Origin of the sequence: Phenylobacterium sp. (genome assembly GCF_046290725.1) — a bacterium.
Taxonomy (GTDB): Bacteria; Pseudomonadota; Alphaproteobacteria; order Caulobacterales; family Caulobacteraceae; genus Phenylobacterium.
Window position 1 is genome coordinate 1 of sequence record NZ_JBKBUH010000005.1, and the last position, 53,866, is coordinate 53,866.

Here is a 53,866-nt window from a genome sequence, read left to right on the forward strand (position 1 = left end):
GAAGCGGCGGCTCGCCCGAGCCGCCGCGCTGCGCCTATCCCGCTCGGCGTCCGCTGATCGCCACATGGCGCACGCCGAGCTCCACGGCTTTCTGTCCGAGGTTGAGCGCCGGGCCGAAGGGCTTGAGCTCGCCGGCCCGGCCCGCATCCAGGCTGTTGGCCAGGGTCAGCACCACGACCGGCTCCAGGGCGAGCATGTCGTCGTTGGCCCGGAACGGCGCGGCGGTGCGGAACTGGTCGAAGTCCGGCTTGGCGGCGATGTGGTCGACGCCCTTCTGCCGGGCCCATTGCATGGCCAGCCGTTCGGCCCCGTTCAGGCTCGTGGTGGCGAGCTTCATCTGCGGCCATTTGCCAAGCGCCCAATTGAGGGCGTCGAAGATGCGGCCGGCGTCGACCTGGGTGTCGGCCTTGGGCGAGCCGCGGAACGCCACCACCTGGGCGCCCGGCTCGACGGCGGCCTGGGCGCGGGCGCGCTTGGCCCGCAGCGCCTCGCGCGCGTCGATCTGGGCTGCGGTCGAAGCGGTCCGGCGCACGCTGCCGCGCCAGGGGGACCAGATCTCGCCCGTGACCAGGGTGTAGGTGTCGCTCGCCCGGTCGCGGATCAGCTCCACGGCCTGGACGGCGGCTTCGGCTGCATGGGCTTTGCGCGTGGCGTCCTGCAGTTCGACGTCGGCGATCTCCGAGCCGTCGAAATCGCGGGTGAGCCGCTTCACCTCGTCGGCCGCGCGGTCGCACTCGCGCTGGAGCCGCAGCGCGATCGACTGGAAGGCCCCGATGAGGCCTTCGGCGATGGTCGTCTGAAAATCTTCCAGGGCGGTGTCGACGATCACGTCGAGGGTTTCGGTCATCAGCGCCTCGCCGAGCTGCTCCAGGGCTTCGCGCTCGGGATGGTCGCGGCCGTCGTGGGCCGCCGCGCAGACGCCGTCGAAGGTGGTGAGGTCGGGGGTGAGGAGAAGGGACATGATCGGGCCTTTCGGGACGCCGGAGAAGCTCCGGGAGGCCGGCTTCCTGGCCGCGCCTCTGGACCGCCCGGGCCCCGGGGCTGGCGGGCCTCAAGGGGCCGCGCCAGCGGATCGCCGGCGACGGCCCGAAGGGCCGCCCTTGAAGCCCGCCGGCCTTGGGGCAAGGTCCAGTCTCGACCGGCGCGGCGACCCGGCCTCACCGATGATCCCGGCCGACGGCCCGCTTCAGGGCGCCGCCTTTCCTCGGCCGGCCTCCGCCCGAAGCCTCCGCCGGACCACGTGGCGCCGGGACCCGGCCCGGCCCACCGCCTCGAAGCCGTGGGTCGCGTAGAGCGCCCGAAAGCCCATGAATCGATAGCTGGGAGACTCCGGATCGACCGGATAGGCCTCGAGGATGCGCCCGCCGTGCGCGCGGGCATAGTCGGCCGCCGCCTCGAGCAGCCGGCCGGTGAGGCCGCGGCCGCGATGATCGCGCCGGATGAAGAAGCAGGTCACCGACCAGACGCCAGGCTCGGCGCCGTCCTGATCGGGCCGCAATCGGGTGAAGCTCTCCCGTGGCCCGACCGAGCACCAGGCGACGGGCTCACCGGCGAGATAGCCGATGAGGCCGATCGGCGTTCCGGCCGCGACCCGCGCGCGCAGCGCCGACTTGCGCGCCTCGGGGCGGGCCGAGGCGCGGTTCTCCATGGGCCGCCAGGCCATGCACCAGCAGTACTTGGGCCCACCGCGGCCTTCGAAAAGCCGCTCGAGGTCGGCCCAGGTCGCCTCCGTCACCGGCCGCACCTGGAGGTCTGCGTCGTCCATGCGCGCTAGCTAGGTCGCAAGCGGCCGCCGCGCCACCGAAGCTCAAGCTCCTTGCAGGCGTGCCGCTGCAACCCGGCTTGCCCGCGGTAGGTTGAATGTGGATTATAGTGCTCGAGGCCACCCGGAGCAGCCGCATGGCGAAGGTCCGCTACTTCCTCGTTCCCCGGGAGCGTCACTGGACGCTTCGCTGCGCAAGGCGCCGCATCGGGGCCTTCGCCGACCGGTCCCAGGCCGTCGGCGCGGCGATCGCCGTGGTCTCCGTGGCGCAGGTGCGGGGCCGGCCCATCGAGGTGCTCGAACAGGATCCCGACGGGCGCTGGCGCGAGGTCACGCCCGCAAGGCATCGGCTCGCCGCCCTCGAGCCGATCGTCATCGGCTGAACGGCGCCGCCGTCTCGGCTACATCAGCCCTTGGGCGCGGAAGCTGACGACCACGTCGCCCGCCACCAGGAAGTGGTCGTGGACCGCGATGTTCAGGGCCCGCGCCGCCTCGACCACTTGGCGCGTGACGGCGATGTCGGCCTGCGACGGCGATGGGTTCCCGGTCGGATGATTATGGGCGAGGCAGCAGGCGCTGGCGTTCAGCTCCAGGGCGCGGCGGACGACCTCCCGAGGATAGACGGGCGCATGATCGACCGTCCCCTCTCCCATCAGCTCGTCGGCGATCAGCTGGTTGGCCCGATCGAGGAACAGCACCCGGAACTCCTCCCGCGCGAGCCCCGCCATTCGGTGCCGGAGGTAGGTCTCCACCGCCGAGAAACACGCCAGCAGAGGGCGGCGCAGGATTGGAAATTCCAGGACGCGCCGGGTCGCTTCCTGCAGCAGTTGGAGATCGAGGGCCACGTCGGCCGGCACGACCTGCAGGAGCTCAGGCAGCGTGGCGCCCAGCACGCGGGCGATGCAGCCGAATCGCGCGAGCAGCGCTTCGCTCAGCACCTCCGGATGGGCGGCCCCCGAACGACGCAGGAGGAGCGTCAGGGTCTCGCCCTCAGGCAGGCTGTCCAGCCTTGGGGCGCGCGCGAAGGGCAGCGCCGCCGGCCCTGCGCCGGCGAAGCGCGCCTGGGCCTCGGCCAGCGCCGAGGGTTCGGGCGCCGTCATGAACGGCTCCCTTGGACAGCGAAGGTTGAAGGCGCTGAACCCTCTGGAGGAGGCGCCTCGCCGACGGACGCGATCAGTGTCTGGTAGCCGCGCAGGCGGTAGAGCCGACCGTCCGTGCCGGCGCGAAATCGCCAGGACCGGCCGGCCCGCACGGCCGTGAAGCGATCGCAGTCGCCGCTCGGGAGCGCGTACGGCGCGCGCGTGCGCACAAGCGCGCCGTCGTAGAGGCGAAGCGACCGCCGGGCGTTGATGGACGCCCAGCACCGCTCGCGCCAGGCGCGGGCCCAACCTTGCGGGTCCTCCGCATCGCTGAGCGGGGTGAGGCGGCGCAGGATGCGCTCGGGGCAGTCGCTCTCCACGGGCCCCATGTGCTCGGTCATGTCCTTGTAGCCGAACGCCAGACCGTCCGCCCTGCGGCGGAAATCCACGAGGAAGACGGCGGCCCAGACCTGCCGGTCCCCGTCCGGGGCGATATGCTCGACCGCTGCGTAGTAGACCCGTAGTCGAACGATGGCCGAGTCCAGCACTCGCCGGGCGCCACGCCCATCCGACCAGGTCAGGCGTGCGTCGAGGTGAGCCTTGGGGTCGGCGGGGCGCTGAAAGGCATAGGTCCATCCCATCGCCGCCTCCTCAGACCCGTTCGCCGGCCAGAGCCCGGCGGACCAGGGGATCCGCCGAGATCGGCGGCGCCTTGCGCGGCGGGTGCGCCGCCTGATGGTGGCCGGCGCAGTAGGGCCGGCCGTCCGTGGGTCGACCGCAAAAGCTGAAGTCGCCCTCGAGCGGATCCCCGATCGGCCACTTGCAGCACCGCGGCTTGAGCTCCGCGAAGGAGCGGAAGAGGCCAGGTCCTTCCGGCGCCGCCACCACGATCGGCGCCGGCGCGCAAGCTGGGCGAGCCCGCATGCGCCGCCCTGTCGGGCGCGCCGGCCGGATCGCGGCCGTCCGCCGCGGCCGTGTCGTCGCGGGCCTGGACCCGGTAAGTTTCAGGCGATGGAGCTTGCCGATCACGGCGTTGCGCGTGACGCCGCCGAGCGCCCGGGCCACCTGTGAGGCGCTGAGCCCGTCCTTCCAGAGGGACTTCAGCCGATCGACGCGTTCGTCGGTCCAATGCTCGAACATGGGGAGAGGCCTTCTTCGTGTCCGCGCCCCGAAGTGAGCGCGCCTCTCCCCTCCCTTCCTTTCCCCTCCTCAGGCCGCCGCCTGGACCGCCTCGGGCGTGCTGAACGCGAGCAGGTAGTCCACAGCCTTCTGGGCGTGGCCCGAGGCCTCCAGCAGCGCGCCAGGGCGCTCGCGAAGCAGGCCAGCCCAATGCGCCAGATAGGCCGCATGGCTGTCGAGAAGCTGCGGCCGCAGCCCGATCCGCAGGCCGAGCGCGGCGGCGCCGATCTCGGCCACGAGCTCCTCGAAAGCATAGGCCGCGTCGCCGAACCGTTGGCCGAAGGCGCGGTTCAGGCGATGGGCCGCGCCGGACCAGTGCAGCTGCTCGTGAGCCTTGGTCGACAGGAAGTCGTCGACGCTGTCGAAGGCTTCTGGGGCGGGCAGTCGGATGACGTCGCGGTCGCGGAGATAGGCGGCCATGCCGCCGCCGAGCTCGACCGTCGCCGGGACGGCGTCGAGCACGCGGTTCATCGTCGCGCTTCGGATTGCCGGGTCCACGGCCGGAGCGGCCAGATAGCGGCTCGGGCAGTCGCAGAGCTGCTCGGCGTTGAAGACGGTGTAGCCGCGAAGGTAGCGAAGAACGCGCGCCGCATCCTCGCCGCTCGACTCGACCGGGCCGCCCTCTGGCTCCACCACACGGGTCTTATAGAGCACCGCCGGCGTTCCTCGCTCGCCCTTACGCACCGGCGCTTCGAGGCTCAGGGCCTGGCGGAAGGTGAACCAATAGGGCGAGGCGTAGCCGCGCTCAGCGCCGACGAAGGCCAGGAGCCAGGCGTTGCTGCCGCTGAAGGGCTCGCCGTCCGCACGCCGCGGCAGGCTGGGCTCGCCGCCGCTGGCCCACGGCTGACGCCACGGGGGCACGCCGCGTTCGATGCGCCCGATGATGTCGGCCATCAGGGGTTCGAGGGGATTGGTCATGGGAGAGCTCCTGCAGGTCCGCGCGGGACCGCCCGCGCTCGCCCACCCGGGCCCTCCCCTTCCCTTTCGCGCTCCACCCACGAAAAACCCCCGGCGGGTCAGACCGGGGGCGGGTCGTTGGCGGCGCCGGCCGCAAGTGAAGGCGCCGCCGCACCGATGAACCGCGAGCGCGGGATCTGGTTCCCGCGCCGTCCCGGCGTGACGTCCCACGGGATGTTTGTTTGACCAAACTCGGCGCGGCCCGATCAGGCGGCGGCGCTGAGCAGGGTCTGCGGCGGCCACTTGCCGAGCACCGCCGTCAGCACCTCCGGCTTGTCGACCGGGACAAAGACCCTGGGGGTGTAGGCGATGATCTCCACGAAGCAGCCGAGGGCCTGGAAGGCGGAGCGCTGCGGGGCGGCGCCTACGACCTCCAGCCGAAACCGGTCCATCACCTTCGCCCGGCGCAGCCAGAACCCGCCCGCCAAGGCGATCGAGGTGTTCTCGCGCAAGACCAAGTGCGCCGCGCTGGCGCCATCGCCCACGGCCGTCGCCACGTCGCTGAGCCCAAGCGCCACTTTCAACTTGGCCGCGTCGCTTGGCTCGAGGACGCGTCCGAGCCAGCGGCGGCCGTCCGGCGCCTTGAGGCGGCGGACATAGGTGCGCTGGTCGGGAAGGCTGCTCCACACCGGCAACAGCAGGCCGGTGGCGAGGATCAGCTCCCGCGTGCGCCAGGGATCGGCCTCGGCCAGCTCAGCCTCCCACGCCTCGCGCCAGCGGCTTTCATCCGTGTCCTCCCAGGCGGACTCCTCAAATGTTTTCCGCGTGAGCAGCGACCGCTTCTCTGGCCGGATGAGCCGCACCGCGGGCACCAGGCGATCTTGATCGTCGGTCGTCGTCAGGCCTTGCACGACGAGGGCGGCGCGGCCGGACTTGGCGTTGACGGCGTAACGAAGCGCCGCTTCGTCCTGGCCGCGCCGGGCGTCGTCCGCGCTGGCCAACTCCCGCCGCGTGCGGATCGCGAAGGTCACGAGCTTGGTCTCCGCGCCGGTTGTGGCGTCGGTGCGGACGACCTCCTCGGCCAGGAGGCTGACGTCGTCGGCGTCGATGTCCTCCAGGCCCCGGTCAAGGGCGCCCGCCGCCGCAGCCCGCTCGAGAATGCCGGCGAGCAGCGACTCGAAGGCTTCGAACAGGGCGTTCTGATCCTCGATTCTGAGCGCCAGCATGCGGTTCAGGAAGGTGTTCATCGGCGGAAGGTCCTCAGGCGCCTTCAACCCGCCCTCGGCGTCCAGCAGGTGCAGGCCGGTCTTGGCCTCGAACGTCTCCCGGTCCATGGCCGCCACGTCGCCCCAATGCAGCGCCACATAGAAGGCCTGCAGCGCGCGCCGGGCCCACGGGCTTTCCAGGTTGTCCTCGGCGCGGAAGAGCCCCTGTCCGGCCGTGCGCCGCTCGCCCTTGGTCAGGGCGCCCAGGCTGTCCAGCCGTCGCGAGATGGTCGAGGTGAAGCGCTTCTCGCCGTGGATGTCCGTGGTCACCGGACAGAAGAGCGGGGCGCTCGCCTGGTTGGTGCGGTGCGAGCGGCCGAGTCCCTGGATGGCCACGTCGGCTCGCCAGCCCGGCTCGACCAGATAGTGGCGGCGACGCTCCGTGTTCCCGCAGTTCAGGTCCGCGTGGTAGCTCCGACCCGTACCGCCGGCGTCGGAGAACACCAGGATGCGCTTGCGGCCGGTCATGAAGGCGTCCGTCTCGGCGCGGGCGGCCGAGGCGCTGCGGCGCTCGACCACGCGACGGCCGTCACGGGCGACGACCCGCCGGGACCGTCCGGTGATTTCCGCGACCTGGTCGGGTCCGAAGGCGTCGAGCAAAGCGTCCAGCACGCCAGGGACCGCCGGCAGGCAGGCAAGTTCGGTGATCAGGGCTTCGCGCAGGCGCAGCGCCTCCTGGCTGAGCACCGGCCGGCCGTCGACGATCAGCGGCCGCAGCGTGACGGCGCCGTCCTCGTCCTCGATGCTTTCCATGGCGGTCACCGGGAAGGCCCCCTTGAGGTAGTCCAGCGCCTGATCCTTCGGCGTCAGGTCCACGGCGAGGTTGTTCCACTCCTCCGGCGGGATCTCGGCCAGCCGCCGTTCCATCACCGCCTCATGGGTGGACACGATCTGCACCACGGCCGAGCGCCCGTGGGCGAGGTCGTCGCGGATCGAGGCGATCAGGGTTGGCGCCTTCAGACCGGACAACAGCGCGCCGAAGAAACGCAGCTTCGCGCCCTCGAAAGCGGACATCACCGCCGAGGCGGCCTGGCCGCTCTTCGGCTTGCCATCCTCGGTGACGCCGACCGCCTCGAGCGCCGCACGCAGGTTCTGATGGATCACCTGGTAGGCTTCGGCCCACGCGTTCCAGATCTCGATGTCCTGCGGGGTGAGCGCATGGCGCACCGCCTCGTACTCCACGCCTTCGAACGACAGGGAGCGGGCGATGTAGAGGCCAAGCGCCTTCAGCTCGCGCGCGATCAGCTCCATGACGGCCACGCCGCCCTTCTCCACCGCGTCCATGAAGGCGTCCCGGGTGGGGAACGGCGCGGCCGCGCCGCCCCACAGGCCGAGCCGCGCGGCGTAGGCGAGGTTCTCCGGCGTCGTGGCGCCGGTGGCGCTGACATACATCACGCGCGCCAGCGGCAGGCGGTTCTGCAGCGCCAGACCGGCCATGCCCTGGAGCGAGGCCTTCTTCGGGCCCCGCGCCCCCTTGCCGCCGCCGGCGGCGTTGGCCATGGCGTGCCCCTCGTCGAACACGATGACGCCGTCGAAGTCCTCGCCGAGCCACGCGATGATCTGCTCGAGGCGCGAGGGCTTGTCGCCGCGGCCGGGCTGGCGGAGCGTGGCGTAGGTCGTGAAGAGCACGCCGCGGTCGAGGCGAATGGCGTCGCCCTGTTTCCACGCGCTCTGCGGAACGATCTCGCGCGCTGCGCCGCCGATCGCCGACCAGTCGCGGCGCGCGTCCTCCAGCAAGTGGTCGTTCTTGGAGATCCACAGCGCACGAAGCCGTCCCTGCGCCATGTTGTCGGCGATGACCGCGGCGGCCTGCCGCCCCTTGCCGCAGCCGGTGCCGTCGCCGAGCATGAAGCCGCAGCGCAGTTGGAAGGCGCCGGGAACGTCTTCCCGCGCCAGCGCCAACTGATGGGGCGCCTCGGTCAAGGTCCACCAGCCGGGCAGGAGACGCGCGTGCGCCTCCCCGGCGTAGATGACGGTTTCCAGCTGGGCGTCGGAGATCAAGCCCTCCGTGACGACCGGCGGGGGCAGGACGGGCCGGTAGCTCGGCGCCGGCGGGGCGACCGAAGCCATGGCCGCCGATTCCACCAGGGGCGACGGGTGCGGCTGGGCGCCGGCCGCTTCGAGCCGGCTCACCTGGTAGGCCTGATAGAGGCCGACATCGCGTCCGGGGCCACGCCACGGGATCGTGGCGTAAGCCACCGGGGCGCTGCCGCTGAGGAAACTGAGCCGGTTCGCGGCACCGGCCATCGCTCGGGCCCGGGGCGCCAGGAAGGCCGGGGCGGCGGCGGCGCGGAAGGTCCTGGGCTTGGCGGTCAGCCGTGGGGCGAGCGCCGTCACGACCTCGGCCGCCTCCGCCAAGGTGTCGACGGACCGCACCTCGACTCTTTGTGCGCCGGCCGCGTCGGCCCGGTCGAGCACCAGCAGGCCCACCTCGACCGACGTGCCATGCTTGGCGAAGGCCAGCGGAGGAAAGGCGACGGCCGCCACGAGGTCGCCGCGGCCCTGCAGCGCCTGCAAGGCGGCCCGGTCCTCGAACAGGCGCGCTGGCACGATGGCGGCGAGCCGGCCGCCGGTCGCCAGGCAATCGAGGGCGGCGTGCAGATGCCGCTCCAGGTGCTGGAACGGCGGATTGACGAGGGCGGCGTCGAAGCTGCCGGCGAGCGGCAGGAGGTCCTTCAAATGCACCGCGTCGTGCCGCGTCGGCGCGGCGTCCGGGAACAGCCCTTCGAGCAGGGCCGCGCGATGCGGCGCGAGCTCGTTGAGCGTCAGGTGCGCGCCGCAGGCTTCTGCGATGACCGCCATCAGTCCGGTGCCCGCCGAGGGCTCGAGCACGCGGTCGCCCGGCCGCACCTGGGCGGCGGCCACGGCCATCGCCGCGAGCGCCGGCGGCGATGAGAACTGGTCGAGCGCCACCTGCTCTTCGCTGCGCCGCGAATGGGTCAGGGTGAGCGCGCTGAGATCGCTGAGCAGGGCGATGATCTCGGCTGGCGCGTCCTCCAGCCGGGCGAGCTGCGGGGCCAGCCGGCGAAGCTGCAGGACCAGCGCGGCTTCCACCGCGTCATAGGCGTCGCGCCAGAGCCAGGCGCCGTCGGTGTCGGAGCCGCCGAACGACGTGGTCAGGGTCGCGGCGAGCAGTCGGCGGTCCAGGGCTCGGGACCGGTTGAGCTGAGGAGCCAGCGCGCGCGCCGCGGCCAGGGTGTTGGCGGCCTTGTCGCCGGCGGGAGCGGCGCCGAAGAGCGGAAGGGGGGCGTTCATTTGGGAGGTCCTGATCGCCCGCGGCGGAGGGCGCCTCCCTCCTCTCCCGCGGGCTCGCCGGCCGCCTTCCCTCCCCTTCCCCTTTCCGTCAGATCGGCGAGCGCCAAAGCAAGACGCCCCACCGGCGGGGCCGGTGGGGCGCTCAGGGGCGCTCAGCGCATCAGGCCGCCGCCTGCTCCGGCAGCCCGTCCCCAGGCCGATCCTCGGGCGCGTCGGAATCACTCGCCGCTTCCGCGTCCGGGACGTCGTCGCTCGGCGGCGCGGCGTTCCAGGAGAGCACCGAGGGGGCCCACTGCCGCTCGGCGGCGGCCTCGGCCACGAAGGCGACCAGCTCCTCCTTCTTCAGCGTCTTCACCCGCGGGTCGTCGACGCCCATGTCGTCCAGAAGCGAGAGCAGCTGCTTCTTGGGGTGGACGGAGAGGTAGTCGTTGTCCGGCGTCCAGTGCGCCGCGATGTCCGCCCCGCAGAGCTCGGCGATCTCGGCCGCCTCGGCCCGCGCGGACCGGCGCAGGCTGGTCGTCCGCTCCTCCCGAACATTGAGGCTGATGGCCACCAGCTCCGCCAGGAGGGCCATGCGCTCGCCGTGCGGCAGGCTCTCCACCCAGGCGATCGGGCGAAGGTTGGACGCCAGATAGGCGGCGCGGCGCTGGTCGAGCCGGCTCCGCACCTCGCCGTCGAGGGCGGGGATCGCAGGCGTCTGCCCCCGCCGATAGCCGGTGGCGGAAATCACCAGCGCCGACTCGCCCTGATAGACCGGGCCATGAAGCGCAAGGTGCTTGAAGAGCTGCGCGATCAGGGCGACGAGGGCGGCGCCCGGGTTGTCGGCGAGGTCCCGGATCAAGCCCCGGGTGGCCACGTCGGTCCGGGTCTCATGCAGCGCGTGGCTTGCGCCGTCCACCTCAACCTCGATCACCGGCACCTCGATGTCCGGCTCGTAGGGGGCGCCGGCCTCCGCCTGGTCCTCGGCCTCCTGCGCCTCGTCCTCTTGCGCCTCGTCGATCGCCGCCGGCGCGCCGAAGAACTCGGCCTTGACCCCGACGGCGCGGTCCGGCGCCAGCAAGACCGCACCGAGCGTCAGGCGCTTCAGCGGCGCGGCGGCCACCTCCATCTTCGCCATCAGGGCCGGCAGGATCTTCGCGGGCGCCTCATCGCCGGCCAGGTCCTCTTCGTCGAGCGCGGCGAGGGTCTCGGCGGCCGCCCGGCGCGCCGCGGCGAGCCGCGCCTTGGTCGCCTCGTCCAAGTCGCCCGGGTAGACATAGGGCAGCGTCTCGAAGCCCTCCGGCGCACGGTAGCCGGTGTCGCGGCCGATGTAGACCGCCAGCCCAGCGGCCTTGAAGGCGTCCACGAGCGGCTGCGCCCGCCCGCGCCAAAGGTCCTGCAGCGTCTCCGGATCGAGCAGCCGTTCGGGCATCTCGCCGAAGAGGTCGGTCTCGACCCGCCCCCCCGCGGCCGTATACCGGTCGAGCCCCACCAAGGCGAACCGCTCGTCCTCGCTCGTGACCCGATCGGCGGCCAGCGCCTGATGCAGCTGGTATTCGTGGAAGTAGCCCTGCAGGGCCGTGGCGGCGAGCTCGCCCTGGGCCTTGCGGTCGGGCAGGCGGGCGAACAGGCGAACCTGCTTCAACGTCAAAGCGCCCCTTCGGTACGCCTTCAGAACATCGCCGTGAACATGGGCGAGCGCCTCAAGCCGCTTGATCTCCAGCTCGTCGTAGCCGAGCGCGCCGGCGATCGCGGCGGTGTCCATCTTCTTGCGACGCATCTTGCCGATGGCTTCGATGACGTCGGCCATGTGGACGGGCGCCCGCTCGACATTGGTGAGCATGGCCGCAGCCGCCTGGCTCTCCCGCGTCTCGAAGAGCTCGCACTTCACGGGGAACGATCCGTCGACCCGGCCGGTCTCCAGCAGGAGCTGCAGCGCGAAGAGGCGGCGGCGGCCGTCCAGCACCATGAAGGGCTTCTCGCCCTTGCGGCCGGGGCGGACCGCCAGCGGAATGACGACGTTGGCCGCGGCGATGGTGTCGGCCAGTTGCGGGACGCCTTCGTCGGCGGGCGTCTTGAAGCGGATGTTCTCCGGCGCGAGCGCCAGGTCCTGGAGCGGCACGTGAACCTGGCTGGCGGCGGGCGTGGGGGTGACGACGTCGGTCATGGGTCGGGTATCCAGCGCCGTGGGCGAGGGCCATCCTGCCCTTGGGCGCACCCTCCCCTGCCCTACCCTTCTGCTTTGTGGCGCCGGGCCCGCCCGTTCGCCGCGGCCTGGGCGAGGTCGTTCCAGTCCCCGTGGGGTCGGGGCGGCAGCAGGATGCGAGCCTCGATCGTCGAGCTCCGGAGCGCTTCGGCGAGCTCCCGCGCCGAGCGCTCGCCATCCTTGCCGCGATCGGCGGCGATCCAGACGCTGCGCACGCCCTGCGGGGCGCGCCAGGAGCGCAGGTTGCGCGTCGACATCAGAGCCCAGCCGGGCCGGCCGAAGCGTTCGGTGGCCGACAGGACGGTGAAGACGCCTTCGCCAACGAGCAGGTCGCTCGCTACGGCGTCCAGCCGAACGGCCGAGCTCGGTTGGATCACCCCGATCGTCTTGCGCGGCAGGCGCAGCCGGCGCGTCCGCTGTCCATCGGCGTCTAGGTAGGTGATCTCGACGGCCGTCAGCTCGCCATTGGGGTTTCGGATCCCCGCGAGCAGCGCGGGCCGGGTCGGCGAGCGGCGACGGTACGCCGAGATCGGCGCGGCGGGATGATGCCGCAGCGCCTCCGGCCCCGGGGGGTCGCGTTTGACCTGACGGAGCTGGAGGTGCCGGGCGGAGAGCGTGCCATCGATCGGGCGCGCCTCCTCCCAGAGGCGCTGGGCGGCCTCGATCCGGTCGCGGTCCGATGGCTCTGGGCGGCCTGGGCGCACCGCCCCCGAGGCCCCGCCCGCGGTCGGCCGATTCAGGTCGTCGATGAGGTTGCGCGCCCTCAAGTCGTCGAGGATCTCGCGCCAGTCGGCCCCATTGAAGGCGTGGACGAGCACCCGCCCATCCACCAGACGCAACGAGACAGACCGGTCATGGGCGCTATGCCCGGGCGCGGGGATGTTGGCCCGCAGCCCCCGTGCGTAGAGGTCGCCGCCCAGGGCGGCGACGATGGCGTTCAGCGACATGGGAGACTCCTTGCGTCCCGCCCGTTGGGCGCTCGCGTCAGCCTCGCCCTCCCCTGCCCCTTCAGCGGTCCGCCTCCACAGCCAGGATCTTCACCTTGGACGCAGGGACGAGCTCGGCCGCGCCGTCGAACACCACCCAGACACCGTCGGCCGTGCTTGAGCGGTCGAGCGCCAATCGCCCCGCCCGCGCGCCGACGAGGACCCGCACGAGCGGCGCTGCGACGGTATTCACCTGGTGGGAGGGCTCCTCGCTTGGAGCCTCGGCGACCCTGGACTGAGCGGCGTCGAACGGTGCCGGCGATGCGGTGTCCGAGACGCGGGGCTTGGCCGTGCGGGCGGGCTTGAGGGTCCCCGCGAAGGCGCGCGCGGCCGCCTGGGTGACCTGTCCGGGATCGCGCCCGGCGAGCCAAGCCTGGGTCCTGCTGGCGTCGGCCTTCCATGCCCCCCAGAGTTCGTACAGCGTCCTGGCGCCGAGGACGTCGCCCAACCTTTGGAGGTCGGCCGGCATCTGCGGCACGGCGGCGTAGATCGCGATCAGGTCTTTGCCGCGGCCGAGCCGCCGGGCGATCTCCGCCTGGCTCTGGCCGAGGGCCAACAGGCGCGCGACCGCCTGGGCCATGTCGGCGGTCGTAAGGGCCGCGCGCTGCTCGTTCTCGATCAGCTGGTCCGTGAGCGCGTCGGCCTCGTCGACATCGCCGGCCTCGATCACAGCGCGGATCTCGCTGAAGCCCGCAAGGCGTGCGGCGCGAAAACGCCGGGCCCCGTAGCGTATCACGTAGCGCCCCTCCGCATTGGCGGGCCGGACGACGATGGGCTGCTTGAGCCCCCGCGCCTTCAGGGTTTCGGCCAAAGCCGCCAGCTCGGCTGCGTCGAAGGCTTGCCGAGGATTGGCGGGGTCCTCCTCGACGAGGTCCAGCGGCAGGCTCATGACCGTATCGGCGGCGGCGCCGAGTGCGGCGCTGAGATCGGCGAAGGTGTCGAGAAAACCGGACTGGGACATGGGCTCAAGCGGGAACGACGTCGAGGCGCGACTGGATGGTGGCGAGCACCCGGCGGATCTCCCGCCCGGCCTCCTGAGCGGCGGTCTTCTTCAGCTTCCAGACCGGCTGGCGAACATCGAGCGCTTCAGCGTATCCCTGGCGCTGGGTGAGCACGCCCTGGCCCGGAAACATGATCCGCGCGCCCTGTTCGCGCAGGAGACCGGTGAGGTTCTCCCGCTGCCTTGGCGAGTTGCTCTGGAAGCGGGACGGGAGCAGGCCCAGGAAGTCGATCGGCCGCCCGCCTCGGGCCCCCTTTTCCACCGTGGCCTTCTGCGCCCAGAGCTGCTTCACCCCCTGCAGGGCGTAGGTCTCCAGGTCGATGGGCGAGACAAGGCAGCTGGCCACCATCAGGGCGGCGTAGTTGCGCCCGCTCCAGGTGGGCGGCGTGTCGAGCACGGCGTAGTCGAAGCGGCCCGCCAGGCGGGTGAAGGCGTTGCGGTAGTTGACCACGGCGCTGGAGAGGGCGGCGTCGACCCTGTCGAGGCCGCGGTCCCCGGCGAAAAGGGTGACGCCGGCGGCCTCGCCCAAGGCGGGAGGCGCTTCGAAGAACAGGACGCTGCTCGGCCCCGCCTGCCGGGCGTCGGCGAGGCTGTAGCTGGCGTTTCCCTGAGGGTCGAGATCGACGAACAGCACCCGGGCGCCCGCCTCCGCGAGGAACCAGGCGGCGTGTACGGCCAGCGTCGTCTTACCGACGCCGCCCTTCTGATTGTTGACGACGAGGGTCTTCACGCGCGCTCACCAATCCGGATCGTCGTCCCAGGCGCGACCGGGGTGATAGACGCCGCCGCCGGCCATGAACGGTGCGAGGATCACGAAGAGCAGGACCGCGAGGATCCCCCGCCCGGCGCTCCGAACCACGACCCCGGGGTGCGGCAGTCGGGCGAGCCCCAGACGGTAGAAGAGGTAGAAGACCGCCAGGCCGAGCAGCACCCAGACCCAGAAGAAGGTCGACAGCAGATCGCTGATCCTGTGATCGAGGAGGAAGCGTTCGAGGTCCATCCGAAGGCTCCAGAGTGGCCGTCGCTCGATTCTGAGTGCTTCGCGACCGGCTTTGCAACCTTGAGCGGAAAACATGCGGTGGACGCCCTTCTCCTCCCCAATCCTTAAACGCGACCGCTGCGAAGGCAGCGGGTGATTTCGAGATTCCAGGATTCAGATTCAGAGCCGACAGAATGCTGTGGGAACAAGCACTTAGAACCACAGTCCTGACCTTGTGGGGGAGAACGCCTGACCGGATGGGGGCGTCATCCTGACCATGCGGGGGACTTATCCTGACCCGCAGGGGGCATCCTGACCGATTGGGGGCTGAGGCATGCTGCGACCATATCCTGACTTGCGTTGGGAACGAAGGTCAGGAAAGCTGCCGCCGTCAAGCTCTAGAGATTCTGCGTGGACGACAGCAGCGACATCGTTGTCGAAGAGGCGGCGGCCGATGGCGAGCCTGGGCGGGCGATGCGGGTGGCGCACGCTTTGCGCGCGCGTGACAGCGAAGAGTTCGCCAAGCCCGGCAATCTCGTGGAGGTCCGGTTCGTCAAAGGCCAGTCGCTGAGCCTGACGGCGTCGCGGCTCCTGGCCCTGATGATCCTGACGGCGGGCGGCGACGCCTGGCGGCCGGTGGCGCACAAGATGCGCAAGTCCGACATCCGTCGCGGCCACAAGGGCAACGAGCGCATCGCCGACATGCTCGAGGAGCTTCATCGCACCCTCTTCGCCATCGATGATCTGTCCTGGCGGGGTCGTAAGGCGACGAAGCGGTTTCCCTTGATCCAATCGTCACGCGAAGAGGTCGAGGAGGACGGGGCCGAGCGGGGTTGGATCGAATGGGAGTTCACCCCTGACGCGCGCCGGCTCATCAAGGAGTCGGAGACCTACGCGGTGTTGAACCGCCAGGCGGTGCTGGGCTTCCGTTCGACCTACGCCCTCCGGCTCTACGAGATGGGCGCCCTGCGGATCCATCGACGGCAGTCCACCTGGCGTGGGGACATGACCGCCTTGAGGGCCGCCTTCGGCATTGCGCCCGAACTCTACAAGGACTTCGCGCAGCTGCGGCGCAAGGTGCTGGAGCGCGCCAAGGCGGAGATCGACCAGCTCGCCCACTTCACCGTGGACTGGCGCGAGCTCCGCCGCGGCCGGGCTGTCGTGGAGATCGAGTTCTTCTTCCTGCCGAAGGATGCGCCCGAGCAGCTTGCCACCGTGGCTGAGAACGAGCGTCATTCAGCGGGACGCCGCGCTCGGCGGGAGGATGCGGTCGAGGTGGTGGTCCCCGCAACGGCTCTGCCGGAGCCGGCCGCTGTGCCGGCGCGCGTGAAGGCGCCTTCGCCGCCCGCCTCAGACGGCTTCCCGGAGGGCTCGATCCGCTGGTCCAAGCCGTTCGCCGAGATCGCGCGGGTTCATGGCGGGGGCTGGGATCTCGACCTCATCGCAGGCGCCTACCGCGAGCAGATGGGCGAGCGTCTGACGAAGCTCTCGGGCGCCAAGCTCGTGAAGTCCTGGACCGGCTTCTGCCAAGCGTTCGCCGCGCGTCGGGGGCGCCCCTGAGCTGCAATTGCACGGGTGCAATTGCCGCGCGCCCTACCCTGCCCTCGTTCACGCGTGGCTGGCCGCACCGAGGCTCGGCATCCAAAGCTCCGGCGCAGGCCTTCCGCCCGGGCTGCCCTATTCCGCGGCAAGCGTGAGGTTCTCGGGCAGCGAGCGGGGTCGGGGCGTGCCCAGATGGCAGGATCGCCCGAATTGCACCGGTGCAAGAGCGGGCGATCTAGACGCCCCCAGGTGGTCAGGGGCCGCGAGACTGGCGGTTCAGTCTCCAAGGGCCACCGCTGCCATTTCGGCCGGGGCGATGCGTTGGCGAGCGCGCGCCTAAGCCTGTTTCCAGTAGGCTTCGGCAGAGACGTGATTGCACCGGTGCAATCACGCCTTGGCGGCTCGGGCGAAGAGTGGCTCAGGCCTCGATCATCACCGAATTGCACCGGTGCAATCCGGACCTGCCCACGGCGCGAGGCGAGGAGAATCGATGTTGCTCATTCTACGCCGGGGCGTTGGCGCCGATGCGGCCGGCCCTTCAGCCGGCGGATCGCTGGGCCCGACAAAGGCGCCGGCTGCGGCGACAGGCGCGGAAAGGGGCGGCGTCGCTTGCACCGGTGCAATTCTTCGGCCGCGCTCACGGCCAACTCGCCGTTGGGCAAGGTGCTGCACGGCCTCTGCTCGACGCTTGGCCCCCAGAAGGTCAGGCCGAAGGCGCCGCGAGGGAATCGACTTAAGCTCCACGCTCAGCTTGGCTGGTCAGATGGGGCGCTGACGCCCCCGGGAGGTCAGGATGACGTCTCGTCAACATGCCAGAATCGGGCTTTCCTCGCCAACCAGCGTTAACGACCGGTTTACCAAGCGAAAATACACCGTCTTGCCGGCAGCTTTCGCTTTTCTGCGCTCGACGCGCAGATTTTCGAAAGTGGCGAGGAGGCTTAGCTGATGTTGACCAACCTGGCGGAAACCCCTGCAGCCTCCCTTGCTGGCCCAGTGGCCCAGCTGGCCCGCCGGGCGACGGCGGTCGTATCCAACCTCCGCGACGCGGCGAGGGCGGCCCGGTCGGGCGCCCGACGCGAGCCGACGTTCTCCATCAGCGAAGCTGCGCGGCTGGTCGGCCGCACACCTGCGGCGATCCGTGAGGCGGAGAAGGACGGTCGGCTGCCCGAGCCGCCGAGAACCGAAACCAATCGGCGGGTCGGCTACACCCTGGCCCAGGTCAACGACATGCGCGGCGTGTTTGGCACCCGGCCCTGGCGTGCGCCGGACGATCCCTGCGCAGTCATTGCCGTGCAGAACTTCAAGGGCGGGGTCGGCAAGTCGACCCTCTCCGTCCATCTCGCCCAATACCTTGCCATTCAGGGCTACCGTGTCGCGCTGATCGACTGCGACAGCCAGGCTTCGGCGACCACGCTCTTCGGCTACGTGCCCGACCTCGACCTGGGCGAGGACGAGACCCTCTACCCATTCCTCCGCTACGAGGAGATGACCTCCCTCGACTATGCGCTGAAGAAGACGCATTTCGACGGGCTGGAGCTCATCCCCGCGAACCTGCGCCTCTTCCAGTCCGAGTACGAACTGGCCGCGCGGATGGCGCGGGGAGGGGGGCGTCTGCTGGATCGGCTCGCCCAGGGAATCGCTTCCGTCGCCGACCGTTTCGACGTGGTGATCCTCGACCCGCCGCCGGCGCTCGGAGCCATCTCCCTGTCGGTTCTACGCGCCGCGAACGCCTTGGTGGTGCCCGTGCCGCCGACGGTCATGGACTTCTCCTCGACGGCCGCCTTCCTGGCGATGCTGGATGAGACGCTGGAGGAGCTGGCGACCCGTGATCTGGCGCCGGCCCTGAACTTCATCCGCGTCGTGGCCTCCAAGGTCGACGAGAACAAGTCGATGCAGAAGGAGCTCATCGCCCTGATGCGGCAGGTGTTCGGCCACGTGATGATCCGGACGCCGCTCAAGGACTCGGCCGAGATCGACAACGTCACCGCCCGGCTGATGACGGTCTACGAGCTCGACGGCCCCATGACCAGTAAGGCCGTGCGTGATCGCTGCCTCACCTACCTCAACGGCGTAAACGACGAGATCCTGGTCGATATCCGGGCGACCTGGCCCAGCCATGCGGGGCGCCTTCGCAAGGAGGGCTTGGCATGAGGGCAACGATTGAGCGCGCCTCTGGACACGGGGTGCAAAAGGCCTCGCACTTCAGAAATTGCACCCGTGCAATTGCGCCGGGGAGGGGACGGCGATGAGCAAGAATCGCGGCTTCGCCGCCGGATTGGCCGGCGCGCTGGACGACATCGAGGCGCCGCCGCCCGAACCTCAAGGCCGGCTCGGCATCGGCGTGCTCGCCGGGCGGAGCAATCGTCTGGCGGAGCTGGCCTCGGGCGCGGTCGTGGCCAGGACGTTGGAGCAGGTGGATCCGGCGCGCTGTCGGATATGGGCCGAGCACAACCGCGATTACGCCCGTCTCGACGAAGCGCGCTGCGGTGACCTCATCGAGAGCCTGAAGGCGCAGGGCCGCCAGGAGATGCCGGCCATCGTCCGGCGCGTGAAGGACGACCCAGCCTACGACTTCGAAGTCATTTGCGGGGCTCGCCGGCACTGGTCGGTGAGCTGGCTGCGGGCGCACAACTACCCGGAGTTCCGGTTCCTCGTCGAAATCCGCGAGATGACCGATGAGGAGGCTTTCCGGGTCTCCGACCTGGAGAACCGCGCGCGAGACGACCTCAGCGACATCGAGCGGGCGCGCGACTATCTCCGCGCCCTCGATCGCCATTACGAGGGCCGCCAGAAGACCATGGCCCAGCGCCTGAACGTCTCCGAGGCTTGGCTGAGCCGCTACCTGGACCTGGCGAGGCTGCCGGGCGACTTGGTCGCGGCCTTCCCGGATCCGCACGCGCTGCGCATCAAGCACATCACCTTCCTGAAGCCGCTGCTCAAACCCGACGATCGCCGGACGCGGGTTCTTGAAGCCGCGCGCGAGCTTGCGGAGCGGGGAGGGGAGGGCCTGTCGCCCCAGGACATCATCCGAAGGCTTGCACGGGCCGCGGACGCCCCCAAGAAGTCAGGATCCCCCAAGAAGTCAGGATCGGCCGAGGCGGCCGTGGTGCGCAACGCGGCCGGCGCGCCGGTCCTGCGCGTCGACGAGCGCAGGCGCAAGGAAATCCGCCTCACGCTCCTGACGGGCGCCGGCGCGACGCGCCAGGACGCGGAAGCCGCGCTTCGCGACCTCCTGGACCAGCACTGGCCTGCGACGACCGGCTGACCCAGCCGGCTAATCCGCCCGCGCCGGCGCGTGTAGCCCCAGCCGCGCTTTGCGAGCCGCCGATTCCGCGGGCGCGTAGTGGCCGCCGGAGAATTTCGGCCAGTCCACCGCCAGGCCGGCCGCCACCACTTGCTCGGCGAGGTCCTCACCCGCCGCGCCCTGACATCGCGCGATAATCCGGTCGTGCGATCGCCCGCCCGTATCAAGACAGCGGACGGGCCCTTGGCTCAGAAGTTCGGACATCAGGCGCGTGGCTTGTCGGCCGAGCGGCGTGTCCGCCTCGGGCGCATCGATGCCCCAGAGCCGGATGCGTGTCGGGCCTAGCGCCAGCGTGTCGCCGTCGATCGGCCGCGCGGGGCCGGCCAGCGGGGGCGGGGAGGGGGCCGCCGCCGAGATGTCCCGGGTCAGCTGCGACCGACCCAGACTGCGAGGAGCCCGAAACTCGCCAGGAACAGCAGGCCGCCCGCTGGACTCGCAAGCCGTACACGGCCCAACTTAGGAATCATTCGCAAATTAACCACGCCAGAGTATTGCCGCCGTAGCGCAACCCAGGGTACACCTTGTTCGTCGGCACAGCCGATGGGGTTGGAGGCTTCAGTCGCGCCGCGTGCGTCGGCGAAGGAGCTCGTCCGTGCTGCGTCCAGAGCATGATATCGCTCGCAGAGCCTTCGACACCATCAACGACGCCCAGCAGGTCGAGAGCATCCCAGAGCTTGAGGCGGTGTTCGCCAAGACGCTGGAGCCGCTGGGCGTCGACGTCTTCGTAGGCGTTCAGATCGCAGACCCGCTGCGCGAACGTCACGTGGAGGTGACCTTCGGGCGCACCCACGCGGCTTGGCAGGCGCATTACGAAGCCCAGGGCCATGCGGCGCGAGATCCCATCGTGCGGGAGATGCTGCGCTCGACCGAGCCGCTGTTCTGGAGCGACCTTCCCGCCCGGCGTGGCGCGCTCAAACCCGACGAAGCCCGTGTCATGGAGGAGGCCCGCTCCTTCGGCCTGAACGAGGGTCTTATGACGCCGCTGCACCACGTCGACGGCTCTGTCTCGGCGGTGCTGATGATGGGCGAGCGCCTCGCGTCGGACGCGCCGGATACGCGCGCGGCCCTGCACCTGCTGTCGATCTACTACGGGTCTCTGGCGCGCAAGCTGCGGCAGAGAAACGACGGCGGCGAGCCTCAAAAGGCCAAGCTTAGCGCTCGGCAGATCGAGTGCTTGCGCTGGGCCCGTGAAGGCAAGAGCTCCTATGTGATCGGCCAAATCCTCAGCCTTTCCGCCCGCACCGTGGACGAACACCTGGCGAGCGCGTGCCGGAAGCTTGGTGTCCACACCCGAATGCAGGCCGTGGCGCAGGCCCTTTTGCTCGGGCTGCTGGAAACGACAACCCCGTAGACTTGCGGGGTCGCCCGTTTGCGGCGCCCCGCACAACCATCGGCTGAACCCACGCCGAGGTCCGCCGATGAAGGTCCACATCGTCACCGCCGCCAACCGCGACCGCTACGGCCGCGAGCTCGACCAGATGCACCGGCAGCGTCACGAGGTGTTCGTCGGCGGTCTCGGATGGACCGAGCTGGCGCGGCGGGATGGGCTGGAGCGGGACCAGTTCGACGACGTCTCCGCCGTCTACCTCCTGGCGATCGAGAACGGCGATGTCCAGGGCAGCCTGCGCCTGCTGCCCACCTGGCGTCGGTGCATGCTGACGGAGTGCTGGCCCCAGTCCGTGACACGCGGCCAGGCTCCTCGCGGGCCCGGCGTGTGGGAATGGACGCGCTGGTGCCCGGGCACCCTTGCGCGCCCCAAGACCCTTGTGCGCGCCCGCCGGGCCCTGATCCTCGCGGCGCTGGAGTTCGCGCGCAGTCGCCTGATCGAGACCTATCTCACCTACTGCGACACGAAGTTCCTGGGTCAGCTCGTGGAGCTCGGCTGGTCCCCCCAACCGCTGGGGCTCCCGCAGCCCTACGGGCAGGGTCAGGCGGTCGGGGTCGCGTGGCCCGTGGAGGAGGACCTTCTGGAGCGCACCCGGGCGCTCTTCAACGTCCGCGACCCTGTCGCGCTGGAGGTTCCGGCGAGAGGCCGCTTCTCGGCGCCGGTCTGGATGTTGGAGCAGCTGCTGGAGGCTCAACCGGACGCCGAGGTCACCTCGCCGCTCACCACCAGGCTGGCGGCCTGAGCCGAGGGGAGGGGGACCGATGCTCATCGAGCTTTCCGCGGCCCTGGCTCTGGCGCAGCAGTGCGCGCCTGGCGTCGCACCTGAGACGTTGCTCTCGGTCGTCCGCACCGAAAGCCGATTCAACCCCCTCGCCATCAACGTCAACAGCGGGGTGAGACTGGCTCGCCAGCCGCGCAGCAAGGCCGAGGCCGTGCGCATGGCCGAGACCCTTCTGCGCACGGGCGCCAACTTCGACCTCGGCCTTGGCCAGATCAACAGCAAGAACCTCGGCTGGCTGAAGCTCTCCATCGAAGACGCTTTCGAGCCCTGCGCCAACCTGGCGGCGGCCGGACGCGTCCTGCAGGCGAACTATGCGACGGCGTCGCGCGACTTGAGCGACCCGCAGGGCGCGCTCCGGGTGGCCCTCTCCCTGTACAACACCGGGGACGCTGGCCGCGGCTTCCGGAACGGCTACGTGGCGAAGGTCGAAGCGTCCGCCAAGACCGTGGTCCCGGCGATTGCTGTCGCGGCGCCCGCGCTCGCGGCCGACCAGCCGGCTGATCCAGCGCCTGCCGGGGCAGAGCCCCCAACGGCTGCAGTTCGACTGACGGCCGAGCCGCCGCCCCCACCTAGCTGGGACGTCTTCGCGCGCCAGGCCGGCGGCGAGCGCCTGGTGTTCGGCGGACAGCCGCAGGTGCGCTGACGTGATCGAGAAAGGGAGATCATCCATGAAGACCTTGGCCGCTTCGAGCGGTGGAGCCCTGCGGCGCTACGGCGCTATCGGGCTGATGGCGGGGCTCTTGAGCCTCGTCCTGTTCGAACCGGCGCTCGCCCAGACCGCGGGTTCGAACGTCGAAGGCTTCCTGCAAAACATCGTCGATATGCTGACGGGCAACATCGCCCGCCTCATCGCCATCATCGCAGTCGTGCTGCTCGGCTTCAGCGTGATGTTCGGCCTGCTCGATATCCGCCGCGCCGGCGTGATCATCCTCGGCATCGTGGTGGTGTTCAGCGCCGCCTGGATCGTCGGTCAGATCACGGGCGGGGGCGTCGCCTGAGGATCTAGCGCCATGACCGACGAGCCGCTCACCGAAGACATGCTGTTCCTGGCCTGCACGCGTCCGGCGATGTTCCTCGGCGTGCCGCTCGAGGCCATGAGCGTCAACATGATCCTGACCGGCCTGATCTTCCTGGCCGGCGGCACGCCGCTCTACCTGCTGAGCGGGGTGGTGCTCCACCTCCTCTTCCGGGCGATCGTCAAGAACGACCACAACGCCTTCCGGGTGCTGTTCATCTGGTTCGACACCAAGGCCCGGTCTCGCAACGCCGGCTGGTGGGGCGGCAGCTCGATCACGCCCTTGCCGGTGCGCCGCCGCTATCGTCCCGAAGAGGTGGCCCATGGCTGACGGCAGCCAAGGTCTCGTCACCGAGGTCGCGCGGACGCCGCCGCGAGTGGTCGGCCGGGAGCAGACGCTCGGCCGGCAGCTGCCCTACGCCCGGCATGTGACGGACACCATCATCGCGCTCGACACCCGCGCCCTGATGATGAGCTTCCGCCTTGACGGCGTCTCCTTCGAGACTGCCGACACCCGCGATCTCAACGACTGGCACGCCAAGCTGAACGGGGTCTGGCGGAACCTGGCCGACGATCGGCTGGCGGTGTGGACGCACCTCGTGCGCCGGCTCGACGGCGGCTATCCCGAAGGCGCGTTCCGCTCGCCCTTCGCCCGCCGCCTGGACCAGGCCTATCGCGAACGCATCTCGCGCACCCGCCTCTTCGTCAACGAGCTCTACGTCACCCTGGTGCTGCATCCCGGTCTGGGCGCGAGCGAGCGGCTGACTGGCCTGCTGTCTCGGCTGAAGCGCGCCCGCAAGGCTGGGGTCGAGGTGCAGCCGGAAGCCGTCGAGCGGCTGCAGGAGAAGGGCAGGGACCTCGAGCAGTACCTGGCCCGCTACGGCGCACAGCCGCTGGGACTCTATGAGCGACGGGGACTCGCCTTCTCCGAGCCGATGGAGCTCCTCCACCTGCTGCTGACCGGCCGCCACCAGCCCATGCCGCTGGTCAGCGGCCATCTCGGCCGAGCGATCTATTCCAGCCGCGTCATCATCGGCCGCGAGAGCCTCGAGATCCGCGAGCCGGGCGAGCAGCGCTTCGCCGGCATGTTCGGGGTAAAGGAATACCCGGCCACGACGCGCCCGGGGCTATGGGACGAGCTGCTGAAGGCGAAGTACCCGTTTGTCGCCACGCAGTCGTTCAGCTTCCTCTCCAAGCCGACCGCCAAGGCGGTCATGGAGCGCCGCCAGAACCAGATGGTGCGCGCCGGCGATCGCGCCGCCTCGCAGATCGACGGCCTCAGCGACGCCATCGACGAGCTCGTCAGCAACCGCTTCGTCATGGGCGACCATCAGTTCTCGCTGCTCGTCTATGGAGAGACCCCGAAGCGGCTGCAGGACCACATGTCCCTGGCCCGGGCCACCCTCGCGGACTCGGGCGTGCTCGTGGCGCGCGAGGACCTGGCGCTGGAAGGGGCGTTCTGGTCTCAGTTCCCGGGCGCGTTCAGCTACCGCACGCGTCCGGCCGCCATCACCTCGCGCAATTTCGCGGCGCTCGCCCCCTTCCACACCTATCCGGCGGGCCGCCGGAGCGGCAACCACTGGGGCGCGCCGGTGGCGCTGCTGCGCACCTCGGCCATGTCGCCGTTCTACTTCAACTTTCACACCGGTGACATCGGTCACACCTTCATCTGCGGCCCTACGGGCAGCGGCAAGACCGTGGTCCAGAACTTCATGCTGGCGCAGCTGGAGAAGCTGGGCGCGCAGCAGATCTTCATCGACAAGGACCGCGGCGCGGAGATCTTCGTGCGAGCCTGTGGCGGCGCATATCTGGCGCTCCGCAACGCCGCGCCCACCGGGTTCGCGCCCTTCAAGGCGCTCGAATACACGCCGGCGAACCTGCTCTTCCTGGGGCAGCTCGTGCGCAAGCTGGTGACGCCGGCGGACCGGCCGCTCTCGGTCCAGGAGGAACGGCGGATCGATGAGGGCATCCAGGCGCTTGCGCCCTTGCCGCAGGCCGATCGCTCCCTCCAGGCGCTGCGTCAGCTTCTAGGGCAGCGAGACCCCGAGGGCATCGGCGCGCGCCTCGAGCGCTGGACCCGCACCGGACCGCTGGGCTGGGTGCTCGACAACGAGGCGGACGAAGTGAGCCTCGAAGGCCGGTTCCTCGGCTTCGACATGACGGACTTCCTGGACAACCCGGAAGTCCGCACGCCGATCATGATGTACCTCTTCCACCGCATCGACGCCCTGGCCGACGGGCGCCGGCTCGTGGTGGACATCGACGAGTTCTGGAAAGCGCTCGGCGACGAGGCCTTCCGCGGCCTCGCCCAGGACGGGCTTAAGACGTACCGCAAGCGCAATGCGATGATGGTCTTCGGCACCCAAAGCCCTTCGGACGTCCTGAAGTCGCCGATCGCGCCCACCATCGTCGAGATGTGCGCGACGAAGATCTACCTGCCGAACCCCTACGGCTCGGCCAAGGACTACGTCGAGGGCTTCGGCCTGACCAATGAGGAGTTCCGCCTCATCCGCGAGGAGCTCGCGCTGGAGTCGCGCCAGTTCCTGGTCAAGCAGGGTCACAACTCGGTCGTCGTGGAGCTGAACCTCAACGGCCTGGACGACGAGCTCGCCATCCTCAGCGGCCGCACGGAGACGGTCGAGCTGCTGGACCGAATCCGCGCCCGCCACGGCGACGATCCCGCCGTCTGGGAGCCGATCTTCCACATCGAACGAAGGAGCCTGCGATGAGGCGACCCGTCCTTCTGATTGCGACCGCCTTGCTCGTGGCCGCGGCTGCGGCCCCGAGCCGCGCCGAGATGGTCGTCACCGACCCGGGCGCCTACGCAAAGATGCTGGACCAAATCCGGGAGGCGCAGGCGCAACTCTCCCAACTTCAAGAGCAGGTGCGCCAGGGCACGGAGCTGATCGGCCAAGGGCAGCGGCTCTACGACAGCCTCAACCAGATCTCGAACGTCAACAGCATCGGCGGTCTGCTGAACACGCCCGCGGTGCGGACGCTTCTCCCGGCCGAATTCTCCGACGCGCGCCGCTTGATGAGCGCCGATCTGAACGACCTCGGATCGCTCACGGGGCGAGCGACGGCCATTCGCGACGCCAACAGGATCTACTCGCCAGGCGCAGCGGAGGGGCTCAGCGAGGCGGAGAAATACTATCGCGAGACATTAGAGCGAGCTGGCGTCCGGGCTGCCCGAGACATGGCCGTTGGAGAGCGGGTCAGCCAAACCGCCGATCAGCGCCTGCAAGGACTGGAACAGTTGCGCGAGGCGCTCAGCACAGCCCCGAATGCGCGCGCAGTACTCGATCTGCAGGCTCGCATCGATGCGGAGGCCGCGATGATCCAGAACGATCAGATGCGGCTCCAGGGAGTGGCCATCATGCAGGCTGCAGATGAGCGACTTGAGACACAACGGCAGCGGGAGGCAGCCGCCCGCAGATATGACGAAGCGCAGGCCGTCTGGCGGAGCATGTACGCGAAATGATCCGGGCGTGCATGGCGCTGGCATTGGTGGCGATCGCGGCCTGTGGCTGCGAACGATCGGCATCTTATTTCGTGGAGCACCCCGACGTTGCGAAGCAGGTGCTCGCCGATTGCCAGCGGGGGACGCACAGAGGTCCCGACTGCGAGCATGCGCTAGCTGCTGAAGCCAAGGCCCGCAGCGAAGCAGCGCAGGCAGTTTGGCAGAGCATGCAGAAGCCCAACCCCAATCCGACGGAAGCGCGGTAAAGGCAGGTAAGCTATGGCCGCTGTATTTGATCCTGCGTACAACTACATTGATGGTCAGCTTGACCAGTTCCTGAATCAACGCCTCAGCGATGTCATCTCGGAGATCCAGGGGCCGCTGCGTGTAGCGCTATTGCTATACGTAGTGCTGTATGGATTGGCAGTCCTACGCGGCATGATCAACGAGCCAATTATGGACGGCGTTGGTCGCATGATCAAACTAGCCTTCGTTTATACGGTTGCGACAACAGTGGCCTATGCGGATTGGGTTACTGACCCGCTTTTCCATTCTCTCCCAAATTCCCTAGCACACGCCATCAGTGGTGGAGCTATACAAACCATAGGCCAAGCCTTCGATGACTTCCTTGGCCGGGGATTTGATCTCGCGGAAAGCTGTAGCAGGAGCGCCAACATGGTGGACCCCCTGCCATGGGTTGTCGCATTACTCATTTACGGCGTTACGTCCGCCGCCGCCGGATTGGGATTCGGTATTACGATGCTGGCGAAAGTGGCGCTCGCGCTTCTTGTCGCGGTAGGTCCAATCTTCGTCTCATGCATCCCGTTCGAGGCCACGCGAAAGTATTTCTGGGGATGGGTATCTCAGGCGGTCAATTACATACTGATTTTCGTTTTGATCATCGCTGTGTTCCAATTGGTTCTAGCTTTGGTCCAGAACCAATGGGGCGCTATCACGGCCCAACCTGATCCGAAAGTCGCTGGTCTCGTCTTCTCTGTCTACAGCGTTCTCGCCGCGATTTTCTTCCTGCAAGTTCCCAACATCGCGAACGGCATCGCCGGTGGCGCAACGGCCGGACTGCGAGACTTCGGCAGATCTGGTCTTTGGGCGCACCGAGCCGCCTCCGGCGTGAGCATGCCTGCAATTCCTCGGTGGAGCGGTGGGCGGGGCGGCTCGGTTTCTCGGGGCTCCCCGTCGAGCAACCGCAAGGCAGCATAGGAAGTCAGCATGGTATCCAAGTATCTCATCGCCTGTGCCACGATTCTTCTTGTGGCCTCGGATGCATCCAGCTCGCTGGCCCGCGACAAGCCTAAGGCGTGCAACGGCAAGGACCGCCGCCCCGCGAACCCCCACGGCTCCGTCCTTCCCGGTTCACCTGTACCGGCGACTGTCTCGGCGCGCCCGGACAGTAGTCCCGGGAAACCACCCGTCTTGAACACGGTGCCGAGCGGCGCACCCCCAAAGCCCGCGGCGACCAATAGCAAGTCGGCCAAGCCGCAACGGCTGTCCTCCATCCCCTCGTATCCGAGCTGCTGAACCCTCATGACCGGCGTCCCCGCAAACGACCTCCAAATCTATTTTCGCGAGGCGCGCTCCTGGGACCAGGACCGTGCGCTGGCGGCCGAGCGGTCCCGACGTTTCGCTTGGATCGTCGCCGGGGTTGCGACGGCCACAGCGGTCGCTTCGATCGCGGCCGTTGCCGCCCTGGCGCCGCTGAAGTCCGTCTCCCCGTTCGTGGTGCGGGTGAATCAGACAACCGGCGCTGTCGACGTGATGACGGCGCTCAACGGAACCAAGCCGACGCAGTACAACGAGGCGGTCGATAAGTACTTCCTCGCCCAGTACGTCCGGGCTCGGGAGGGCTGGATCGCGCCGGCGGCGGAAGAGAACTTCCGTTTCGTCTCGATCCTTTCCACGCCTGATGAGCAGGAGCGGTGGGCCGCCGCCGCCCGCCCGACGAATCCGCAAAGCCCGCAGGCGGTCTATGGGCCCACAGGGCTGGCGGACGTCCAGATCCGCAACATCAGCTTCATCAACGATCGGGTCGCCAACGTCCGCTTCCATCGCACCGTTCGCCAGGCGACGGCGACGACGGAGAGCGACTGGATCGCGACGGTAACGTTCACCTACACCAAGGCCCCGATGCTGGAGTCGGATCGGCTGCGTAACCCGCTCGGCTTCCAGGTCGAGAGCTATCGCGCCGATCCGGAGATTCCGCGATGAGGCGGCGACTGATCCAAGCGGTGCTGGCCTTCGCCCTCATCGGCGCGCCCGCCGCCGCGGCCCAAATGCCCGGTGCGGGCCCTGTCGATCCACGGATCAAGGTCGTCGACTACAATCCATGGCAGGTTTACCCGATCGTGGGCGCGTTTCGCACCGCGACGCAGATCATCTTCAGCCCGCAGGAGGAGATCCTGCATGTCGCACTCGGCGACACGGTGGGATGGGAGGTCGCCGCGGAGACCAACATCCTGTTCGTGAAGCCCCGCGAGAAGACCGGCGCTACGAACCTGATCGTGACCACCAGGCGTGGCGGCGAGACGCGCAATTACACCTTTGAGCTCCGCACGCGCTCTGGGCCGATCTCGGCCAGCACGCCGGACACCTTCTTCCAGGTGCGGTTCCGGTACCCCGATGAGGAGAGGCTGCGCCAAGCCCTCGCTTCGCAGCGTGGTGCGGTCCAGACGGCCCTGGACATCGGGGTCACGACCGGTGTCCGGAACCTCAACTACACGGTCCAGGGCTCATCCAAGATCCAGCCGTCCGAGGTCAGCGACAACGGTCAGTTCACCGTGCTCCGCTTCCCGGGCCAGCGCGAGATGCCGACGATTTACACCGTCTCGCCTGACGGCTCCGAGGCGCTCGTGCCTTTCGACGTCCGGGGCGAGTTCGTGGTCATTCACGGCGTCGCCCCGCAGCTGCGGCTGCGCCGCGGCCGGGAAGTGCTCTGCATCTACAACGAAGCCGTCCAGCCCTACGGCGTGAATTACGGCACGGGCACCGGCTCTCCCCTTGTCCAGCGCACCCAGCCTCAGGGAGGCAACCGATGACCGACACCTTCGCATCGGCGGAGCCGCCGCGCCGTCCGCGGCTGCCGGACGAGCTGGCCGCTCGTTACGGTGAAGGGGCCGCGGAGGCCCCGGAGGAAGCTCTGCGCCGCGCCGCGAACGACGAACCGGCTGCGGAGCGCGGGATCTCGCCGGTTGGCCGCCGTTTTGGGGCGGGGGCCCAGGGCAAGATGCTCGGCATGGTCGGCATGGTGGCGGCCGCGGGCCTGCTGATCGTGGCCACCTGGGATCGCGGCGATGCCAAGCCTGAGGCCAAGACGCTGGAGAAGACGCCGGCCCGCCAGGTGGTGAACTATGAAGGACCCGAGGCGGACTCGCCGTTGCTGTCGCAGGCGGCCCACGATCCCAACGCACCGGTGCTCAACCCAGACGGCACTCTCACTACCGGCGGTGATGGCGGCGGCGTGCCGCCGATGCAGCCCGGCCAAGGCTCAGCCAGCAGCGCAGCCGCGAGCGTCGCGGATAAGCGGCGAGAACTAGCCGAGGCGGCCCGGCGTGCGCCGATCATTGCCTACTCCGCCAACCGGGGCCTGGGCGGTTTCGCGCGGCCGGCGGGCGCTTCGGCCGAGGGGCCGGCCGAGCCGACCGAGCTCGACCGGCTGAGGAGGACGAGCGGTGTGGCTCAGGCTCGAGCCGAGATGCTGCCGGATCGGAACTTCCTGATCACGGCAGGATCGAGCATCCCCTGCGTCCTTCAGACGGCGCTGGACAGTTCGGTGCCGGGTTACGCCACCTGTCTGGTGCCGCGCGATGTCGACTCGGACAATGGTCGCGTGGTGCTGATGGAGAAGGGCACCAAGGTGCTGGGCGAATACCGGGGCGGCATCCGGCAAGGCCAGAAGCGGCTGTTCGTGCTTTGGACCCGAGCCGTCACGCCGAACGGGGTCGCGGTCAGCCTAGCGTCTCCTGCAACCGACGGCCTCGGGCGCGCCGGGTTCGACGGCAAGGTCGATACCTTCTTCTGGGAGCGGTTCGGCGGCGCGCTGTTGCTGTCGATCATAGACGACGCCGCCAACATCGCCGCGCAGAGCGCCGGCCGCGGCCGCTTCAACACCACCATGGACGTGCCGAGCGAAACCGCGAGCATCGCCCTGCAGAACTCGATCGGCATTCCCCCCCGGCTGCGGAAGAGCCAGGGCGAGGAGGTGTCGATCTTCGTGGCCCAGGACCTGAACTTCGCCGACGTCTACGGCCTGGCCCTGCGATGAGTGACACGGCCGTCCTTCGCCACCACCTGACGCCCCTCGCGCCTCTGCTCCAGGCGCCGGAGGTCACGGAGCTGGTCATCAATCGTCCGGGTGAGGTGGGTGTGGAAGGTCCGGGCGGATGGCGTTGGCATGACGCGCCGGACCTGACGCCAAGCTGGCTGTCAACCCTGGCGACAACCGCCGCCGCCTTCACCAACCAGGATGTCACAGCCTCGGAGCCTGTTTGCTCGACGGTGCTCCCAAGCGGCGAGCGCTGCCAGATCGTCCTGCCGCCGGCGGCCGAGACGATCTCCTTCACCATCCGCAAGCCCTCCGCAGCGGAGTTCGGCATGCAGGACCTGGTCGCTTCGGGACTGTTCGAAGGCGCGAAATCGGCGACCGAAGAGCTTGCTCCCGAAGAGACCGAACTGATGGCGCTCCGGGACGCCGGCCGCTGGCCGGAGTTCTTCGAACTCGCGGTGCGGGCTCGCAAGAACATCCTGATCAGCGGCGCCACCGGCTCCGGCAAGACCACCTTCTCGAAGACGCTCATCAAGCTGATCCCGCCGGGGGAGCGGCTCCTGACGATCGAGGACGCGCGGGAACTCGCGGTGCCTCATCGCAACGTCGTCCACCTGATCTATGCCAAGGACGGGCAAGGGCTCGCCAAGGTGGGCGCCAAGCAGCTGCTCGAAAGCGCCCTGCGGATGCGGCCGGACAGGATTCTCTTGCAGGAGCTGCGGGACGGCGCCGCCTTCTTCTACCTGCGCAACGTGAACTCCGGCCATCCCGGGTCGATCACCACGGTGCATGCCGACTCCGCCCAGCTCGCCTTCGAGCAGCTGACGCTTCTGGTGAAGGAGTCCGAAGGCGGCCGCGACCTGTCGCGAACCGACATCCGCAGCCTCCTACTGCTGCTGGTGGACGTCGTCGTCCAGATGAAGCGCGAGGCCGGCCGCTTCCGAATGACGGAGGTCTATTATGACCCCCTTCGCAAGCGCGACTCCCGCCGGTAAGGCCTGGCTGGTCGGGCTAGGGGCGACGCTGCTCGTCGGCCTGTGGCTGTCGCTCTGGATGCTGATCACCCTCGGCGGCCTCGGCCAGCTTTCGTCAAACGTTGATCTCGGGGTCCTGCCGCGCTGGCTCTGGTACTACCGCGGCGATCCTGAGGTGGTGCGGTGGCTGAAGATCGGCGCCGTCGGCTCTGGCCTCTTCGTGACGATGTTGGCCTTGGCGGCCGTGCTTCAAGTCAGGCGACCGCTGCATGGGGCAGCCCGCTGGGCCGGGGAGGGGGAGCTGCGAAAAGCGGGGCTCCGCGCCCGGCGAGGACTACTGCTCGGCCGCGCAAGCGGCGCCTACCTGCGCTTCGGAGGCTCGGAGCACGTGCTGCTCTACGCGCCGACGCGGACGGGGAAGGGCGTCGGCGTCGTCATTCCCAACCTCCTGGACTGGCCCGACTCCGCCGTCGTGCTCGACATCAAGCGGGAGAACTACGAGGCGTCAGCAGGCTTCAGGGCAGCGCACGGCCAGGCCGTGCACCTGTTCGATCCCCTTGCCCCCGACGGGCGTACGTCGCGCTTCAATCCGCTGGCCTATATCGACCGCGGCTCGCCGATCGAGGTGCTGGACGAACTGCAAAAGATCGCCGGCATGCTGTTCACCGCCCCCGAACGCACGGATCCGTTCTGGGCCGAAGCGTCCCGGACCGGCTTCGTGGGGGTCGGCGCCTACATCGCAGAGACGCCCGAGCTGCCCTTCACAATCGGTGAGATCTATCGGCAGCTCACCGTAGGCAACCCGCGAACGCGCTTCCCCGACATCATCGCCGATCGCGCGGCCCGCAATCAGCCGCTCTCGGCGGGATGCGTCAACGCGCTGACGGACTTCTGCGCCGCGTCCGAGAACACCTTCGCCTCGGTGCGCCAGACCCTCACCTCCCGCCTGAACCTCTGGCTCAATCCGCTGGTCGATGCCGCGACCAGCGAGAGCGACTTTGATCTGCGTCGGCTGCGCGAGGCGCCGACGACCCTCTATCTCGGGGCTTCGCCGGATAACCTGGCGCGCGTCCAGCCGCTCTACAACCTGCTCTTCCAGCAGCTGGTCGACCTCAACACCCGTCAGCTGCCGCGGCAGGAGCGCGAGCCTCGCCAAATCCTCGTGCTGCTCGACGAGTTCGCCAGATTGGGCTCGGCGCCCGTCATCGCGCGAGGCTTCTCCTTCGTGGCCGGGTACGGCTTGAGGTTCCTGGCGGTGCTGCAGAGCCCCTCACAGCTGCGCGCCGAGTACGGCCACGACATCGCAGAGGAGATCATCTCCAACTGCGGGGTGGAGGTGGTCTTCGCGCCCAAGGAGCTGAAGGTCGCTCAGGAGCTGAGCGATCGTCTCGGCTACTACACGACGGGCTCGCAGTCGCGGAGCCGCCCGAGCGTGCTGCTGGCCGGCGGCCGCCGCACGACAACGGATACCGAGCAGCGCCGCGCGCTCATGCTGCCCCAAGAACTGATGCAGCTTCCGCCCGACCGGCTCGTGGTGCTGCGCGCGGGAATGCCGCCGGTGCGCGGGCGCAAGCTTCGCTACTACGCGGAGGCGGATTTCGCTTCTCGCCTTCTGCCGCCGCCGATCCCGCCCTCGAGGCCAGTTGCGGGCCCCGCGCCGCACAGGCCGGCCGATGGCGGCGGAACGCTCGAACCGAGCCTGCGAGGCCTTACGGAAGGCGAAGCGGCCGGCGAGGAGATGCTGTCGCCAGAGATGATTTCCTTGGCCCTTGAGGCCGTGGACCTGGACGCGCCGCCTGAGCGGGCGAGCGAGGAAGAGGTGGCGCGCTGGGCCGAAGCTTACATCGACCGGGCCGCGCTGGACCGGGCCCTGGAGGATGAGTTTGAAATCGACGTGCACCGCCAGCAGGAACGGGATGACCACGATGCGCTGATTGCGCGGTAGGAGGGCGAGGATGTCCGAGACAGCCGATGACACGGGCAAGGATCGGGAGCCGCAGGCGCCACCCGCCAAGCGACAGCGGCGAGCAGCCGACGGCGAGGTCGCGCCCACTCGCGAGACCCTGAAAGACTCATCGGACCGGCGCATCTCGACCGAAAAGGGGGATGTGCCGGACGCGCTGCGCAAACGCTACTTCACCGAGGCGACCGTCAGCGCGCTCGCCTTCTACGCCGAGTACAACGCGCCAAAGCCCGCCTTCCGAGACACCGGCGGGCGGCTCTCGACGTCGGAAACCAACCCGAACACCATCCGTGACATGGTGGATATTGCCGAGCATCGGGGCTGGCGGGCCCTTCAGGTGCGCGGAACAGAGGACTTCAAGCGGGAGGTTTGGCTGGAGGCGCAGAGCCGCGGCCTGGAGGTCCGGGGCTTTCGCCCCACCCAGCGCGACTTCCAGGAACTCGAGCGTCGCAGCAACGCCCATGACAAGGGTTCGCTCAGCCCTGCGCCTGCACGGGATCGAAGCGAGGCGCGCTCGAGGGCTGGGCCGCCCTCGTCGCGGGAGCGGATCGACTACGACGCGGGAGTCCGCGGGCGATTGATGGAGGTCGGACGGGCGCCGTTTCGGGGCCGCGATGGGGCGCCGCCAGCGCCCTTCGTGCGGATCCAGCCGGCAGAGGGCCAGCCGGTGCAGATCTGGGGCGTGGCGTTGCCGGCGGCGATCGCCCGATCCGGCGCCAAGGTCGGCGACGAGATCACCCTTCGTCGCGAGGGCGTGGACCGCGTCTCAGATCGCAACGGTGAGGGGCGTCAGCGCAACCGCTGGACGGTCGAGGCCGAGCGGCTTCGGGAGAGTACTCCCGCCAACGCGGCCCGCGACCCGGAGCTGAAAGCCGTGCAGGCGACCCTGGGCGTGATCGCCAGCGTAGCGCGTCAGCGCCTCGAGCCGGAGGCGGCTCAGCGGGTTGTCGCCGGGGCTCGGGCAAGGGCGGCGGAGCGGATTGAGAACGGCGCCAGGTTCGCCGAGCCAAAGGTTAGGGCGGCGGCACGCACTCAGGAACGTGCTGCATCGGGAGAGAAAAACTCTGAAGGCCCGGAGCGGGTGAGGCGGCGGTAGCCAAACCACTCACTCGCGAAAGCGATCTGCGTTCTGCCGCCAGAGGAGAAATTCTGCCTCGTCATCGCGGTCTGATCCGCGAGAGTAGACGATGCGGCCGACAACGATGAAGCTAGCGGCGCAAAGCACAAACACGCCAAGCGTGGCCAGCGCATCCCGGTCTAGCTGCAGAAGAACCGGCATGTAGCTTATCGCGGCGCTCGCCACCAGCAGCCAGACAAACCAACCGACTATGCGCCCGAACATATCACGCACCTCCACGCAGCGAGGCGGTAGATTCTACAACCTGTTGCGTAAGCAGCACCAGATGCAGCAGGGGATAGCAGCTGGTCCCGGGAAGGGGCTGAGCGCCCCTTCCCAACGTTGTTCGTGTCAGTGCGTGCCCCCCTGGCCCTGGTTCTCCTGCCCGCCGGTCTGGGCTGTCGCTGTCGTCTGCTCCTGGCCTGTGGTCGATTGCTGGCCTGCCGACCCTTGGATCTGGATGCGCCGCGAGCGGGCCTGCTGGGCGCTCTTCGGCACTGTGACAGTCAAGACGCCGTTGCTGTAGCTGGCCTTCACTTCGTCAGGATTGGCCTGGAACGGCAGCCGCAGCGAACGCTGGAAGCGGCCGTAGCCGCGCTCGACGAAATGATAGTTGGTTTTCTCGTCGCCCTTCTCCTGCTCGAATTTCTTCTCGCCGCGGATGGTGAGCAGGTCGTTGTCCAACGTGACGTCGATATCCTTCTCGTCGACGCCTGGGAGTTCGACACAGACGCGGACCTCCTTGTCGGTCTCAGCCACGTCCATGCTGGCGTTGAAGGTCGACGGGGTGGACCCGCCACCCTGGGTCGCGGGCGGTGCGAAGCTTCGCGATCCGCGGAAGACGTCGTCGAATAGGCGGTTCATCTCGCGGTGCAGGGAAAGCAGGGGGTCGGCGCCGCCGAAGGGCGTGAGCGATTGGGACATCTGGGTGTCTCCATTGGCCAGAAGAGGTCGCCGGAGCGGGCGTCCAGCGACGCGCGGTTCATGAGTGAGCTGCTCGCCGCAGCTCGTCTGAAGAAGCGCCACGCGGCGCAGCGGGTTCCAGCGGCCGAGCAATTAAATGCACGTGCCGGCCCTCGGAGCCGGAGCTCTGAACGCCCTCGTCAGCCAGCGGGCGCTGACGCCTGCTCCGAGGCCGCAGAGGCGGCCAGAGCGTGGTGGAGCGCGTCGGCCGGCCGGCGGCAAACCACCTGTAGGAGGCTCACCGAGCCCGGGGGGTCGCCTTCCAGAAGGAGCTCCGTCGTCGTGGCCTCCACCGCCTGCAGCTGCCAGGTGATCGACTCCACGACGCCCTCTTCGAGCCCGTGCGTGGTGGCGATGCAGATGCGTTCGCCTACTCGCGGCGGGCTCACCAGTTCGAAGTCCCTGGAGGGGCCGTCAGGCCCCTCGATCCAAACTCTCACGCGCATCTCGCCACTTGCTCCGTTCCTTCAGTCCCTCGTCCTGCCCTGTCCTCAGGTGTGGGTAATCAAGGGAACGCCCTGTTCCTCGTTGCGCCCCGGGAGCACCATCACTCGACCGTCGGCTTCGCGGAACACGAGGTCGAGCCGGCGCTCGCCAACGGGAAGGTTCTCGAGCCTGAGTTCGCTGATGCCCCAAGGCAGCCGTGGGGAGCGCACATGCAGCTCATGGCGCCAGCCGTCCACGTGCAGCCCCAGACAGGCCTGGAGGATCCCGAACACCGAGGCCGCCGCCCAGGCCTGCGGCAGGCAAGCCACCGGGTAGGCCACCGGCGGCTCGCCGGCGTGCCGCGGGAAGCCGCAGAAAAGCTCGGGGAGGCGCATGTCGAAGTGGACGGCCGCCTCGAAGAGCGCCGACAGCAACCGCGGAACGGCGTCGGCGCCACCGTATCGACGGAAGCCGATGGCGCAGAGCGCTGTGTCGTGCGGCCAGACCGAGCCGTTGTGATAGGACATCGGGTTGTACCGCGGCTGGTCGCTGGCGAGGGTGCGCAACCCCCAGCCGTTGGCGAAGCCGGCGCCCAGAAGCGTGCGCATCACCGCCTGCGCCCGATCCGGCGACGGCAGCCCCACGAACAGCAGGTGCCCGGCGTTGGAGGCCTTCACCTGGCACAGCGCATTCTCGCCATCGAGGGCGATGCCGTAGTAGCCCACGTCCGGCATCCAGAACCGCGTCTCCACGGCCTGCCGGATCCGCTCGGCGCGCCGTCGCCATGACTCGGCCCGGTCGCGGTCGAAGCGGGTGGCGGTGAGGCGCGCCATGCCGCAGTAGGCGGCGTAGGCGTAGCCTTGGACCTCCACCAGCGCGATGGGTCCCTCCGGGGTTCGCCCGTCGGCGTGGAAGATGGAGTCGTGGCTATCCTTCCAGCCCTGGTTCAGGAGGCCGGTCTTGGCGCCCCGCTCGTAGCGGATGAGGCCCAGCGGATCGGACGTCGCGAAGCTGTCCATCCATTCCGTGGCCGCAAGCAGCGCTGGCCAGATCTGGTCGAGGAACGGCCGGTCTCCGGTCCGCTCGGCGTAGGCGGCGGCAAGGGCGACGAAGAGGCAGGTGGTGTCGACGCCGCCATAGTAGCGCCCGAACGGCACCTCGCCCTGAGCGGCCATCTCGCCCCGTCGCGCTTCGTGCAGGATCTTGCCCGGCGCCGCGTCCCGGAAGCTTGAATGCTCTTCGGCCTGGGTGTGGGCGAGATAGGCCAGGACGCCCTTGGCGAGGCTGGGGTCGAGCCAAAGCAACTGCCAGGCGGTAATGATCGCGTCCCGTCCGAAGGTCGTCGAAAACCAGGGGATGCCCGCATAAGGGTATGGGCCGGTGGGGAGGTCCGTGGTGAGCAGCGCCAGGTCCGCGCGCGACTTGTCCAGCCAGGCGTTGAACAGCCGACCGCAGGTCTGCACGCGGCCGCCGCGGCGCAGGCGCCGCCGCATCGCCGCCTTGGCCACGAGGCTGGCGCGCCGGAAACGCCTTGCCGCAGGCGGCGGTCCCTCTTCCGGCCCCACCTCGAGATAGAGGTCCTTTGGGGCGCGTGGCGCGAGCTCCAGGCGGATGCTCGCATGGTGCGCGTCGAGATGTGCCGGCTTTTCCGAGAAGGCGATCACGCATTCGCGGCGCGCGCCGTCGAGGCCTTCGTACTGGAACTTCACCCCGTTCGGCAGGACCGTCGGCGCGCCCCTGCGCCCCCTCTGGGCGCGGGTCTGCCCGCGTACCTCGAACATGTCCTTGAAGTCGGCGTCGAAGCTGAAGTCGAGGGGCAGGGTGGCCGGTGCGTCGCCGTAGTTCACGCAGCGGATGCGCTCGTAGAGACGCCCGTCCCAGACCAGCCGCTCTCGCTCCAGATGCACCACCCCCTCGGGCGTGGTCACCGCGCCGATCGGCGTCAGCGGGCGGTTCGTGGCGTTGGCGGTGAAGATGACGTTGTCGCGCCCGACCGCGCTGCTCAGGAGCGCCGGCGGGCTGCCGTCCAGCCGCAGGATCAGCCGCGAGAGCAGCCGCGTGTCGTTGTGGAAGAGCCCGTCGGCGACGCCGTGGATGTCCCCCGACGCGTCGCAGACCAGGAAGACGTCGCCCTCCTTCAGGGTGAACAGGCGGTCGGGCGAGCGCTGCTCGCGCTCGCTCGCCGCTTCGAAGTGCGCCTCCGGCGCAAGCGCCAGATCATCCATCGAAGGTCCCCCAGCTCCTTCACGCGGCGACGGCTTTCACGGACGAGCCGGCCGCCTTGGCCACCGGCCCAGGCTCCGGCTGGCGCAGGCCGGCGTAAAGCGCGGCGTAACGGTGCGCCATGGCAAGCGCAGAGAAGCGCGTCTCGAAGCGCGTGCGGACGCCGCTGCGGCGCAGCTCGCCCACGCGATCGACGGCCTCCACCGCCTCCTCCAGGCTCTCGACGATGAAGCCGGTGAGCCCGGGCTCCACCACCTCCGGCACCGAGCCGCAGTTCCAGGCGATCACCGGCGTGCCGCAGGCCATGGCCTCGATCATCACCAGCCCGAAGGGTTCCGGCCAGTCGATGGGGAACAGCAGCGCGTCCGCGCCGCCGAGGAAGGCGGACTTCTGGGCGTCGTTGATCTCACCGACGAACTCTACCAGGGGCTCGCTGCGGATCATGGGCTCGATCACCTCGTTGAAGTAGGCGCGGTCGGCGGCGTCGACCTTGGCCGCGATCTTCAGCCGCTTGCCGGTCCGTTGCGCGATCTGGATCGCGCGGTCGGGACGCTTTTCCTGGGAAATCCGTCCGAGGAAGGCCAGGTAGCCCTCGCTGCGGACATGGAAGGTGTAGTGCTCGGGCGGGAAGCCGTGGTGCACGGTCCCGATCCAGTTGGCGAAGGGCAGGGGCTTTCGCTGATCGTCGCTGATTGAGACCAGCGGGAACGCGGGCCAGCGCCGGTAGGCCTCCGGCAGGTCCTTCAGGTCCAGCCGCCCGTGCAGGGTGGTGACGGTCTTTTCCGCCAGGTCCGCGAACATCGGGAAGTGCAGCAGGTCGGTGTGGAAGTGGATGACGTCGAACTCGTCGGCGCGGCGCCTGACCTCGGCGAGCTGCGCCAGATGGGCCGCCACGTCCGACTTCAGCGGCGCAGGATCCAGCCGGATCGCCTGGTCGCGGACGGCCACGAGCATTGCGCGCGTCTGCGCCTCGCCGCTGGCGAACAGGGTCACTTCGTGGCCGAGCGACACCAGGGCGTCGGTCAGGTGGGCCACCACGCGCTCCGTTCCGCCGTACAGCCGCGGCGGGACCGCCTCATAGAGGGGAGCGACCTGTGCAATCTTCATGCGGTTTTCCCTTCTGCTGCGAAGGGGGCGCAGCCCGCCCCCGAGATGCGCGCGCGCAAACGCGCCGAACGGCCAAGCTGTTCCCTTAGCTGGGCGCCTCGCGGCTATCGGCGCGCGCGTACTGGAGGCTGCGGTCGAGCTCGTCGGCCGAGAGCGCCAGGACGACGTCCTTGTCGGCGCTCAGGAGGACGCCAGCGTCCACCTCGATGGGGTCAACGGGGCCATAGAGGTTCGGAACGATGCGCAGCTTGCCCGGCGGCGTATCCTCGGCGCATTGGCTGCCGGAGATCCAGCCGATCTCCCGCCCGAACCGATCGCGCACCGTCTCCCCGATCCGCACCTTGCGTCCCTGAGCATCGACGACACAGACGAGCGGATCGTGCGCCACCGATTGCGCAGCCGGAACGGCGGCCAGCACCGCGAGCGCGCCCGCAAGGCTGACACCGATCCGCGCCGCGCGCCGATTGCGTCGCCGGCGGGCCGAGGGCCGCACCGTCGTGATCATCTCCCGCATCCTCGACAGAGTTCGACCGGCAGAGCCGGCCGAAGGCTGATCTATGGCGGCGGCTTCGTCGCGCAAGAGATGAAGTGCGGGGTCCCGCGCCGCCCCTCTTGCTGTGCGAAAGCCCGCCGCCCTAAGGTGTGCTGGGACGCCTCCACCCCCCAAGCCCCGGCGTTCTACGGCGGCTCCGAGCCCGCGGCTCGGGGCCGCTTTTGGTCAGCCGCGAGCGCGTCGGTTTGCTGCGAGGCCGTCCTGCGGAATCCGATCCGGATCGAACTCATCGAGATCGTGGAGCAGGCGCTGGGCGCGTCGAGCCCTTAGCTCACGTCCCGCCGATCCTCGGGTCGGCGCTCGTCCTCGTCAGTCGCGGGACTTGCGCGACCCTTGTTGTCCCGCGGCTCCGCCTCGTGCCGCGCGATCAGCACAGAGGCCCCGATCGCGAGGGCGGAGAGGCCGGTGATCGTCCACAGCAGCGGCTCGGCGAGCGGTTTCGAGCTGACGGCGAAGCTCGCCATCATCGCGCCCACCAGAACGATCGGGGCGAGGAGGAGGCCGTCGCGCTTCCTCATTCGGCGGCGGCGCGTCCTGACGCGGACGGGTCGCTTGCCTCGCCCTCTACTTCTCCCGCTTCGTCGTTCGCTGCGATGGCCCGCACCAGATCGGTGACGCTCTTGCGGATCCCGCGCCGGCGGATGCTCAGGAAGGCTTCTGCGAGCGCGGGGCCGTTCGGCTCGAGGAGCAGATCCTGCAGGACCGTGTCGTAGACCTGGGCAAAGCGCTCGCCCGCAACCTTCGAGGGGTCATGCAGCCCGTCGAAAAAATAGCTTACCGGGACCTCCAGAACCTGGGCGATGCGGAAGAGGGTGGAGGCGCTGATCCGGTTCGCGCCGCGCTCGTACTTCTGCACCTGCTGGAAGGTGAGATCGAGCGCCTCGGCCAGGCTCTGCTGACTTAGGCCAAGCGCCTTACGCCGCAGGCGCACGCGAAGACCCACGTGCACATCGATGGGATCAGGACCGGTGTCGGCGCGCGCCATGTACACTCCCCCTGGCCAACCCGGCCTGGCGCCGGGACGGTTCATCACGTGCACGGCTTTGGGCGAAGCACGCCCCACGTATTCCCCAAGGCGGCAAGCAGAGCCCCCCACCCGAACGGGTGTTGTATTCCGCGGGCCGCCCGACATAGGTCGGCCCAAAGCTGTTCCGCACTCGGTGCGGGACGCAGACAGGTGATGAAGCCTTCCGCGTCAACTCAGGATTTAGCTCAGCCTGCGCGGGCTGACCAGCAACCTTGCAAACATGCGACTACACGCATCGGGCGCAGGACTTGGCGATACGATCGCAAGCCGTCTAAGTTGAATGGGAGCGGCGTTCCACCCGACGACGACCGTTCGCGGACTCTCCAGTCCGGTGCTCGGCTCCGGCCCCCCGGGCCGAGCATTCCGGAGGTCAGGCCGCCTGAGCCGTGGATCGCTAGGCCTCGCGGGCTTGCTTCAGGACCCGCGCCCACCAGGCCAGGTCGTCGAACATTGTGTCCGCCATCTTCTCCAGATGCGGCAGATCCTTGAGCGCCGTCTCGCCCTTCATCACGGCGTAGAAGTCGCCGCCGCCGATGTGCACCGCATGCCGGATCGGCGCCATCTGCAGCTCGATCGCGATCAGGCGCAGCTGCTCCACGGCGCGCGCGCCGCCGACGCTGCCATAGCCCACGAAGGCGACGGGCTTGCGGTTGTACTCGCGGTAGGCGTGGTCCAGGGCGTTCTTGAGCACGCCGGTGGGCCCGCGATTGTACTCGGCCGCGGTCACCAGGTAGCCGTCCAGCTCAGCCATCTTCGCCTGCCATCGCCGGGACTCCGGATGGGGGGACGGCGCATAGGCCGGAGACACCGGATCGGAGAAGAAGGGAAGGGCGTAGTCCTTCAGGTCGACGATCTCGAGGGCGAGGTCGTCGCGGCGCGCCGCCAGCTCGGAGATCCAGGGCGCCACCTTGTCGGCAAACCGGTTCTCGCGGACCGATCCGACGATGAGGCCGATCTTTGGCTTGTCCAAGGCATCACCTCTGCGTTCAGCTCACGCGGAGCGATGTAGGTCCCGTGATCCGCCGCGCCAGCCCAAAGATGCGTGGACGCTCGCCGGGTGGAGCCGATGGTCCTGGTAGGCCCGCGCGGCGAGAACCAGGGCTTCGAAGAGCCGCCGGAAGGGTTTGCGGTGCAGCAGCAGCTCGGGGTGGAACTGGACCCCGATGCAGAAGTCGCGGTCGGTTCGCTCGATCGCCTGCGGCACGCCGTTGGCTTCTCGCGCGCAGATGGTCAGGCCCGCGCCCAGCCGGTCGACGGCCTGGCTGTGGATGGAGTTCACCCATAGCCGCTCGCAGCCCAGGATGGCGTGAAGGCGGCTGCCAGGGGTGATCGAGACGACCTTGCGGAAATGGATCTGTCGAAACCAGTGCTGCGGATAGGGGGTGGGGTGGAAGCGCTCGGCCACGTCCATGTGCAAGGACCCGCCCGCGGCCACGTTCATGAGCTGAGCGCCGCGGCAGATGCCGAGGATCGGCAGGTCCTCGGCCAAGGCGCGCTCGAGCAAGGCCAGCTCCATCTGCTCCCGGGGATGGTCATACCGGTAGCCGGCCTTCGGCAGGGTCTGGAACCGTTTGGGGAACACGTCCGACCCGCCGCTCAGCACGAGGCCGTCCAAGGCCACCCCCTCCCAGGCGCTGGAGCTCAGGCGTACCGGCCGGCCTCCGGCCAGACGGATCGCCAGGGCGATGGCGAGATAGGACAGCAGGTCGCCGACGCTTGGGCGGGTGACGCCGATGATCGGACGGCGGCGGTCCATGGCCTCACTCCACCACCAGGCCCCGCGCGTCGGGATCGTACTTGAGTTCCGGCGGCAGCTTGCCGTGACGGATCAGCGAGGCCACGACGAAAAGCGCGCCGAGGCTGACCAGCGGATCGTCGGAGCGGAAGAGCTCGTTCGGCGCGTTCTTGGCCGTGCGCAGGGCCTCGCGCAGGCGCTGGGCGGCGCGCCCGAGGTCTGGCCCCGCCGCAAGGCCTCGGGCGAGCTCGCGCGAGGCGTCCAACAGCCGGCCGGATTGGAAGAGGTGCACGGATTGGCCCCAAGCCTCCCGCAGGCCCGCGAACCCCTCTTCGGAATCCGCGACCTCCTGGATTGCGGAAAGGAGGTGCAGCGCCCCGACCTTGGTGCGTTGGCCAAGCTTGGGAGCGGCCGGGGTCGCCACCCGCCCGGTGACAGCGAGCTCGTAGAGCATCCAGGGAAAGTCGACGCCGGACTCGACGGTGTGGAAGAGGCCGGCCCAGAAGCGCGGATTAACCTCGATCAGGAAAGGATCGCTCGTCCCGTCCCAGCGGAAGTCGACCTCGACCACCCCTGTCCAGCCGAGCGGGCCGAAGAGGGCGTCGGCCGTCGCCAGGAATGGCCGATCGTCGACCGTCTCGCGCAGCACGCCGGCGCCCGCCCCCCGCGGGAACTGCGAGAGGTTGTGGTAGGCGGCGCTCGCCAGCCGGACGCCCTGGTCGTAGAGCGCGGTCAGGCAGAAGTCTTGTCCTGTGACGTAGTCCTGGATGAGCAGGGGCTCGGTCGGGCCAGCCAGCGTCAAGTCCAGCGCTGCGGCGTCCGACAGCCGTCGCACGCCCCGGCCGCCCACGCCCCGAACGGGCTTGGCGACCAGCGGGAACCGGTCGGGCCGCGCGCCGCCGGCGCGGAGCTCGGCGTCCGTCCAGGTGCGCGGGGCGTTGAGCCCCATGGCGTGGGCCGTGCGCATCAGCGCGTCCTTCGGGTCGACCGCGGCGATGGCGTCGATCGGCGGCGCCGCGACCCGAATGTGGCGTGACAGGCGCTCGGCGTGCCGCGCGATGATCCGCGTCTCCTGGAAGCAGGGGATGAGCACATAGGGGCGGTCATCCTGGGGCTTGTGGCGGACGATCGCCGCTTCCAGCTCGTCGATGAAGCGCTCCGGTTCCTCGGCGGCCGGCGCGTGCGTGAAGTGCTTCTTGGCGAACCGGGAGAAGGAGACGGCGGTGAGACCGACGTCGTCGCAGCCGATCACCTCGACGCCCCGCCGGCCGAGGGAATGGGCGATCGTCAGGGCCATCAGGCTGCGCCCGTAGGTGACGATCACCCGTCCGGATCTCAGATCTGCGTTCGTCGTGTCCATTCGTCGTCGCGCTGAAGATGGTTCAGGCCACTGCGTGCGCAAGCGGGCGTCACGCCGGGTGCGGAAGCCGGGCGGCGCGGTCGGCGTCGAGGTAACGCGGCTCGCGCGCCCGGCCGTCTGCGTCCAACTCCATAAGCAGCGGATTTGCGAGCGGGATCTCGAAACCGGGGACCTGGGCCGGGTCCAGGCGCAACAGCTGGCTCACCAGGGCGCGCAGGCTGTTGCCGTGGGCGACGACCAGAACCGGCCCGGCCTCCAGCGCGCGATCCAGCTCGGCGCGCCATGGCCCGAGCCGTGCGACGACATCCTTGAGGCTTTCGGTCCGCGGCACAGGCGTGTCCCGGTAGCGGCGATCGGCTTGCAGACGCGCGTGTTCTGGGTCGTTCATCGGCGGCGGTCGGTCGGCGTAGCCGCGCCGCCAGCGGGCGACCTGCTCGGCGCCGAACCGCTTCGCCGCCTCGGTCTTATCGAGCCCTGTGAGGCCGCCGTAGTGGCGTTCGTTGAGCCGCCAGGTCTTGTGTTCGGGCACGAAGGCCTGGCCGCTGGCGTGTAAGGCGATCCAGAGCGTGCGGATGGCCCGCGTCAGCACCGAGGTGAACGCCGTCGCGACCCGCAGCTCGTGCGCAGCCAGCAGGCGCCCCGCCCACAGCGCCTGCGCTTCGCCCGCCGCGGTCAGGTCGACGTCAGCCCAGCCGGTGAACCGGTTGGTCGCGTTCCACTGGCTCTCCCCGTGGCGGAGGAGGATCAGGCGGGCCATGGCGAAGCTCGCGGCGAAGGCGGGTCGCCCGCCGAACACGCCGCGGCGGCGCCAGTTCCACGGCACCGTTTGTCGCCTCCGTCGTTTACCGACCGCTTTCTTCCATCGTGAGGCGTCATGGATTGGCCGCTCGTGCTGACCGGCCTGGCGGGAAGCACGGCGGCGGGCGTGGCGACCGGCGTCGGCGCCTTGCCGGTCTTTTTCATCCGCACCCTTTCGCCGCGCCTGCAGGGCGCGTTCCTGGGCTTCGCCGCGGGCGTCATGCTGACGGCCGCCTTCCAGTCCCTCATCTCGCCAGCGCTCGACTTGGCCGGGGCGCATACGGCCGGGCCTGTGGTCGGCCACCTGGAGGTGGTCCTGGGCCTGGCGCTCGGCGCGTTCGCCGTGCAGCTCGCCAACCGCTATGCGCCGCACGAACACTTCGTCATCGGCATCGAAGGCGTGCCGGCCGAGTCGCTGCAGCGGATCTGGCTGATCGTCATCGCGATCGCGCTCCACAACGTCCCGGAGGGATTGGCCGTCGGGGTGAGCTTCGGCGGCCCCGATATCTCGAACGGGACGAGCGCGGCGCTGGGGATCGGCCTGCAGAACTTGCCCGAGGGCCTTGCGGTCGCCGCCGCCCTGGCCAGCATCAACTACCCCCGCTGGGTGGCGTTTTCGGTGGCGCTGCTGACCGGTCTTCTGGAGCCCGTCAGCGGCTTCGTCGGCATCGCCCTCGTGTCCTGGATTGAGGGCCTGTTGCCTTGGGCGCTGGCGTTCGCCGCCGGCGCCATGGTCTGGGTCGTCAGCGCCGAGATCATCCCGGAGACTCACACCAAAGGCCATCAGGGGACCGCCACCAGCGCCCTGATGGGCGGCCTCATCCTGATGGTGGTGATCGACGCCGTGCTGGGCGGTTCGTGAATCGCCCCGTTGGCGCGAGCATGTGATGGGCGGCCGGCGCCCTATCCGTGGAGGGATATCCGTTGGTCAGGCCCGCCCGCCTGGTTGCGGTTAGTCCCGCGCCGCGTGCCAGCCCCGGATCATGAAGGCTTGGAAAAACGGGATCGGCGCGCGAAAACCCGCTGCTTTCCACAGGCTCTCCGTCTCCGCGGGGGTGAGGACGCCCAGCACCTCCCGCATCATCGCTTCCAGTTTCGCCAGCGACTCCGGCGTCGCGCCCATCAGGCGCTGAATGCGTCTCCAGTCCTGCAGCATCTCTGGGAAGTCCGGGGCCGCCAGGTCGCCGCTGATCTCGGCGCTCACAAAGCAGCCGCGCGGCTTCAGGCGATCATGGATGGCCGCATAGAAGGCGGGTCGGTCTTCTCGTGGGATGAAGTGCGCGACCAGCAGGCTGACGGCGGCGTCGAACTCCTCGCGAGGCGCGTCACCGGCATAGCCTTGCAGGAGCTCGCAACGCTGCAGGACGCCCGCTTGCTCGAGCCGGCGCCTCCCGACGGCCAGCATCTCTGGCGAGGGGTCAACGCCGACGAACGACCACCCTGGGAAGGCTGCGGCCAGGGACAGGATCTCCGCGCCCGTCCCGACGCCGACGGATAACACCCGGGCATCGACCGGTAGATCCTCCAGAACGAGGCGCAGGAGGAAGTGCAGACCATCGGAAATCGGCGCAAGCGCGCTGTTCCGCCGGTCGTAAGCGTCCGCCACGTCCTGGTTGAAGATGGCGCCAGGGGCAAGCGTGTTCGGCTGCTGCATTGTTATACTATAACACCTTGGCAAGGGCGGAGGCTACCCGTTGCGCCCGCTTCGAGCCCAGGCGCGGCGCCCGCGGGCTATCGCCGCTGTCGGGAACCTTGCGGCCAGCGACAAGGCTGAGACGCAACACCTGCGATCCGCAGCGGAACCAAGGCGGAGGCTTGCCCCGTTTTCGCGGCATGTTGATGAGCTGGACCCCCGCCGTGGACCTGAAGTCGGCTAAGATCGCGGCCGTGGTGAACGTCGCCAGCGGCCGGTGCAGCCGCGCGACGGGCGCGGCCCTGCGCGGTCAGCTGGCGCGCCACGGCCTGGAGCCGGCGCACCTCTGGTGCGGTCTGGGCGCGGACCTGCCGGGCGTCCTCGACGAGGTGCTGGCGGACAAGCCCGATGTGCTCATCGTGCTGGGCGGCGACGGCACGATCCGGACCGCCGCCGAGCGCTGCGAGCCCGGCGGGCCCCTCCTGATGCCGCTGCCGGGCGGGACGATGAACGTGTTGCCGCGCGCGCTCTATGGCGGCCGCACCTGGCGCCAAGCCCTCGACGCGGTGGCCGCCCGGCCGCAGGTGCGCCCAGTGACAGGGGCCGAGGTCGCCGGCCAGAGGTTCTTCGCCGCAGCCATCTTCGGGGGACCCTCCTTGCTGCAGGAGGCGCGTGAGGCGGCGCGCTATGGGGAGTTCGCGCTTGCGGCCCGCAAGGGGTTGGCCGCCTTGCGCACGGCGCTCGACCGGGAGCTCATCTGCCTCTGGGACGGCGGCGACGGCGCCAAGGGCGAGGCGGTCGCCGTCCTCTGCCCGTTGGCCTCCGCACGGCTCGACCCCGGCGAGGCCCGCCTGGAGGCGGCGGTTATCCACCCGGAGGGGCCCATCGACGCCGTTCGGCTGGTGTTGAGCGCGGCCTTCCGCGACTGGCGGGCCGATCCGGACGTCCATTGCGCCATGGCCGAAACCATTGAAGTGCTCGGCAATGGTCCCTTTCCCGGCCTGCTCGATGGAGAGCGCTTCACGTTCGAAGGCTCGCTGAAGGTCCGGCTCGTCCCTGAGGCGTTTCTGGCGCTGACCCCCGGCTGAGATCCCGAAGAGCGAGCGCATGGCGTCCGCTGTTCGCGAAGCGTTCGGCGCCGGGCCAGCAATTGAGGGACTCTCCATTGCGCGAGGTTGGCCGCTTGTTCTGCAGCTTCAACAGGCCCACATCGCCCCGGTCGCGACGGCGATCCGGAAGCACTGCTCTTCGCCCCTCTCGCAATCGATGACGGTGACCGAGACCTCCTCGGCGGCCTCGTCGGCCAGACCCCAGCACTCGAGGAACCCGATCGCGGCGTCCGTGAAGGTGTCGGCGTCCTGAACCTTGTGACCCGAGCAGGGGCCCTCGTTGGTCGCGTAGGCGTAGAAGCGCCCGGGCGCGGGGCTCGAACAGGGCTCGGGCTTGCGGCGCGATTGAGAGGACGTGGGACTCATCGGCGGTTTACTGGCCTGAAGCGCTGCGCAGAACGCTCGCGCCGGGCCTGCGTTTCCGCGGAACCGGCGCTACCGCGCACGGCGTTCATGCGCCACGGAGCAGGGGAATGGCGAACCGAAACGCGCGCGATTGGATGTGGTCCGAAGCCGTGCAGATGCTGGCGCGCGCCGACCGGCTGCACCGACAGGTGTTCCGGCCGGGGGCGAGCGCACATACCACCTATTGGGAGCCGCCCATCGACCTCTTGGAGACGGCCGGCGACGTGCAGATCATCGCCGCCCTGCCCGGGGTCGATCCTAGCGGCGTGCAGGTCTTCATCGACGGGGACGCTCTGGTGATCACGGGGCGCCGCGACCCCTCTCCGTGCATGCGTCGGGCGGTGATCCATCACATGGAGCTGCCGCAGGGCCAGTTCGCCCGCCGGGTCCCGCTTCCGGCGGGACACTACGGCCGGATCGACTGGCAGGCGGAGCATGGGTGCCTGACGGTTACCTTGCGCAAGGCGGGGCAGAACCGATGAACGGCGAGCAGTCCGCCAACGGCGCGCGAACCCTGCCGGACGATGCGGTTGTCGTCGTTCCGGTCTCCAACGTCATCTTCCCGGGCGTCGTGTTTCCGATCGTGCTCGACCGCCCGAGCGCGGTCGCGGCCGCCCAGCAGGCGCTGCGCGAACAGCATCCCCTCGTGCTCGTCCTCCAGCAGGACGTCCAGGCGCCCGATCCAGGGCCACAGTCGCTGCATCGCATGGGGACCTTGGCGAACGTCCTGCGCTACGTCACAGGACCCGACGGGGCGCCGCACGTGGCCTGCCAGGGCGTCGAGCGTTTCGAGATCGACGAATGGGTGGAGGGCTTCCCCTTCCTCGTCGCCCGCGGCCGCCGCATTCCTGAACCGGAGGCCGAGGGCGCGGCGATCGAAGCGCGCTTCCTGCATCTGCGAAGCCAGGCGCTGGAGGCGCTGCAGCTGCTTCCGCAGTCCCCGCCCGGTGAGCTGGTGGCGGCGGTGGAAGGCGCCAGCTCGCCGGCGGCGCTTGCAGACCTCGTCGCCGCCTACCTCGACCTGCAGCCGCCGGAAAAGCAGCAGATCCTCGAGACGATCGATCTTGAGGCGCGGCTCGACAAAGTCTCGGCCTTCCTCGCGCAACGGCTCGAGGTCCTGCGGCTGACCAGCGAGATCGCCCAACGCACGCGCCAGTCCCTCGGGGAGCGCCAGCGCGAGACGCTGCTGCGCGAGCAGATGGCCGCGATCCAGCGCGAGCTGGGCGAAGGCGAACGCGAGGAGCTGTTCGAGCTCGAAGCGGCGATCGAGAACGCCGATATGCCGGAGGAGGTGGTGCAGCAGGCGCGCAAGGAGCTGCGCCGGCTGGCCCGGACCCAGGAAGCCGCGGCCGAGTACGGGATGGTGCGCACCTATCTCGAATGGCTGGTGGAGCTGCCCTGGGGCGTTCCTGAGGCCGCGCCCATCGACTTAGCCGAAGCTCGCCTCATCCTGGACGAGGACCACTTCGGGCTGGAGAAGATCAAGCAGCGGATCATCGAGCACTTGGCGGTCCGGCGACTGGCGCCGGAAGGCAAGGCGCCGATCCTGTGCTTTGTCGGCCCGCCCGGCGTCGGCAAGACCTCCCTCGGGCAATCCATCGCGCGGGCCATGCATCGGCCGTTCGTGCGGGTCAGTCTTGGCGGGGTGCACGACGAGTCCGAGATCCGCGGCCATCGGCGCACCTACGTCGGCGCCCTGCCGGGCAACATCATCCAGGCGATCCGCAAGGCCGGCCGGCGCGACTGCGTCATGATGCTGGACGAGATCGACAAGATGAGCGCCGGCATCCACGGTGATCCGTCGGCGGCCCTGCTCGAGGTGCTCGATCCGGAGCAGAACGTCGCCTTTCGCGACAACTACCTGGCCGTTCCGTTCGACCTCAGCCGCGTCGTCTTCATCGCCACGGCCAACATGCTGGACACCATCCCCGGTCCGCTCCGCGACCGCATGGAGGTCATCCAGCTCTCGGGCTACACGGCCGGTGAGAAGCGGCAGATCGCCGAGCGCTACCTCGTCCGCCGTCAGCTGGAGGCCAACGGCCTGACCGCCGAACAGGTCCAGATCGAGCCCGCGGCGCTGGAGACCCTGATCGCGCGCTATACGCGCGAGGCCGGCGTGCGGTCCCTGGAGCGGGAGATCGGGCGGCTGTTGCGCCACGTGGCGGTTCGATTCGCGGAAGGCCACACCGAGCCGGTCCGCATCGGCCCGACCAACCTCGAACCGATCCTGGGCCCGCCGCGGGTGGAGAACGAGGTGGCGATGCGCACCAGCGTGCCCGGCGTCGCCACGGGCCTCGCCTGGACCCCGGTGGGCGGCGAGATCCTGTTCATCGAGGCCACCCGCACCCCGGGCGACGGTCGCCTGATCCTGACCGGCCAGCTCGGCGAGGTCATGCGCGAGAGCGCCCAGACCGCGCTCAGCCTGGTGAAAAGCCGGGCTGAAGCGCTCGGCGTCACGCCGTCGCTCTTCAAGGAGAGCGACATCCACATCCATGTGCCGGCGGGCGCCACGCCCAAGGATGGGCCGAGCGCCGGCGTCGCCATGACCATGGCGCTGATCTCGCTGCTGACCGAGCGGACCGTGCGCAGCGACACGGCGATGACCGGCGAGATCAGCCTGCGGGGCCTGGTGCTGCCCGTCGGCGGCATCAAGGAGAAGGTCGTGGCCGCTGCGACGGCAGGCGTTCGGCGGGTGCTGCTGCCGGCGCGCAACCGGGCCGACGAGCGCGACATTCCGGAGGAGACGCGCCAAACGCTCGAACTGATCTGGCTGGAGCGGATCGAGGATGCGATCGAAGCGGGGTTGGATCCGCGGCGTGGGGACGTGCGCCAGACGCAGGTCCGGGCGGCGAGCTAGGAGGAAGGACGATGGCCGAGGTCGTCAAACTGAAAGCGGGCGACGCCTTGCCCCAGGCGGGCGAGTTTCTGGTGGTGACCCGGCTCAGTCGTCCGCGCGTTTTCGAGTATTTCATCGACGTCAGCCCATCGCTCGAGCCGAAGGTGGGCCGGCGCCTGCCCCCGGGCGGACCTGGGTACGCCAGCCTAGAGACGGCGCTGCACGCAGCGCAGGAGCTGGCCGAACAGCATCATGTGCCGACCATCTATGTGCAGCATGAATCGATCCTGGTGCGGCCCTTCTATCCCGGGATCAACCTTCCGTAGGAGGCCGCCAGCGACCCATCAGGCCGCCAGGCGCTCCACCCATCCGCGAAGGACGCCCAGGTCGGCCACGCCGGACTGGCGCGCCGCCACCTGACCCTTCTGGAAAGCGAACAGCGCGGGGATGCCCTGGACGCCGTACTGCGCGGCGAGCTCCGGGTTCTCGTCGACATTGATCTTCACGAACCGGGCCCGGGGCTCGAGCGCCTGGGCGGCCCGTTCGAAGATCGGCGCCATGGCCCGGCAGGGCCCGCACCAGGGCGCCCAGAAGTCCACGATCACCGGGACATCGGAGTTCTGTAGGTGTTTGCGCGCCCGATCGCCGCTCAGTTCGATGGGGGCGTGCGCGAAAAGCTTGGCGTAGCAACGCCCGCACTTCGCCGCGTCCGCGGGACGATCGGCGGGCACGTTGTTGGTGCTGTCGCAGTTCGGACAGACCACTCGACGCTTCTCAGCCATCAAAGCGACTCCTTGGATCTGCAGTGCCGATGAGAGCCAAATTTGGTCCTCGCCGAGCGCCGCGCCAGGGGTGTTCCTCACCGCTTGTGCGCGTCCTGACCCGCCCTAACTGACGCCTGAGCCGCGGTCCCCGCCGCGGATCTCGATCGATTGCAAAGGACAGTTTCGAACAAGGGAGCACAGCCATGGACACGCATGCGGGTCCGCTTCAGGCTCAGCCGACCCGATTAGACCAACTCGAACAGGATTTCGCCGCCCTGGCGCCGCAGCTGCCCGAGGGTCCTCAGACGCAGGCGCTCTCCGTGTTGCACGGCATGATCCAGGAAGTCTGGCGCAGCGGCGCGACCGCGGCCCCGCCGGTCGCCGGCGGCCGCACCCTGCAGGACATCGCCGACCTGCACCAGCACGCCCCGGGCATGGAGGGCGACGCGGTGAGCTCGCCGCTCAAGGTGGGCGAGGCGGCCCCCGACTTCGCGCTGCCGGACGCCAACGGAAATCTGGTGCGGCTCTCCGACTTCCGCGGCCGCAATGTGCTGCTCGTCTTCTATCCGCTGGACTGGAGCCCGGGCTGCAGCCGGCAGCTCGATCTCTACCAGCAGGAGCTGGACGAGTTCCGTCGGCGCAATGTCGAGGTCGTGGGGGTTTCGGTCGACAGCCTCTACAGCCATGGCGCCTGGGCGGCGGTGCGGGGCGTCACCTTCCCGCTCCTGGCCGACTTCAACCCGAAGGGCGAGGTCGCCCGCCGCTACCAGGTCTGGCGTGAGGCTGACGGCTTCTCCGAGCGTGCGCTCTACCTCATCGATGCGCAGGGCGTGATCCGCTACGCCCACGTCTCGCCGAAGCTGCAGCACGTGCCTGACATCTACGAGCTGTTTGAGGCTCTGGATGGGCTTGTCGCCCGCAAGGCGGCGTAAGGAGGCAGCCATGCTGGGCGCTGGTTACAGTCCCTTTGCGGCCCGCGGCGCGGTCGCCGGCGAGGTGGTCGTCTACGGCAGCCGCTGGTGCGGCGTCACCATGATGGTGCGCCGGCATTTGGACCGCGCGGGCGTGCCCTACCGGTTCGTCGACTGGGATGCGAGCCCGCAGGCGCGCACCCAGCTCGAATGGCTCGCGGGCGGGCGCCTCGCCAGTCCGACCGTCACCGTCGGCGGTCAGCTCCTCGTGCAGCCCTCGCTGCGCGAACTCGACTGGGCGCTGATGCGGGCCGGCTATCGCTGAGCGGAACCGAGGCAAGCAAACAGGATTATGTGGATGTGCACTTTATTGCACGTCTCCGCCGTCCGGATCGCTGCGGAAGCCCACGCGTCCGGGCGGCGGGGGCAGGAGGGCGAAACATGCAGAACGATGCTGAGATCAAACGAAATGTCGAAGCCCAACTGAGTTGGGAGCCGGGCCTTGTCGACGACGACATCGCGGTGGCGGTGAAGGACGGGGTCGTCACCCTGGCGGGATTCGTGAAGAGCTACGCCGATCTTTGGGCGGCCGAACGCGCCGCCAAGAAGGTCAAGGGGGTCCGCGGCGTCGCCAACGACATCGCAGTGCGCCTGCCGCAGGTGGATCGTCGGCCCGATCCCGACATCGCCCGCGACGCCGTCGAGGCCTTGAAGCGGGACCTGCCCGCCGCCTGCGAGCGCATCAAGGTGGTGGTCAAGGACGGCTACCTCAGCCTGCAGGGCGAGGTGGAATGGAAGTACCAGAAGGACTGGGCCGAGCGCGCGGTGCGCAACGTCAAGGGCGTGACGGCAGTGGCGAACGCCATTCTGGTGAAGCCTAAGGTCCAGCCTATCGATCTGAAGAAGAAGATCGAGGAGGCCTTTGTCCGCAGCGCACAGGTGGATGCGCATCATGTCATCGTGGAAGCCGACGGCAGCCAGGTGACCCTGAAGGGTCATGTCCGATCCTGGGCGGAACGCCAGGAAGCGGAACGGCAGGCCTGGTCCGCGCCCGGGGTCACCGAGGTGCGCAACGAGCTCACCATCGACCCCTGGCCATTCGCCAGTCAGGCGGCCTGACGCAGGAGCTCGAAAGATGGTCGCTCGTCACATTCCCATCGAACGGTCCCACGGCCTCGCCCTGCCGAGGTGGAAGGCGAGCCCAAGGACCTGGTTCGTCCTGGAGGGCGTGGCGCTGACGCTGTTGGGCGTCCTCGCCTTCGCCCTGCCGCTGGCGGCGGGCCTCGCGGCCGCCCTTGTGTTCGGTTGGCTCCTGATCCTCGGGGGTGCCGTGAGCCTGGTGTCCCTGGCGCGCACCCGCAGGCACGCCAACGTCGCCTGGCGTGTGGTCTCCGCCGCCGCCGCGATCGTCGCGGGCGTGCTGGCGCTGGTCTATCCCTGGGTCGGCGCGTGGACCCTGGCTGTGCTGGCGGCCGCCTATTTCTTCGTCACCGGCGTGGCCCTCGCCATGGTCGCGGTCAAGCTCAAGCGGGCGCAGGCGCCCGGCTGGTACTGGCTGCTCGCGCCGGCGGCCGTCGATCTGGCGCTGGGCGTGCTCGCCGTCTTTATCG

At 69.3% G+C, this 53,866-nt stretch carries 56 protein-coding genes (1 of these 56 cut by a window edge); 28 read left to right on the top strand and 28 right to left on the bottom strand.

The genetic code is table 11. From position 1 onward, the window contains the following. Positions 1 to 34 precede the first annotated feature (34 nt). Complete coding sequence (locus ACK41C_RS19485; RefSeq protein WP_409658011.1) at positions 35 to 961, bottom strand: DUF2493 domain-containing protein; 927 nt, start codon at positions 959 to 961, stop codon at positions 35 to 37. 225 nt (positions 962 to 1,186) lie between these two features. Further along, positions 1,187 to 1,765, bottom strand: coding sequence for an N-acetyltransferase family protein (locus ACK41C_RS19490; protein ID WP_409658014.1), 579 nt, complete (start codon positions 1,763 to 1,765; stop codon positions 1,187 to 1,189). A 134-nt stretch (positions 1,766 to 1,899) separates the two neighbouring features. Here ACK41C_RS19490 and ACK41C_RS19495 point away from each other — a divergent pair, with 134 nt between their 5' ends. Further along, a complete protein-coding gene (locus ACK41C_RS19495; RefSeq protein ID WP_293469270.1) occupies positions 1,900 to 2,145 on the top strand; it encodes a hypothetical protein in 246 nt (81 codons plus the stop codon). Between the two features lie 18 nt (positions 2,146 to 2,163). On the opposite strand, the gene ACK41C_RS19500 is transcribed toward ACK41C_RS19495, so the two are convergent. From ACK41C_RS19500 to ACK41C_RS19545, 10 genes are all read right to left on the bottom strand, one after another. Beyond that, positions 2,164 to 2,862: a RadC family protein gene (locus tag ACK41C_RS19500; RefSeq protein WP_293469268.1), complete on the bottom strand. Its 699-nt coding sequence runs from the start codon at positions 2,860 to 2,862 to the stop codon at positions 2,164 to 2,166. Beyond that, positions 2,859 to 3,482 (bottom strand): DUF6927 domain-containing protein, encoded by a 624-nt coding sequence (locus ACK41C_RS19505; protein ID WP_409658018.1) that lies wholly within the window; start codon positions 3,480 to 3,482, stop codon positions 2,859 to 2,861. The genes ACK41C_RS19500 and ACK41C_RS19505 overlap by 4 nt, the downstream gene beginning before the upstream one ends. 10 nt (positions 3,483 to 3,492) lie before the next feature. Then, positions 3,493 to 3,981, bottom strand: coding sequence for a GcrA family cell cycle regulator (locus ACK41C_RS19510; RefSeq protein ID WP_293469264.1), 489 nt, complete (start codon positions 3,979 to 3,981; stop codon positions 3,493 to 3,495). A 69-nt stretch (positions 3,982 to 4,050) separates the two neighbouring features. Continuing rightward, positions 4,051 to 4,938, bottom strand: a complete 888-nt coding sequence (locus ACK41C_RS19515) for an ArdC family protein (protein ID WP_293469262.1) — start codon at positions 4,936 to 4,938, stop codon at positions 4,051 to 4,053. Positions 4,939 to 5,183: 245 nt separating this feature from the next. Continuing rightward, positions 5,184 to 9,437, bottom strand: a complete 4,254-nt coding sequence (locus ACK41C_RS19520; protein ID WP_409658022.1) for a strawberry notch-like NTP hydrolase domain-containing protein — start codon at positions 9,435 to 9,437, stop codon at positions 5,184 to 5,186. Between the two features lie 160 nt (positions 9,438 to 9,597). Beyond that, positions 9,598 to 11,583 carry a ParB/RepB/Spo0J family partition protein gene (locus ACK41C_RS19525; protein ID WP_409658025.1) on the bottom strand — a complete coding sequence of 662 codons (1,986 nt, stop codon included), beginning with the start codon at positions 11,581 to 11,583 and terminating at the stop codon, positions 9,598 to 9,600. A gap of 62 nt (positions 11,584 to 11,645) precedes the next feature. Further along, complete coding sequence (locus ACK41C_RS19530) at positions 11,646 to 12,569, bottom strand: toprim domain-containing protein (protein WP_293466342.1); 924 nt, start codon at positions 12,567 to 12,569, stop codon at positions 11,646 to 11,648. Between the two features lie 61 nt (positions 12,570 to 12,630). Next, on the bottom strand, positions 12,631 to 13,569 hold the full coding sequence (locus tag ACK41C_RS19535) for a ParB/RepB/Spo0J family partition protein (RefSeq protein WP_409658029.1): 939 nt from the start codon (positions 13,567 to 13,569) through the stop codon (positions 12,631 to 12,633). Positions 13,570 to 13,573: 4 nt separating this feature from the next. Beyond that, entirely contained in the window at positions 13,574 to 14,338 is a 765-nt protein-coding gene (locus ACK41C_RS19540) for a ParA family protein (protein ID WP_293466337.1), read from the bottom strand. Between the two features lie 6 nt (positions 14,339 to 14,344). Then, complete coding sequence (locus ACK41C_RS19545; protein WP_409658032.1) at positions 14,345 to 14,608, bottom strand: hypothetical protein; 264 nt, start codon at positions 14,606 to 14,608, stop codon at positions 14,345 to 14,347. Between the two features lie 390 nt (positions 14,609 to 14,998). On the opposite strand from ACK41C_RS19545, the gene ACK41C_RS19550 reads away from it, so the two are divergent. The 3 genes from ACK41C_RS19550 (at position 14,999) to ACK41C_RS19560 (ending at position 19,394) form a co-directional block, all read left to right on the top strand. Beyond that, complete coding sequence (locus ACK41C_RS19550; protein ID WP_293466331.1) at positions 14,999 to 16,147, top strand: replication initiation protein; 1,149 nt, start codon at positions 14,999 to 15,001, stop codon at positions 16,145 to 16,147. Positions 16,148 to 17,074: 927 nt separating this feature from the next. Next, the gene (locus ACK41C_RS19555) at positions 17,075 to 18,280 is read left to right on the top strand and encodes an AAA family ATPase (protein ID WP_293466329.1); all 1,206 of its coding nucleotides are present in this window, start codon (positions 17,075 to 17,077) and stop codon (positions 18,278 to 18,280) included. Between the two features lie 94 nt (positions 18,281 to 18,374). Continuing rightward, on the top strand, positions 18,375 to 19,394 hold the full coding sequence (locus tag ACK41C_RS19560) for a ParB/RepB/Spo0J family partition protein (protein ID WP_293466326.1): 1,020 nt from the start codon (positions 18,375 to 18,377) through the stop codon (positions 19,392 to 19,394). 9 nt (positions 19,395 to 19,403) lie between these two features. On the opposite strand, the gene ACK41C_RS19565 is transcribed toward ACK41C_RS19560, so the two are convergent. After that, a complete protein-coding gene (locus tag ACK41C_RS19565) occupies positions 19,404 to 19,817 on the bottom strand; it encodes a thermonuclease family protein (protein WP_409658344.1) in 414 nt (137 codons plus the stop codon). 208 nt (positions 19,818 to 20,025) lie between these two features. Here ACK41C_RS19565 and ACK41C_RS19570 point away from each other — a divergent pair, with 208 nt between their 5' ends. The 15 genes from ACK41C_RS19570 to ACK41C_RS19640 all read left to right on the top strand — a co-directional run bounded on the left by ACK41C_RS19570 (position 20,026) and on the right by ACK41C_RS19640 (position 34,385). Continuing rightward, positions 20,026 to 20,784: a LuxR family transcriptional regulator gene (locus ACK41C_RS19570; RefSeq protein ID WP_012520248.1), complete on the top strand. Its 759-nt coding sequence runs from the start codon at positions 20,026 to 20,028 to the stop codon at positions 20,782 to 20,784. 67 nt (positions 20,785 to 20,851) lie between these two features. Beyond that, positions 20,852 to 21,562: an acyl-homoserine-lactone synthase gene (locus ACK41C_RS19575; RefSeq protein ID WP_409658038.1), complete on the top strand. Its 711-nt coding sequence runs from the start codon at positions 20,852 to 20,854 to the stop codon at positions 21,560 to 21,562. Positions 21,563 to 21,581: 19 nt separating this feature from the next. Continuing rightward, positions 21,582 to 22,244, top strand: a complete 663-nt coding sequence (locus ACK41C_RS19580; RefSeq protein WP_409658041.1) for a lytic transglycosylase domain-containing protein — start codon at positions 21,582 to 21,584, stop codon at positions 22,242 to 22,244. Between the two features lie 25 nt (positions 22,245 to 22,269). Next, entirely contained in the window at positions 22,270 to 22,599 is a 330-nt protein-coding gene (locus ACK41C_RS19585) for a TrbC/VirB2 family protein (protein ID WP_293461757.1), read from the top strand. A gap of 12 nt (positions 22,600 to 22,611) precedes the next feature. Then, positions 22,612 to 22,947, top strand: coding sequence for a type IV secretion system protein VirB3 (locus ACK41C_RS19590; RefSeq protein ID WP_293461759.1), 336 nt, complete (start codon positions 22,612 to 22,614; stop codon positions 22,945 to 22,947). Next, positions 22,940 to 25,345: a VirB4 family type IV secretion/conjugal transfer ATPase gene (locus ACK41C_RS19595; RefSeq protein ID WP_409658046.1), complete on the top strand. Its 2,406-nt coding sequence runs from the start codon at positions 22,940 to 22,942 to the stop codon at positions 25,343 to 25,345. Before ACK41C_RS19590 ends, ACK41C_RS19595 begins: the two co-directional genes overlap by 8 nt. Next, positions 25,342 to 26,097 carry a type IV secretion system protein gene (locus ACK41C_RS19600; protein ID WP_409658049.1) on the top strand — a complete coding sequence of 252 codons (756 nt, stop codon included), beginning with the start codon at positions 25,342 to 25,344 and terminating at the stop codon, positions 26,095 to 26,097. Before ACK41C_RS19595 ends, ACK41C_RS19600 begins: the two co-directional genes overlap by 4 nt. Positions 26,098 to 26,108: 11 nt before the next feature. Beyond that, positions 26,109 to 26,342 (top strand): EexN family lipoprotein, encoded by a 234-nt coding sequence (locus ACK41C_RS19605; RefSeq protein WP_409658052.1) that lies wholly within the window; start codon positions 26,109 to 26,111, stop codon positions 26,340 to 26,342. Positions 26,343 to 26,355: 13 nt separating this feature from the next. Further along, positions 26,356 to 27,294, top strand: coding sequence for a type IV secretion system protein (locus ACK41C_RS19610; RefSeq protein WP_409658055.1), 939 nt, complete (start codon positions 26,356 to 26,358; stop codon positions 27,292 to 27,294). Positions 27,295 to 27,618: 324 nt separating this feature from the next. Next, the gene (locus ACK41C_RS19615) at positions 27,619 to 28,299 is read left to right on the top strand and encodes a virB8 family protein (protein ID WP_409658058.1); all 681 of its coding nucleotides are present in this window, start codon (positions 27,619 to 27,621) and stop codon (positions 28,297 to 28,299) included. After that, positions 28,296 to 29,126, top strand: coding sequence for a P-type conjugative transfer protein VirB9 (gene virB9 / locus ACK41C_RS19620; RefSeq protein ID WP_409658061.1), 831 nt, complete (start codon positions 28,296 to 28,298; stop codon positions 29,124 to 29,126). Before ACK41C_RS19615 ends, virB9 begins: the two co-directional genes overlap by 4 nt. Further along, entirely contained in the window at positions 29,123 to 30,352 is a 1,230-nt protein-coding gene (virB10, locus tag ACK41C_RS19625; RefSeq protein WP_409658064.1) for a type IV secretion system protein VirB10, read from the top strand. Before virB9 ends, virB10 begins: the two co-directional genes overlap by 4 nt. Further along, on the top strand, positions 30,349 to 31,347 hold the full coding sequence (virB11, locus tag ACK41C_RS19630) for a P-type DNA transfer ATPase VirB11 (protein WP_409658067.1): 999 nt from the start codon (positions 30,349 to 30,351) through the stop codon (positions 31,345 to 31,347). The genes virB10 and virB11 overlap by 4 nt, the downstream gene beginning before the upstream one ends. Continuing rightward, complete coding sequence (locus tag ACK41C_RS19635; RefSeq protein ID WP_409658070.1) at positions 31,313 to 33,271, top strand: type IV secretory system conjugative DNA transfer family protein; 1,959 nt, start codon at positions 31,313 to 31,315, stop codon at positions 33,269 to 33,271. The genes virB11 and ACK41C_RS19635 overlap by 35 nt, the downstream gene beginning before the upstream one ends. A gap of 10 nt (positions 33,272 to 33,281) precedes the next feature. Further along, positions 33,282 to 34,385 carry an LPD7 domain-containing protein gene (locus tag ACK41C_RS19640; RefSeq protein ID WP_409658073.1) on the top strand — a complete coding sequence of 368 codons (1,104 nt, stop codon included), beginning with the start codon at positions 33,282 to 33,284 and terminating at the stop codon, positions 34,383 to 34,385. A 9-nt stretch (positions 34,386 to 34,394) separates the two neighbouring features. Here ACK41C_RS19640 and ACK41C_RS19645 read toward each other — a convergent pair whose 3' ends face one another. The 12 genes from ACK41C_RS19645 to ACK41C_RS19700 all read right to left on the bottom strand — a co-directional run bounded on the left by ACK41C_RS19645 (position 34,395) and on the right by ACK41C_RS19700 (position 44,557). Then, a complete protein-coding gene (locus ACK41C_RS19645; RefSeq protein WP_409658076.1) occupies positions 34,395 to 34,631 on the bottom strand; it encodes a hypothetical protein in 237 nt (78 codons plus the stop codon). 126 nt (positions 34,632 to 34,757) lie between these two features. After that, the gene (locus ACK41C_RS19650; protein WP_409658079.1) at positions 34,758 to 35,330 is read right to left on the bottom strand and encodes an Hsp20/alpha crystallin family protein; all 573 of its coding nucleotides are present in this window, start codon (positions 35,328 to 35,330) and stop codon (positions 34,758 to 34,760) included. A 179-nt stretch (positions 35,331 to 35,509) separates the two neighbouring features. Further along, on the bottom strand, positions 35,510 to 35,815 hold the full coding sequence (locus ACK41C_RS19655) for a hypothetical protein (RefSeq protein ID WP_409658082.1): 306 nt from the start codon (positions 35,813 to 35,815) through the stop codon (positions 35,510 to 35,512). Between the two features lie 45 nt (positions 35,816 to 35,860). Further along, complete coding sequence (locus tag ACK41C_RS19660) at positions 35,861 to 38,020, bottom strand: glycogen debranching N-terminal domain-containing protein (protein ID WP_409658085.1); 2,160 nt, start codon at positions 38,018 to 38,020, stop codon at positions 35,861 to 35,863. 19 nt (positions 38,021 to 38,039) lie between these two features. Beyond that, positions 38,040 to 39,125, bottom strand: coding sequence for a glycosyltransferase family 4 protein (locus ACK41C_RS19665; RefSeq protein WP_409658088.1), 1,086 nt, complete (start codon positions 39,123 to 39,125; stop codon positions 38,040 to 38,042). An 85-nt stretch (positions 39,126 to 39,210) separates the two neighbouring features. Continuing rightward, positions 39,211 to 39,630 (bottom strand): hypothetical protein, encoded by a 420-nt coding sequence (locus ACK41C_RS19670; protein WP_409658090.1) that lies wholly within the window; start codon positions 39,628 to 39,630, stop codon positions 39,211 to 39,213. A 314-nt stretch (positions 39,631 to 39,944) separates the two neighbouring features. Beyond that, positions 39,945 to 40,196: a hypothetical protein gene (locus ACK41C_RS19675; RefSeq protein WP_409658093.1), complete on the bottom strand. Its 252-nt coding sequence runs from the start codon at positions 40,194 to 40,196 to the stop codon at positions 39,945 to 39,947. Continuing rightward, positions 40,193 to 40,663: a helix-turn-helix domain-containing protein gene (locus ACK41C_RS19680; protein WP_409658095.1), complete on the bottom strand. Its 471-nt coding sequence runs from the start codon at positions 40,661 to 40,663 to the stop codon at positions 40,193 to 40,195. The genes ACK41C_RS19675 and ACK41C_RS19680 overlap by 4 nt, the downstream gene beginning before the upstream one ends. A gap of 436 nt (positions 40,664 to 41,099) precedes the next feature. After that, positions 41,100 to 41,675 (bottom strand): NADPH-dependent FMN reductase, encoded by a 576-nt coding sequence (locus ACK41C_RS19685; RefSeq protein ID WP_409658098.1) that lies wholly within the window; start codon positions 41,673 to 41,675, stop codon positions 41,100 to 41,102. A 21-nt stretch (positions 41,676 to 41,696) separates the two neighbouring features. Next, positions 41,697 to 42,461 carry a gamma-glutamyl-gamma-aminobutyrate hydrolase family protein gene (locus ACK41C_RS19690; protein WP_409658101.1) on the bottom strand — a complete coding sequence of 255 codons (765 nt, stop codon included), beginning with the start codon at positions 42,459 to 42,461 and terminating at the stop codon, positions 41,697 to 41,699. Between the two features lie 4 nt (positions 42,462 to 42,465). Further along, positions 42,466 to 43,800 carry an ATP-grasp domain-containing protein gene (locus tag ACK41C_RS19695; RefSeq protein WP_236611939.1) on the bottom strand — a complete coding sequence of 445 codons (1,335 nt, stop codon included), beginning with the start codon at positions 43,798 to 43,800 and terminating at the stop codon, positions 42,466 to 42,468. 49 nt (positions 43,801 to 43,849) lie between these two features. Beyond that, entirely contained in the window at positions 43,850 to 44,557 is a 708-nt protein-coding gene (locus ACK41C_RS19700; RefSeq protein WP_409658347.1) for a 2,3-bisphosphoglycerate-dependent phosphoglycerate mutase, read from the bottom strand. A 117-nt stretch (positions 44,558 to 44,674) separates the two neighbouring features. Between ACK41C_RS19700 and ACK41C_RS19705 the strand changes: the two genes are divergently transcribed. Continuing rightward, positions 44,675 to 45,460 carry a ZIP family metal transporter gene (locus ACK41C_RS19705; protein ID WP_012520272.1) on the top strand — a complete coding sequence of 262 codons (786 nt, stop codon included), beginning with the start codon at positions 44,675 to 44,677 and terminating at the stop codon, positions 45,458 to 45,460. Between the two features lie 90 nt (positions 45,461 to 45,550). Here the strand turns inward: ACK41C_RS19705 and ACK41C_RS19710 are convergent, their stop codons facing one another. Then, on the bottom strand, positions 45,551 to 46,252 hold the full coding sequence (locus ACK41C_RS19710; protein WP_409658106.1) for a class I SAM-dependent methyltransferase: 702 nt from the start codon (positions 46,250 to 46,252) through the stop codon (positions 45,551 to 45,553). Between the two features lie 185 nt (positions 46,253 to 46,437). Between ACK41C_RS19710 and ACK41C_RS19715 the strand changes: the two genes are divergently transcribed. Further along, complete coding sequence (locus ACK41C_RS19715) at positions 46,438 to 47,319, top strand: diacylglycerol/lipid kinase family protein (RefSeq protein ID WP_409658109.1); 882 nt, start codon at positions 46,438 to 46,440, stop codon at positions 47,317 to 47,319. A gap of 108 nt (positions 47,320 to 47,427) precedes the next feature. Here ACK41C_RS19715 and ACK41C_RS19720 read toward each other — a convergent pair whose 3' ends face one another. Beyond that, the gene (locus ACK41C_RS19720; protein WP_041374468.1) at positions 47,428 to 47,706 is read right to left on the bottom strand and encodes a DUF5961 family protein; all 279 of its coding nucleotides are present in this window, start codon (positions 47,704 to 47,706) and stop codon (positions 47,428 to 47,430) included. 107 nt (positions 47,707 to 47,813) lie between these two features. Here ACK41C_RS19720 and ACK41C_RS19725 point away from each other — a divergent pair, with 107 nt between their 5' ends. From ACK41C_RS19725 to ACK41C_RS19735, 3 genes are read left to right on the top strand one after another with little or no spacing between them, the layout of a single operon-like run. Further along, positions 47,814 to 48,227: an Hsp20/alpha crystallin family protein gene (locus ACK41C_RS19725; protein ID WP_012520275.1), complete on the top strand. Its 414-nt coding sequence runs from the start codon at positions 47,814 to 47,816 to the stop codon at positions 48,225 to 48,227. Next, on the top strand, positions 48,224 to 50,602 hold the full coding sequence (lon, locus tag ACK41C_RS19730; protein ID WP_409658112.1) for an endopeptidase La: 2,379 nt from the start codon (positions 48,224 to 48,226) through the stop codon (positions 50,600 to 50,602). Before ACK41C_RS19725 ends, lon begins: the two co-directional genes overlap by 4 nt. An 11-nt stretch (positions 50,603 to 50,613) precedes the next feature. After that, positions 50,614 to 50,907 (top strand): hypothetical protein, encoded by a 294-nt coding sequence (locus ACK41C_RS19735; protein WP_409658115.1) that lies wholly within the window; start codon positions 50,614 to 50,616, stop codon positions 50,905 to 50,907. 18 nt (positions 50,908 to 50,925) lie between these two features. On the opposite strand, the gene trxC is transcribed toward ACK41C_RS19735, so the two are convergent. Then, a complete protein-coding gene (trxC, locus tag ACK41C_RS19740) occupies positions 50,926 to 51,363 on the bottom strand; it encodes a thioredoxin TrxC (protein ID WP_409658118.1) in 438 nt (145 codons plus the stop codon). Between the two features lie 185 nt (positions 51,364 to 51,548). Here trxC and ACK41C_RS19745 point away from each other — a divergent pair, with 185 nt between their 5' ends. The 4 genes from ACK41C_RS19745 to ACK41C_RS19760 form a co-directional block, all read left to right on the top strand. After that, entirely contained in the window at positions 51,549 to 52,277 is a 729-nt protein-coding gene (locus ACK41C_RS19745; RefSeq protein WP_409658121.1) for a peroxiredoxin, read from the top strand. A gap of 10 nt (positions 52,278 to 52,287) precedes the next feature. Beyond that, positions 52,288 to 52,581: a glutaredoxin family protein gene (locus ACK41C_RS19750; RefSeq protein ID WP_293461829.1), complete on the top strand. Its 294-nt coding sequence runs from the start codon at positions 52,288 to 52,290 to the stop codon at positions 52,579 to 52,581. Between the two features lie 116 nt (positions 52,582 to 52,697). Continuing rightward, a complete protein-coding gene (locus tag ACK41C_RS19755; RefSeq protein ID WP_409658124.1) occupies positions 52,698 to 53,375 on the top strand; it encodes a BON domain-containing protein in 678 nt (225 codons plus the stop codon). Positions 53,376 to 53,391: 16 nt separating this feature from the next. Beyond that, a protein-coding gene (locus ACK41C_RS19760; protein ID WP_409658127.1) for an HdeD family acid-resistance protein crosses the window boundary here: on the top strand, positions 53,392 to 53,866 show its 5' portion. The gene runs 113 nt beyond the window's last position; only the first 475 of its 588 coding nucleotides appear in the window; its start codon is at positions 53,392 to 53,394; its stop codon lies beyond the right edge, outside the window.

Excerpts from the sequence above, each read along its gene's own strand:
- ACK41C_RS19735 (WP_409658115.1), top strand. The coding sequence starts at position 50,614 with ATGGCCGAGGTCGTCAAACTGAAAGCGGGCGACGCCTTGCCCCAGGCG.
- ACK41C_RS19555 (WP_293466329.1), top strand. The coding sequence starts at position 17,075 with ATGTTGACCAACCTGGCGGAAACCCCTGCAGCCTCCCTTGCTGGCCCA.
- ACK41C_RS19585 (WP_293461757.1), top strand. The coding sequence starts at position 22,270 with ATGAAGACCTTGGCCGCTTCGAGCGGTGGAGCCCTGCGGCGCTACGGC.
- ACK41C_RS19505 (WP_409658018.1), bottom strand. The coding sequence starts at position 3,482 with ATGGGATGGACCTATGCCTTTCAGCGCCCCGCCGACCCCAAGGCTCAC.
- ACK41C_RS19690 (WP_409658101.1), bottom strand. The coding sequence starts at position 42,461 with ATGGACCGCCGCCGTCCGATCATCGGCGTCACCCGCCCAAGCGTCGGC.
- ACK41C_RS19665 (WP_409658088.1), bottom strand. The coding sequence starts at position 39,125 with ATGAAGATTGCACAGGTCGCTCCCCTCTATGAGGCGGTCCCGCCGCGG.
- ACK41C_RS19510 (WP_293469264.1), bottom strand. The coding sequence starts at position 3,981 with ATGTTCGAGCATTGGACCGACGAACGCGTCGATCGGCTGAAGTCCCTC.
- ACK41C_RS19720 (WP_041374468.1), bottom strand. The coding sequence starts at position 47,706 with ATGAGTCCCACGTCCTCTCAATCGCGCCGCAAGCCCGAGCCCTGTTCG.
- ACK41C_RS19600 (WP_409658049.1), top strand. The coding sequence starts at position 25,342 with ATGAGGCGACCCGTCCTTCTGATTGCGACCGCCTTGCTCGTGGCCGCG.
- ACK41C_RS19715 (WP_409658109.1), top strand. The coding sequence starts at position 46,438 with ATGAGCTGGACCCCCGCCGTGGACCTGAAGTCGGCTAAGATCGCGGCC.
- ACK41C_RS19525 (WP_409658025.1), bottom strand. The coding sequence starts at position 11,583 with ATGACCGACGTCGTCACCCCCACGCCCGCCGCCAGCCAGGTTCACGTG.
- ACK41C_RS19680 (WP_409658095.1), bottom strand. The coding sequence starts at position 40,663 with ATGGCGCGCGCCGACACCGGTCCTGATCCCATCGATGTGCACGTGGGT.
- ACK41C_RS19545 (WP_409658032.1), bottom strand. The coding sequence starts at position 14,608 with ATGGACCTCGAACGCTTCCTCCTCGATCACAGGATCAGCGATCTGCTG.
- ACK41C_RS19700 (WP_409658347.1), bottom strand. The coding sequence starts at position 44,557 with ATGGCCCGCCTGATCCTCCTCCGCCACGGGGAGAGCCAGTGGAACGCG.
- ACK41C_RS19520 (WP_409658022.1), bottom strand. The coding sequence starts at position 9,437 with ATGAACGCCCCCCTTCCGCTCTTCGGCGCCGCTCCCGCCGGCGACAAG.
- ACK41C_RS19710 (WP_409658106.1), bottom strand. The coding sequence starts at position 46,252 with ATGCAGCAGCCGAACACGCTTGCCCCTGGCGCCATCTTCAACCAGGAC.
- trxC (WP_409658118.1), bottom strand. The coding sequence starts at position 51,363 with ATGGCTGAGAAGCGTCGAGTGGTCTGTCCGAACTGCGACAGCACCAAC.
- ACK41C_RS19590 (WP_293461759.1), top strand. The coding sequence starts at position 22,612 with ATGACCGACGAGCCGCTCACCGAAGACATGCTGTTCCTGGCCTGCACG.
- ACK41C_RS19500 (WP_293469268.1), bottom strand. The coding sequence starts at position 2,862 with ATGACGGCGCCCGAACCCTCGGCGCTGGCCGAGGCCCAGGCGCGCTTC.
- ACK41C_RS19705 (WP_012520272.1), top strand. The coding sequence starts at position 44,675 with ATGGATTGGCCGCTCGTGCTGACCGGCCTGGCGGGAAGCACGGCGGCG.
- ACK41C_RS19655 (WP_409658082.1), bottom strand. The coding sequence starts at position 35,815 with ATGCGCGTGAGAGTTTGGATCGAGGGGCCTGACGGCCCCTCCAGGGAC.
- ACK41C_RS19750 (WP_293461829.1), top strand. The coding sequence starts at position 52,288 with ATGCTGGGCGCTGGTTACAGTCCCTTTGCGGCCCGCGGCGCGGTCGCC.
- ACK41C_RS19605 (WP_409658052.1), top strand. The coding sequence starts at position 26,109 with ATGGCGCTGGCATTGGTGGCGATCGCGGCCTGTGGCTGCGAACGATCG.
- ACK41C_RS19610 (WP_409658055.1), top strand. The coding sequence starts at position 26,356 with ATGGCCGCTGTATTTGATCCTGCGTACAACTACATTGATGGTCAGCTT.
- ACK41C_RS19615 (WP_409658058.1), top strand. The coding sequence starts at position 27,619 with ATGACCGGCGTCCCCGCAAACGACCTCCAAATCTATTTTCGCGAGGCG.
- ACK41C_RS19635 (WP_409658070.1), top strand. The coding sequence starts at position 31,313 with ATGACCCCCTTCGCAAGCGCGACTCCCGCCGGTAAGGCCTGGCTGGTC.
- ACK41C_RS19515 (WP_293469262.1), bottom strand. The coding sequence starts at position 4,938 with ATGACCAATCCCCTCGAACCCCTGATGGCCGACATCATCGGGCGCATC.
- ACK41C_RS19485 (WP_409658011.1), bottom strand. The coding sequence starts at position 961 with ATGTCCCTTCTCCTCACCCCCGACCTCACCACCTTCGACGGCGTCTGC.
- ACK41C_RS19745 (WP_409658121.1), top strand. The coding sequence starts at position 51,549 with ATGGACACGCATGCGGGTCCGCTTCAGGCTCAGCCGACCCGATTAGAC.
- ACK41C_RS19755 (WP_409658124.1), top strand. The coding sequence starts at position 52,698 with ATGCAGAACGATGCTGAGATCAAACGAAATGTCGAAGCCCAACTGAGT.
- ACK41C_RS19595 (WP_409658046.1), top strand. The coding sequence starts at position 22,940 with ATGGCTGACGGCAGCCAAGGTCTCGTCACCGAGGTCGCGCGGACGCCG.
- virB9 (WP_409658061.1), top strand. The coding sequence starts at position 28,296 with ATGAGGCGGCGACTGATCCAAGCGGTGCTGGCCTTCGCCCTCATCGGC.
- ACK41C_RS19695 (WP_236611939.1), bottom strand. The coding sequence starts at position 43,800 with ATGGACACGACGAACGCAGATCTGAGATCCGGACGGGTGATCGTCACC.
- ACK41C_RS19535 (WP_409658029.1), bottom strand. The coding sequence starts at position 13,569 with ATGTCCCAGTCCGGTTTTCTCGACACCTTCGCCGATCTCAGCGCCGCA.
- ACK41C_RS19675 (WP_409658093.1), bottom strand. The coding sequence starts at position 40,196 with ATGAGGAAGCGCGACGGCCTCCTCCTCGCCCCGATCGTTCTGGTGGGC.
- ACK41C_RS19640 (WP_409658073.1), top strand. The coding sequence starts at position 33,282 with ATGTCCGAGACAGCCGATGACACGGGCAAGGATCGGGAGCCGCAGGCG.
- ACK41C_RS19660 (WP_409658085.1), bottom strand. The coding sequence starts at position 38,020 with ATGGATGATCTGGCGCTTGCGCCGGAGGCGCACTTCGAAGCGGCGAGC.
- ACK41C_RS19580 (WP_409658041.1), top strand. The coding sequence starts at position 21,582 with ATGCTCATCGAGCTTTCCGCGGCCCTGGCTCTGGCGCAGCAGTGCGCG.
- virB11 (WP_409658067.1), top strand. The coding sequence starts at position 30,349 with ATGAGTGACACGGCCGTCCTTCGCCACCACCTGACGCCCCTCGCGCCT.
- ACK41C_RS19725 (WP_012520275.1), top strand. The coding sequence starts at position 47,814 with ATGGCGAACCGAAACGCGCGCGATTGGATGTGGTCCGAAGCCGTGCAG.
- virB10 (WP_409658064.1), top strand. The coding sequence starts at position 29,123 with ATGACCGACACCTTCGCATCGGCGGAGCCGCCGCGCCGTCCGCGGCTG.
- ACK41C_RS19650 (WP_409658079.1), bottom strand. The coding sequence starts at position 35,330 with ATGTCCCAATCGCTCACGCCCTTCGGCGGCGCCGACCCCCTGCTTTCC.
- ACK41C_RS19560 (WP_293466326.1), top strand. The coding sequence starts at position 18,375 with ATGAGCAAGAATCGCGGCTTCGCCGCCGGATTGGCCGGCGCGCTGGAC.
- ACK41C_RS19530 (WP_293466342.1), bottom strand. The coding sequence starts at position 12,569 with ATGTCGCTGAACGCCATCGTCGCCGCCCTGGGCGGCGACCTCTACGCA.
- ACK41C_RS19495 (WP_293469270.1), top strand. The coding sequence starts at position 1,900 with ATGGCGAAGGTCCGCTACTTCCTCGTTCCCCGGGAGCGTCACTGGACG.
- ACK41C_RS19645 (WP_409658076.1), bottom strand. The coding sequence starts at position 34,631 with ATGTTCGGGCGCATAGTCGGTTGGTTTGTCTGGCTGCTGGTGGCGAGC.
- lon (WP_409658112.1), top strand. The coding sequence starts at position 48,224 with ATGAACGGCGAGCAGTCCGCCAACGGCGCGCGAACCCTGCCGGACGAT.
- ACK41C_RS19575 (WP_409658038.1), top strand. The coding sequence starts at position 20,852 with ATGAAGGTCCACATCGTCACCGCCGCCAACCGCGACCGCTACGGCCGC.
- ACK41C_RS19490 (WP_409658014.1), bottom strand. The coding sequence starts at position 1,765 with ATGGACGACGCAGACCTCCAGGTGCGGCCGGTGACGGAGGCGACCTGG.
- ACK41C_RS19670 (WP_409658090.1), bottom strand. The coding sequence starts at position 39,630 with ATGATCACGACGGTGCGGCCCTCGGCCCGCCGGCGACGCAATCGGCGC.